Annotated in this window: 55 protein-coding genes, 1 tRNA gene and 1 riboswitch (2 of these 57 cut by a window edge); of the genes, 23 read left to right on the forward strand and 33 right to left on the reverse strand. The window is 65.2% G+C overall.

Features of this window, described 5'->3' with window-relative positions:
• From AB0P23_RS05815 to AB0P23_RS05840, 6 genes are all read right to left on the reverse strand, one after another.
• On the reverse strand, positions 1–196 hold the 5' portion of the coding sequence (locus tag AB0P23_RS05815) for a hypothetical protein (RefSeq protein ID WP_027495159.1). The gene continues 263 nt to the left of window position 1, outside the view; the window shows 196 of its 459 coding nt (coding positions 1–196); the start codon lies at positions 194–196; its stop codon lies off the left edge, out of view.
• Positions 197–215: 19 nt separating this feature from the next.
• Complete coding sequence (locus AB0P23_RS05820) at positions 216–539, reverse strand: hypothetical protein (RefSeq protein WP_027495160.1); 324 nt, start codon at positions 537–539, stop codon at positions 216–218.
• Between the two features lie 57 nt (positions 540–596).
• Complete coding sequence (locus AB0P23_RS05825; RefSeq protein WP_363797018.1) at positions 597–1,340, reverse strand: AIM24 family protein; 744 nt, start codon at positions 1,338–1,340, stop codon at positions 597–599.
• A 9-nt stretch (positions 1,341–1,349) separates the two neighbouring features.
• Positions 1,350–2,027 carry an AIM24 family protein gene (locus AB0P23_RS05830; RefSeq protein ID WP_027495162.1) on the reverse strand — a complete coding sequence of 226 codons (678 nt, stop codon included), beginning with the start codon at positions 2,025–2,027 and terminating at the stop codon, positions 1,350–1,352.
• 1 nt (position 2,028) lies between these two features.
• Positions 2,029–2,637, reverse strand: coding sequence for an AIM24 family protein (locus AB0P23_RS05835; RefSeq protein ID WP_027495163.1), 609 nt, complete (start codon positions 2,635–2,637; stop codon positions 2,029–2,031).
• A gap of 65 nt (positions 2,638–2,702) precedes the next feature.
• Complete coding sequence (locus tag AB0P23_RS05840) at positions 2,703–3,680, reverse strand: LLM class F420-dependent oxidoreductase (protein ID WP_032368006.1); 978 nt, start codon at positions 3,678–3,680, stop codon at positions 2,703–2,705.
• 59 nt (positions 3,681–3,739) lie between these two features.
• Here AB0P23_RS05840 and AB0P23_RS05845 point away from each other — a divergent pair, with 59 nt between their 5' ends.
• Positions 3,740–4,117, forward strand: a complete 378-nt coding sequence (locus tag AB0P23_RS05845) for a VOC family protein (RefSeq protein ID WP_027495165.1) — start codon at positions 3,740–3,742, stop codon at positions 4,115–4,117.
• Positions 4,118–4,127: 10 nt separating this feature from the next.
• Here the strand turns inward: AB0P23_RS05845 and AB0P23_RS05850 are convergent, their stop codons facing one another.
• Both AB0P23_RS05850 and AB0P23_RS05855 read right to left on the reverse strand, forming a co-directional pair.
• Positions 4,128–5,237 (reverse strand): trypsin-like peptidase domain-containing protein, encoded by a 1,110-nt coding sequence (locus AB0P23_RS05850; protein ID WP_363797021.1) that lies wholly within the window; start codon positions 5,235–5,237, stop codon positions 4,128–4,130.
• A gap of 38 nt (positions 5,238–5,275) precedes the next feature.
• Complete coding sequence (locus AB0P23_RS05855; RefSeq protein WP_363797023.1) at positions 5,276–6,820, reverse strand: metallophosphoesterase; 1,545 nt, start codon at positions 6,818–6,820, stop codon at positions 5,276–5,278.
• Positions 6,821–6,889: 69 nt separating this feature from the next.
• Between AB0P23_RS05855 and AB0P23_RS05860 the strand changes: the two genes are divergently transcribed.
• Entirely contained in the window at positions 6,890–7,723 is an 834-nt protein-coding gene (locus tag AB0P23_RS05860; protein ID WP_283550291.1) for a DUF72 domain-containing protein, read from the forward strand.
• 48 nt (positions 7,724–7,771) lie between these two features.
• On the opposite strand, the gene AB0P23_RS05865 is transcribed toward AB0P23_RS05860, so the two are convergent.
• Positions 7,772–8,572 carry an IclR family transcriptional regulator gene (locus tag AB0P23_RS05865; RefSeq protein WP_032382426.1) on the reverse strand — a complete coding sequence of 267 codons (801 nt, stop codon included), beginning with the start codon at positions 8,570–8,572 and terminating at the stop codon, positions 7,772–7,774.
• 149 nt (positions 8,573–8,721) lie between these two features.
• On the opposite strand from AB0P23_RS05865, the gene AB0P23_RS05870 reads away from it, so the two are divergent.
• From AB0P23_RS05870 to AB0P23_RS05885, 4 genes are read left to right on the forward strand one after another with little or no spacing between them, the layout of a single operon-like run.
• Positions 8,722–9,582, forward strand: coding sequence for an isocitrate lyase/PEP mutase family protein (locus AB0P23_RS05870; protein WP_283550318.1), 861 nt, complete (start codon positions 8,722–8,724; stop codon positions 9,580–9,582).
• Between the two features lie 17 nt (positions 9,583–9,599).
• Positions 9,600–10,844 (forward strand): aconitase family protein, encoded by a 1,245-nt coding sequence (locus AB0P23_RS05875; RefSeq protein ID WP_032385139.1) that lies wholly within the window; start codon positions 9,600–9,602, stop codon positions 10,842–10,844.
• Positions 10,841–11,392, forward strand: a complete 552-nt coding sequence (locus AB0P23_RS05880) for a 3-isopropylmalate dehydratase (protein WP_032373495.1) — start codon at positions 10,841–10,843, stop codon at positions 11,390–11,392. Before AB0P23_RS05875 ends, AB0P23_RS05880 begins: the two co-directional genes overlap by 4 nt.
• Complete coding sequence (locus AB0P23_RS05885; protein WP_032407875.1) at positions 11,389–12,708, forward strand: MFS transporter; 1,320 nt, start codon at positions 11,389–11,391, stop codon at positions 12,706–12,708. Before AB0P23_RS05880 ends, AB0P23_RS05885 begins: the two co-directional genes overlap by 4 nt.
• Before the next feature lie 262 nt (positions 12,709–12,970).
• Here AB0P23_RS05885 and AB0P23_RS05890 read toward each other — a convergent pair whose 3' ends face one another.
• Positions 12,971–13,537: a TetR family transcriptional regulator gene (locus AB0P23_RS05890; protein ID WP_027495174.1), complete on the reverse strand. Its 567-nt coding sequence runs from the start codon at positions 13,535–13,537 to the stop codon at positions 12,971–12,973.
• A 117-nt stretch (positions 13,538–13,654) separates the two neighbouring features.
• On the opposite strand from AB0P23_RS05890, the gene AB0P23_RS05895 reads away from it, so the two are divergent.
• Positions 13,655–15,238 (forward strand): MFS transporter, encoded by a 1,584-nt coding sequence (locus tag AB0P23_RS05895; protein WP_032382430.1) that lies wholly within the window; start codon positions 13,655–13,657, stop codon positions 15,236–15,238.
• Between the two features lie 70 nt (positions 15,239–15,308).
• On the opposite strand, the gene AB0P23_RS05900 is transcribed toward AB0P23_RS05895, so the two are convergent.
• The 3 genes from AB0P23_RS05900 to AB0P23_RS05910 all read right to left on the reverse strand — a co-directional run bounded on the left by AB0P23_RS05900 (position 15,309) and on the right by AB0P23_RS05910 (position 18,676).
• The gene (locus AB0P23_RS05900) at positions 15,309–16,055 is read right to left on the reverse strand and encodes a GTP pyrophosphokinase family protein (protein WP_363797026.1); all 747 of its coding nucleotides are present in this window, start codon (positions 16,053–16,055) and stop codon (positions 15,309–15,311) included.
• 422 nt (positions 16,056–16,477) lie between these two features.
• Positions 16,478–16,633: a DUF6131 family protein gene (locus AB0P23_RS05905; protein WP_094611554.1), complete on the reverse strand. Its 156-nt coding sequence runs from the start codon at positions 16,631–16,633 to the stop codon at positions 16,478–16,480.
• Between the two features lie 93 nt (positions 16,634–16,726).
• Positions 16,727–18,676, reverse strand: a complete 1,950-nt coding sequence (locus AB0P23_RS05910) for a DEAD/DEAH box helicase (RefSeq protein WP_287452190.1) — start codon at positions 18,674–18,676, stop codon at positions 16,727–16,729.
• A 48-nt stretch (positions 18,677–18,724) separates the two neighbouring features.
• Between AB0P23_RS05910 and AB0P23_RS05915 the strand changes: the two genes are divergently transcribed.
• The 5 genes from AB0P23_RS05915 to AB0P23_RS05935 all read left to right on the forward strand — a co-directional run bounded on the left by AB0P23_RS05915 (position 18,725) and on the right by AB0P23_RS05935 (position 24,168).
• A complete protein-coding gene (locus tag AB0P23_RS05915; protein ID WP_032382432.1) occupies positions 18,725–19,438 on the forward strand; it encodes a type 1 glutamine amidotransferase in 714 nt (237 codons plus the stop codon).
• A gap of 9 nt (positions 19,439–19,447) precedes the next feature.
• Positions 19,448–20,626, forward strand: coding sequence for an alpha-hydroxy-acid oxidizing protein (locus tag AB0P23_RS05920; RefSeq protein WP_027495180.1), 1,179 nt, complete (start codon positions 19,448–19,450; stop codon positions 20,624–20,626).
• Positions 20,626–21,921, forward strand: coding sequence for an alpha-amylase family glycosyl hydrolase (locus AB0P23_RS05925; RefSeq protein WP_287452194.1), 1,296 nt, complete (start codon positions 20,626–20,628; stop codon positions 21,919–21,921). Before AB0P23_RS05920 ends, AB0P23_RS05925 begins: the two co-directional genes overlap by 1 nt.
• Before the next feature lie 73 nt (positions 21,922–21,994).
• Positions 21,995–22,087: riboswitch (TPP riboswitch) on the forward strand.
• A 49-nt stretch (positions 22,088–22,136) separates the two neighbouring features.
• Positions 22,137–22,898 carry a 3-oxoacyl-ACP reductase gene (locus AB0P23_RS05930; RefSeq protein WP_287452196.1) on the forward strand — a complete coding sequence of 254 codons (762 nt, stop codon included), beginning with the start codon at positions 22,137–22,139 and terminating at the stop codon, positions 22,896–22,898.
• Between the two features lies 1 nt (position 22,899).
• Positions 22,900–24,168 carry an LLM class flavin-dependent oxidoreductase gene (locus AB0P23_RS05935; protein WP_363797030.1) on the forward strand — a complete coding sequence of 423 codons (1,269 nt, stop codon included), beginning with the start codon at positions 22,900–22,902 and terminating at the stop codon, positions 24,166–24,168.
• 9 nt (positions 24,169–24,177) lie between these two features.
• On the opposite strand, the gene AB0P23_RS05940 is transcribed toward AB0P23_RS05935, so the two are convergent.
• The 3 genes from AB0P23_RS05940 to AB0P23_RS05950 all read right to left on the reverse strand — a co-directional run bounded on the left by AB0P23_RS05940 (position 24,178) and on the right by AB0P23_RS05950 (position 27,083).
• Complete coding sequence (locus tag AB0P23_RS05940) at positions 24,178–25,068, reverse strand: alpha/beta fold hydrolase (protein ID WP_287453225.1); 891 nt, start codon at positions 25,066–25,068, stop codon at positions 24,178–24,180.
• Positions 25,069–25,080: 12 nt separating this feature from the next.
• Positions 25,081–26,100, reverse strand: coding sequence for a PDR/VanB family oxidoreductase (locus AB0P23_RS05945; RefSeq protein ID WP_230595202.1), 1,020 nt, complete (start codon positions 26,098–26,100; stop codon positions 25,081–25,083).
• Positions 26,101–26,183: 83 nt separating this feature from the next.
• Entirely contained in the window at positions 26,184–27,083 is a 900-nt protein-coding gene (locus AB0P23_RS05950) for a metal-dependent hydrolase (protein WP_206497431.1), read from the reverse strand.
• Positions 27,084–27,197: 114 nt separating this feature from the next.
• On the opposite strand from AB0P23_RS05950, the gene AB0P23_RS05955 reads away from it, so the two are divergent.
• Positions 27,198–27,713 carry a hypothetical protein gene (locus tag AB0P23_RS05955; protein WP_287453227.1) on the forward strand — a complete coding sequence of 172 codons (516 nt, stop codon included), beginning with the start codon at positions 27,198–27,200 and terminating at the stop codon, positions 27,711–27,713.
• 135 nt (positions 27,714–27,848) lie between these two features.
• On the opposite strand, the gene AB0P23_RS05960 is transcribed toward AB0P23_RS05955, so the two are convergent.
• The gene (locus AB0P23_RS05960; RefSeq protein WP_045841606.1) at positions 27,849–28,316 is read right to left on the reverse strand and encodes a 2-isopropylmalate synthase; all 468 of its coding nucleotides are present in this window, start codon (positions 28,314–28,316) and stop codon (positions 27,849–27,851) included.
• Between the two features lie 228 nt (positions 28,317–28,544).
• On the opposite strand from AB0P23_RS05960, the gene AB0P23_RS05965 reads away from it, so the two are divergent.
• Entirely contained in the window at positions 28,545–29,747 is a 1,203-nt protein-coding gene (locus AB0P23_RS05965) for an ATP-binding protein (protein WP_032367752.1), read from the forward strand.
• Between the two features lie 10 nt (positions 29,748–29,757).
• Here AB0P23_RS05965 and AB0P23_RS05970 read toward each other — a convergent pair whose 3' ends face one another.
• Positions 29,758–30,939: an alkane 1-monooxygenase gene (locus AB0P23_RS05970; protein WP_045841607.1), complete on the reverse strand. Its 1,182-nt coding sequence runs from the start codon at positions 30,937–30,939 to the stop codon at positions 29,758–29,760.
• 167 nt (positions 30,940–31,106) lie between these two features.
• Between AB0P23_RS05970 and AB0P23_RS05975 the strand changes: the two genes are divergently transcribed.
• Positions 31,107–31,973, forward strand: coding sequence for an alpha/beta hydrolase (locus AB0P23_RS05975; protein ID WP_045841608.1), 867 nt, complete (start codon positions 31,107–31,109; stop codon positions 31,971–31,973).
• Positions 31,974–32,003: 30 nt separating this feature from the next.
• On the forward strand, positions 32,004–32,852 hold the full coding sequence (locus AB0P23_RS05980; RefSeq protein WP_045841609.1) for a patatin-like phospholipase family protein: 849 nt from the start codon (positions 32,004–32,006) through the stop codon (positions 32,850–32,852).
• Between the two features lie 16 nt (positions 32,853–32,868).
• On the opposite strand, the gene AB0P23_RS05985 is transcribed toward AB0P23_RS05980, so the two are convergent.
• Both AB0P23_RS05985 and AB0P23_RS05990 read right to left on the reverse strand, forming a co-directional pair.
• Positions 32,869–33,777, reverse strand: coding sequence for an amidohydrolase family protein (locus AB0P23_RS05985; protein ID WP_283550286.1), 909 nt, complete (start codon positions 33,775–33,777; stop codon positions 32,869–32,871).
• On the reverse strand, positions 33,764–34,450 hold the full coding sequence (locus tag AB0P23_RS05990; protein WP_048318810.1) for a dienelactone hydrolase family protein: 687 nt from the start codon (positions 34,448–34,450) through the stop codon (positions 33,764–33,766). Before AB0P23_RS05990 ends, AB0P23_RS05985 begins: the two co-directional genes overlap by 14 nt.
• Positions 34,451–34,556: 106 nt before the next feature.
• On the opposite strand from AB0P23_RS05990, the gene AB0P23_RS05995 reads away from it, so the two are divergent.
• Positions 34,557–35,534, forward strand: a complete 978-nt coding sequence (locus AB0P23_RS05995; protein WP_363797034.1) for an NADPH:quinone oxidoreductase family protein — start codon at positions 34,557–34,559, stop codon at positions 35,532–35,534.
• 21 nt (positions 35,535–35,555) lie between these two features.
• On the opposite strand, the gene AB0P23_RS06000 is transcribed toward AB0P23_RS05995, so the two are convergent.
• Together AB0P23_RS06000 and AB0P23_RS06005 are read right to left on the reverse strand one after the other, a co-directional pair.
• Positions 35,556–36,911 carry an AarF/UbiB family protein gene (locus tag AB0P23_RS06000; RefSeq protein ID WP_027495195.1) on the reverse strand — a complete coding sequence of 452 codons (1,356 nt, stop codon included), beginning with the start codon at positions 36,909–36,911 and terminating at the stop codon, positions 35,556–35,558.
• The gene (locus AB0P23_RS06005) at positions 36,908–37,471 is read right to left on the reverse strand and encodes a TetR/AcrR family transcriptional regulator (RefSeq protein WP_045841613.1); all 564 of its coding nucleotides are present in this window, start codon (positions 37,469–37,471) and stop codon (positions 36,908–36,910) included. Before AB0P23_RS06005 ends, AB0P23_RS06000 begins: the two co-directional genes overlap by 4 nt.
• Positions 37,472–37,574: 103 nt before the next feature.
• Between AB0P23_RS06005 and AB0P23_RS06010 the strand changes: the two genes are divergently transcribed.
• Positions 37,575–38,192: a DUF998 domain-containing protein gene (locus AB0P23_RS06010; protein ID WP_283542007.1), complete on the forward strand. Its 618-nt coding sequence runs from the start codon at positions 37,575–37,577 to the stop codon at positions 38,190–38,192.
• Here AB0P23_RS06010 and AB0P23_RS06015 read toward each other — a convergent pair.
• Positions 38,175–38,954: an enoyl-CoA hydratase/isomerase family protein gene (locus AB0P23_RS06015; RefSeq protein ID WP_283542008.1), complete on the reverse strand. Its 780-nt coding sequence runs from the start codon at positions 38,952–38,954 to the stop codon at positions 38,175–38,177. The genes AB0P23_RS06010 and AB0P23_RS06015 overlap by 18 nt on opposite strands.
• Positions 38,955–39,026: 72 nt before the next feature.
• Between AB0P23_RS06015 and AB0P23_RS06020 the strand changes: the two genes are divergently transcribed.
• Positions 39,027–39,100: transfer RNA gene (locus AB0P23_RS06020), tRNA-Met, on the forward strand.
• Positions 39,101–39,172: 72 nt separating this feature from the next.
• Here the strand turns inward: AB0P23_RS06020 and AB0P23_RS06025 are convergent.
• From AB0P23_RS06025 to AB0P23_RS06045, 5 genes are all read right to left on the reverse strand, one after another.
• Positions 39,173–39,811 (reverse strand): LON peptidase substrate-binding domain-containing protein, encoded by a 639-nt coding sequence (locus AB0P23_RS06025; protein WP_027495199.1) that lies wholly within the window; start codon positions 39,809–39,811, stop codon positions 39,173–39,175.
• Complete coding sequence (locus AB0P23_RS06030) at positions 39,808–40,737, reverse strand: alpha/beta fold hydrolase (protein WP_032401005.1); 930 nt, start codon at positions 40,735–40,737, stop codon at positions 39,808–39,810. Before AB0P23_RS06030 ends, AB0P23_RS06025 begins: the two co-directional genes overlap by 4 nt.
• A 111-nt stretch (positions 40,738–40,848) precedes the next feature.
• Positions 40,849–43,434, reverse strand: coding sequence for an alpha/beta fold hydrolase (locus tag AB0P23_RS06035; protein ID WP_363797038.1), 2,586 nt, complete (start codon positions 43,432–43,434; stop codon positions 40,849–40,851).
• A gap of 182 nt (positions 43,435–43,616) precedes the next feature.
• Positions 43,617–46,139, reverse strand: a complete 2,523-nt coding sequence (locus AB0P23_RS06040) for an FtsX-like permease family protein (RefSeq protein WP_045841730.1) — start codon at positions 46,137–46,139, stop codon at positions 43,617–43,619.
• Between the two features lie 68 nt (positions 46,140–46,207).
• Entirely contained in the window at positions 46,208–46,942 is a 735-nt protein-coding gene (locus tag AB0P23_RS06045) for an ABC transporter ATP-binding protein (RefSeq protein WP_032367760.1), read from the reverse strand.
• 75 nt (positions 46,943–47,017) lie between these two features.
• Between AB0P23_RS06045 and AB0P23_RS06050 the strand changes: the two genes are divergently transcribed.
• Positions 47,018–47,782, forward strand: a complete 765-nt coding sequence (locus AB0P23_RS06050; protein ID WP_027495204.1) for a deoxyribonuclease IV — start codon at positions 47,018–47,020, stop codon at positions 47,780–47,782.
• Between the two features lie 12 nt (positions 47,783–47,794).
• On the opposite strand, the gene AB0P23_RS06055 is transcribed toward AB0P23_RS06050, so the two are convergent.
• The 5 genes from AB0P23_RS06055 to AB0P23_RS06075 form a co-directional block, all read right to left on the reverse strand.
• Positions 47,795–48,490, reverse strand: a complete 696-nt coding sequence (locus tag AB0P23_RS06055; RefSeq protein WP_155288737.1) for a hypothetical protein — start codon at positions 48,488–48,490, stop codon at positions 47,795–47,797.
• Between the two features lie 56 nt (positions 48,491–48,546).
• Positions 48,547–49,071, reverse strand: a complete 525-nt coding sequence (locus AB0P23_RS06060) for a DUF309 domain-containing protein (RefSeq protein ID WP_045841731.1) — start codon at positions 49,069–49,071, stop codon at positions 48,547–48,549.
• A 54-nt stretch (positions 49,072–49,125) separates the two neighbouring features.
• A complete protein-coding gene (locus AB0P23_RS06065; protein WP_363797066.1) occupies positions 49,126–50,289 on the reverse strand; it encodes a multidrug effflux MFS transporter in 1,164 nt (387 codons plus the stop codon).
• A 168-nt stretch (positions 50,290–50,457) separates the two neighbouring features.
• Positions 50,458–51,402: an aldo/keto reductase gene (locus AB0P23_RS06070; RefSeq protein ID WP_363797041.1), complete on the reverse strand. Its 945-nt coding sequence runs from the start codon at positions 51,400–51,402 to the stop codon at positions 50,458–50,460.
• Between the two features lie 50 nt (positions 51,403–51,452).
• Complete coding sequence (locus AB0P23_RS06075) at positions 51,453–52,397, reverse strand: DNA-3-methyladenine glycosylase (protein ID WP_045841617.1); 945 nt, start codon at positions 52,395–52,397, stop codon at positions 51,453–51,455.
• 106 nt (positions 52,398–52,503) lie between these two features.
• Between AB0P23_RS06075 and AB0P23_RS06080 the strand changes: the two genes are divergently transcribed.
• The 3 genes from AB0P23_RS06080 to AB0P23_RS06090 all read left to right on the forward strand — a co-directional run.
• Positions 52,504–54,975: a LuxR C-terminal-related transcriptional regulator gene (locus AB0P23_RS06080; protein ID WP_082079202.1), complete on the forward strand. Its 2,472-nt coding sequence runs from the start codon at positions 52,504–52,506 to the stop codon at positions 54,973–54,975.
• Positions 54,976–55,057: 82 nt separating this feature from the next.
• Complete coding sequence (locus AB0P23_RS06085; protein ID WP_322544671.1) at positions 55,058–56,281, forward strand: MFS transporter; 1,224 nt, start codon at positions 55,058–55,060, stop codon at positions 56,279–56,281.
• 81 nt (positions 56,282–56,362) lie between these two features.
• On the forward strand, positions 56,363–56,462 hold the 5' portion of the coding sequence (locus AB0P23_RS06090) for a helix-turn-helix transcriptional regulator (RefSeq protein WP_052053602.1). The gene runs 776 nt beyond the window's last position; only the first 100 of its 876 coding nucleotides appear in the window; its start codon is at positions 56,363–56,365; its stop codon lies beyond the right edge, outside the window.

A 56,462-nucleotide genomic window follows, 5' to 3' on the forward strand; every position in this document is an offset into this window, starting at 1 on the left:
CGGCGGGGTCGGTGTACGAGACATAGCTGCCGTAATGATCTTCTCCCGGAGACATGATCTTGTATGCGCCGTTGTCGGTGTAGATCAACAACGCCTCGGCGAACGGCTTCTGATCGAACAGTGCGGTGTACCTCAGCGCCTGAACGAACACGGGCCGGCCCAACGGAATCGAGATTGCATCCTGCTGTGTAGTCACGAGAATCAAAGGTACCGATTCAGTCCTCCAGAACGCTGACGCTCACGCCGTAGGGCAGGAAACGAACCCGTCGACGCGGGTCGGTGTTGTCCTTGTGTGCCCGCAGCGCATCGAGTTCGGTGGCGTAGAGCTGATCGACCTGCGCCGAGCCGGCATCGTCGACGCTGTAGATCGCCCAGACGCCATCACCCTTCTGGCCTGTGGTTTCCGGCTCCGGCGGGGCTTTGGGTGCTCCCGTGTTGGCGAACAGTGAGCCGACCACCTCGCGCAGGCCCTCGGTTGCTTCACGCGCGAACTTGTCGAAGTCGTCGGATCCGAATCCGAAGGGTCCCTGGTTGGCCATGGCGCTACCTCCTGAGTGAAACTCCAGTATGCGCGCTTTCTCCGAACGGACGAGAAGCTACTGCTGCAGTCGGGCCCCGATGGTGTTGTGCAGAGCCCGCAGTGAGTTCTGGCCGAGCGAGACCGTCTGCGATTCGATGTGCCGCAACAGATGGGTGTCGTTCAGAACCTTCTCGCTCGACTGGATCAGCACCGTGCCCGCGCCGGTGAAATCGAACTGCCGCTCTTCGCCGCTGTTGGCCCCGAGGAATCCGCGTGCTGCGCCGAGGAAGTTCTGCATCCAGGCGGCATCGAAGTGATGCGACGGCGACGGGCAATCCGCCCAACCGACAAGCGCTTCCGGGTCGATGCGTAGTGGCGGCTCGGCGAACATGACCGTGCCGTTGGACGAGGCGAGGAACTTGCCGGTACCGAGCAGGGTCAGGAAGCCGGGCACGATGGACTGCTTGAGGTCTAGAGTCGGCTCGAAGGCCAGCAGATTCGCGGCTCGGATCGTGAGGTTGCCGTCGTCGAGGTCGTAGCTGTTGATGTTGAACCCGCGATCGCCGAGGATCAGCTTGCCCTGCCCCTGCGCCAGCACCCAGTCGTTCGAGTACAGCGGCGACGAGAACCGCGCCGCCACGATGGCGGGCATGGACGTCTGCCCGAGCGGTTCGAAGCGAACATTGCCGTAGTACGCGGTCATCGCGCCCTTCGACGTGAACCACGGCTGGCCTGCGAGTTCGACGCAGAACGCGTAGTCGTTACCGGGCACGTTGTCGTTGACCGGCAGGGTGTACGGGGTGTGAATGTCCAAACTCATTGCCGCTCCCTAGAACTTCTGCTCGGACGCCTGGACCCACACGGTGCCCATGCCCGTCATCTTCAGCTGGATCGCCTCTCCGCTGCCCTTACCCACGGCGTCACGCCACCCCACGTTGGCGGAGATGTCGACGTTGATGTTGCCGATGTGGCACACGTACGCCTGCGGATCGACCACGACCATGGGGTTGTTGGGCCCGACCTGCAGCGGAGTCGCGCCGCCGTGCGACAGAACCGCGACGCTGCCCTGGCCGGTCAGTTGTGTCGTGAACAGACCCTGCCCGGTCATGGCACCGCGCACTGCTCCGCGAACCCCGCCCTGAGAGGTGAGCGCAACGATGGAACTCTGCAGGTAGCCGTCGTGCACCAGGAGTCGGTCGGCTTCCACGGTGAGCATGGACGAGCCGTCGAGATGGATCACTTCGACGTACAGCCCGGCGTGGCCGTAGAAGACCTCGCCCTGACCCTCGGCGGCCATCATCGCCACGTGCTCGCCTGCCATCATGCGGCCGGCCATCCCCGCGACGCCGCTCATGCCGGGCATGGCACCCGCGCCCCCGCCCATGGAATGCGGGACGAACCGGACGTCGCCGGTGTAATAGAGCATCGATCCGCGCCGAGCCAGCACACTCTGATTCGGTGCCAGAACGGATTTGACGACTTTGCTGTTGACGAGTTCGAGCGGCACGTCAGCGCTCCTCGGGTTGGATGTAGACGACGCCCTGGCCGTCGAAGCGGAGTGAGAACGCCTCGCCGCTGCCGCCGCCGATGGCGGAGCGCCACGTGACGTCGGTGACGAAGCTCTGGTTGAGCTGTCCGCGATGGGCGACGAAGGCGTCGGGGTCGACGACGAGCGGATACTGCGGATCGACGGCGAGCGCGATGATCGGCCCACCCTTCGACAGCAGCGCCACCGTCCCGGAGCCGCTGACGACTGTGGTGAACAGTCCCTGCCCCGACGTCGCACCACGAAGGCCGGAGAACTTCACGTCCGTCTTCAATTGACCTGTGAGAGCAAGCAATTGAGACGATTCGACGTGCAGGTTGTCGCCTTGCACCTCGACGAGAGTGATGTCCTGGGCGTCGACCGCGAAGTACACGGTGCCTTTGCCGGACACGTCCATCAGCGACAACGACTCGCCGGTCACCTTTTGTTTGAGCGCGGCGCGAAAACCGCCGCCACCGCCCATGCCTGCGCTCTTGAAGGCGACATCGCCTTCGTAGGCAACCATCGAACCCGACATCGCGCGCAGAGAGTCACCGGTCAGGTCTGCGACCAAGACACGGTGCCCGTTCATCCTCAGCTGAGCCACGGGGGAACTATGCCACCGCTCGCACCCCCGCGGCTACTGCTGGAGAAAATCTAGACGAGCGGCTTCAGAGCCTTGCCCGCCAATTCGACGGCACCGGGCTGGTGTCCGTTGGTGATCAGGTTGATGATGACGCCGTCGATGCCCTGATCGAGTACGCGCTTCTGCACCTGCTCGGCAACATCGTCGGGCGTTCCGCAGAAGTGGCGATCGGTGGCCTTCGCTGCGTCCTCCTCAGAGAGATTCGTTAGATCGAGGCCCTGCTTCAGCACGAACTCCCGCTGCAACTCCTTGGCCTTGTCGCCGTCCTCGTCGATGATGACGAAGGCGAGGAAGCTCGTCTCGAGATCCTTCGGATCGCGGTCGACTTCCTCGCACCGGGCCTGAACGGCGGCCATCTTGCGGGGCAGTTCGTTTGCGTCGCAGATGATGTTGAGGTGATCGGCGAACTGTGCGGCCAGGCCGAAGGTCTTCTTCTCGCCGCCACCACCCAACATGATCGGCAGATCATCGCGGATGCGGGGCTCGTTCATCGCGTTCTCGACCTGGTACCACAGGCCGTCGAACGTGGGACGCTGGCCGCGGAGCATGGGTTCGATGATCTGCAGGGCCTCGTCGAGGCGCTCGAATCGGTCGGTGAACGTACCGAATTCGAGTCCGAAGCTCTGATGCTCGAGTTCGTACCAGCCGGCACCGATACCGAGAATGGCCCGGCCGCCGCTGACGACGTCGAGCGTGGTGACGGTCTTGGCCAGGATCGCCGGGTTGCGATACGTGTTGCCGGTGACCAAGGCGGAGAGCTGGATGGTGTCGGTGGCCGTCGCGAGCGCCGACAGGGCGGAGTAGGCCTCGAGCATCGGCTCGTCGGGCTTTCCGATTCCGGGGAGTTGGTAGAAGTGATCCATCACGAATGCAGTGTCGAACCCGGCCGCTTCGGCCTCGCGCGCCTGCGCGATGACCTGGGGAAAGAGTTCCGCGACCGAACCGTCGTAGCTGAAGTTGGGCATCTGGTAACCGAGGCGAATAGTCACGGGAGCCACGCTACTCGGATATCGGCCCACAGCACGTGGGAGAGCGCGATAATTCGTCCATGACCACCATCGATCTGGCCCGAGCACCGTTCTCCGGATTCGCCGTCGACGACCTGCCGGCAGCTCGCACGTTCTACGCGGACACCCTCGGTCTCGAGGTGACCGAGAACGAGATGGGGATGCTCGAACTTCACCTGGGAGCTGCGGCGGTACTGATCTATCCCCGGCCCGGTCACGTGCCGGCGCAGTACACCATCCTCAATTTCCCGGTGACCGACATCGAGGCCGCAGTCGATGCATTGATCGCCAAAGGGGTGGTGTTCCAACAGTATCCGGACATGGGCACCGACGAGAAGGGGATCTTCCGGCACGGCGGACCGCTCATCGCCTGGTTCACCGATCCGGCGGGCAACGTGTTGTCGGTGCTGCAGGACTGAACTCGACCGCTCAGGCAGCCGGGGTTCCTTCCGTCAAAGCCGTTGTAGCGGAACGTCGTACGCCCTGGGGATCGACCCACTCGACGACGGCGACATCACCGGGGTGCCGTCCGATGAGGGCCTGGGCCAGATCCGAGGACGAACCGACACCGGCACCGTCGAAGGCGACGATCACATCGTCGCCGGACAGTCCGATTGCCGAGGCCGGAGAATCGGTAGCCACCGTCACCACCTCGGCACCCATCGCCGGCTTGTTGTCGAACACGGACACATCTCGCACCGACACCCCGAAGTACGGGGTCGGACCCACATGAACCGTCCCGCCGGACTGCCCCGTGACGACCTGATCGAGCACGGCAGCAGCCTCCGTGATGGGAACCGCATACGCCTCGGGGGCCTGCGGAGGCCTGCTCTCGGAGCCGGTGCGCGCCTCGTCCGAGAGGCCCGCTGTATTGACGCCCACCACACGACCCCAGGCATCGAACAGTGGGCCACCCGAATCACCCGCTCGCACATCGGCATCGACTCGAATCATCCGATCCAGAGTGTTCCGCGAACCGTCCACCGAACTACGGGTACGCACCTGCTGATCCAGAGCCGTCACCGCACCCGGGGCAGGCACCAGAACACCTGCGCCAGCAGCATTCCCGACGGCAGTGACCGCATCCCCCACCTCGGGAGGTGAGTCCGGAGCGAACTCGACCACCGGCAGGTCGGCCGCGGAAATCAACCGCATGACCGCCAGATCACGAGATTTGTCGTAACCGAGCACGGTGGCGTCGTAGATCAGTCCGTTGCCCATGTGCACGGCGCTGATCTCGGTCGCGTTTTCGACGACGTGGAAGTTGGTGAGCACCAGGCCGTCCGGGGCAACGACGAAGCCGGTACCTGCGACGCCGGAGTAGCCGGCGGTGGCGGAGATCGTGACGACGGTGGGGTTCACTCGCGCCGAGAGGTCCTCGAGAGTGAGCGGGGGCGGCTCGACGACGGGGATGGACGTGACCTCGGGGGCCTGCAGCTGGACGTCGGTGCCGACAATTCCGGGACTCAGCGGCGTGGCGAGGAACCAGACACCGGCGGCGACCAGCGTCAGTACCCACGCTCGCCCACCCGACTGCATGAAAATCGATTATGGTCCGATGCCGAGCGCCGTGCCAGTCAGTCTGCGATCACCGCTCGGGGAACGTCGGCGCGCAGTGTGAAGTCGGTGACGAATTCGCCGTCTTCGGGGCCGTATCGATTCTTGATGTCGTAGCTCTCGACGTCGAACGCGTCGAGGGACGGCGAATGGGTGGTGACGGCCATCGAGCCACCGTCGATATCGAACTGGAGCAGGCGTTGGAAGCCGGTGCTGCGTTCGCCGTCGACCTCGAAGTACTGGTAGTCGGCCAGCAGTTGCACGACGGTGCGGTCGGTCTCTCCCACGTGCTCGTCGACGACCGCGACCTGGCCGTCGACGTGCCCGGACAGGACGAGGAAGACGGTCTCGTGTGGAACGACCAGTCGATTCCAGATCTGTTGGCCGGAGCTCGACCCGATGTCGCCGAACCCCATCAGTTTCTTCTCGCCGAGTTCGTCGAGGTAGTAGTGCGTGCCGATGACGACATTGCGGTCGGGGTTCTCGTCGAGAACTCCCTCGGCCCACTGCATGACCTTTTCCGGCGGGTTGTAGCCGATGTACAGCATCAAGAACTTTGCTCCGGCAATATCGACCAGGTCGTAGTGCGCCGAATTGTCCTCGTCGGTGAACGAACCGCCCCAATAGGGTTGATCCCGATAACGCTGAGGGCCGAAGTACTCGTTGTAGAGCGCGTGGTTCTTCTCGTGCTCCCCCGGGACCAATTTGCCCGCAACGTTCCAGATGTTGTCGTGGTTACCGGGCAGAACCCCGTGGGCGATGCCGGCATCCTCGAGGATCTGCATCGATTCGCTGGCGGCCTCGAACTCCTTGCGCGCCTGAGTATCCGGACGCCCCGGGCTGATCCAGCTCTGAATCAGGTCGCCGGTGTGCATGCTGTAGTCGATCTTCAGCTCGTCGGCGTTGTCGGCGGTCCACTGCGTCATCTCCGAATACACACCGGGATCGTCGCGGGCTATGTACTGCGTGTCGGTGATGTGCTGAAGCGCGAAATCGTACGTGCTCGGATCGGCGAAGCTGCTGTCGGGGCGCGCGTTGGTCTCGGCGAACGAACGATCCGCTCGGGGACTGTCGATGACCAGTACTTCGACAGTGCCTCTCTCGGTGGAGATCTCGGCACTCAATTCCACCGAACCGCCGGGCGCAACCGGGTCGGCCGTCGCAATGGCCGGACCCCACGTGTTGCCCGACTCGTTCCACACATGCAACGCCAGATCGTTCGTGTTCACCGATCTGCCCGACCATGTCAGTGTCGCCGTGTCCGTACCGGGCGCGAACGTAGCGGTGTAGCGGAGGTAGGGGTATTCGTCCCACCCCGAGGTACGCATCTCCGTCGTCGACGACTCGACACCGACCTCGTGAGTCGGCGGATTCGGCGCGTCTGCGACACCCGCGACCATGGACGTGGTGATCGCCGCGGGCACCGTCGTCAACCCGATCCCCGGTACCGCAGCCGCTTGGCGAGGCGTCGGCTGGTCGCGGCGCTCGGCAGCCGCATCGGCACCGGTGAGGGCGAGCAGCACACAGGTCAGCGCCAAGGAGCCGAATGCCGATGGGCGCTTCATGCCATCGAGGTTACCGATACCAGCGCCGGAGCCGCGGAAACCGCAGGGCTGCCCGGCTACAGTCGGCTCATGTCCGCGCAGCATCGCCCTCGGGTTCTGATCGGTATCTCCGGCTGGACGTACGCGCCGTGGCGAGGGGATTTCTACCCGAGCGGTCTCGCGCATCGCAAGGAACTCGGGTACGCGTCCGAGCACCTGACGTCGATCGAGATCAACGGCACGTTCTATGCGATGCAGAAGCCGTCGAGCTTCACCAAGTGGCACGACGAGACTCCGGATGACTTCGTGTTCTCCATCAAGGGTGGGCGGTACGTCACGCACATCAAGCGGCTCGTCGGCGTCGAGTCGGCATTGGCGAACTTCTTCGCCACCGGGGTCCTCACCCTCGGTGACAAGCTGGGGCCATTCTTGTGGCAGCTCCCACCCAATCTCGAGTTCGACGCGCAGAAGATGACGGACTTCTGCGCCCTGTTGCCCAGAACTGTCTCTGTAGCAGTAACTCTGGCGGAGTCGCGGGACGACAAACTGGCCGAGGATCGAGTGCTGTTGCCGGCTGCGTCGTCTCGGCCACTGCGGCACTGTATCGAGGCCAGACATGCAAGCTTCGCCTCCGACGAGGCAGTGGAACTGTTGCGCGAGAACGATATTGCGATCGTGGTTGCCGACACCGCCGGAAAGTACCCGTACATCGACACCCCCACAGCGGATTTCATGTATGCCCGACTGCACGGAGACGAAGAGTTGTACGCCAGCGGCTACACCGACGACGCTCTCGATCGATGGGCCACCAAGATCTCCGAGTGGACGTCGGCGGGCCGGGACGTCTTCGTGTACTTCGACAACGACATCAAGGGCTACGCACCCTTCGACGCCATGAAACTCATCGAGCGCGTCGGTAGCTGAGTATTCGTCTCTCTAGGATCGAAGCTAGAGGAGCGAATACTCGTGTAGCTACTGACTCGATGCAGGTAGAGCCTCTGCGACACGTGAAAGGCTGCGCGCCGCCGCGAGAATCGTCTCCACCTTGTCCGTCAAGGCGTCGCCCTCGAATGTCTCCACGCGGCCGCCGACGCTGATCGACGCGACGACCACCCCGTCGCGTCCGAGAATCGGTGCGCCCACCGCCGCGACGCCGGCCAGGTAGTCGGAGTTGCTCAGCGCGTATCCCTGCGTTCGGATCCGGTCGAGATGATCCATCAACTGGTCTGGTGACGTCAGTGTTCGGCTCGTGTATGCAGCAAGCTCTCCGCCGAGCCAGCGGTCGCGAATGCGAGCGGAGAACGCGAGCATCGCCATCGGCCCGGCCGTGGCGTGATACGGAAGAACGGATCCAATCGAAATGCCAGCTACCACAAGGGGATTGCTGCCCTCGTGGCGGTCGATGCACACCGCGCCCTCGTCAGCGGGAACCATCAGATAGGCGGTGTCGCCGAACTTTTGGGCGATGTCCGACAGATACGGCTGGGCGGCACCGCGGATGTCGAGCTGTGTCAACGCGGACGATCCGATCTCGAACACCGGCATGGCGATCCGGTACGAACCCTCCGCTGTTCTGTCCACCCAGCCGGCATGGATCAACGTCGTCATCAGGCGATGCACGGTCGTCTTGTTCATTCGACTCGCCGTCGTCAGGTCGTTGAGCGTCCACACAGGATGCGTCGTGTCGAAATGGTCGAGCAGAGCGCATGCCTTCACGACGGCACCGACGATGTCGCGGCCGGCCTGGGCGTCGGACTCGGTGGGAACTGCCACGAGTTGTTCCTTCCGGTCGGGTGGAGCGTCGTCGCCATCCTACGAACCGACGCGCGATGCGCTATCGATCCACGGGTATTGACTTGTGATCCGAGCCACTCTAAATTCGGAAGGCGTTCCGCAATACGAAACGGAGAGTGCTCGTGACGATGACTTTGAGAGGCCTGACCGAACAAGGCCTGGTGTATGCGCCCGGCGTCTGGGACGGGTTGACGGCCAAGCTGGCCGAGCAGGCGGGCTTCTCGGCGCTGTGCGCGTCCGGCTTCGCCGTATCGGCTGCGCTCGGACTGCCCGACGCCGAGCTCTACACCATGACCGAGAACCTGCAGGCCGTCCGGACCATTCGCGAGGCATCGTCTCTGCCCCTCGTCGCGGACATCGACACGGGCTACGGAAACGCCGTCAGCGCCGCGCGCACCGCGACGCGGTTCGCCGAGGCCGGCGTCCAGGGTGTGTTCATGGAGGACCAGCTGTCGCCGAAGAAATGCCCGATCTGCGTCGGCGAGCCGGTGGACTTGATCTCCGTCGAGGAGGCGTCGGGCAAGGTTCGGGCGGTGCGTGATTCCATGCCGGACGACGTTCTGCTCATCGCACGCACCGACGCACGTGGCGACGAGGCGATCATGCGCGCACAGGCCTACGTCGACGCCGGAGCCGACATGATCATGCCGGTGACGAAGACGTTCGAGACCGTCGAGCAGTGGGAGAACTGTCACCGAGCGGTCGGGGTTCCGCTGATGGCCACGCTCACCGCGTCGACCTGGACCGAGCGGGAGTTCACTCCGGAGGTTCTGGCACAGATCGGAGTGCGGCTGGCCCTGCTGCCCACTCAGGTGCTGATGGCCGCAACCGGTGCCGCACGCGAGACTCTGCGTCGCCTGGCCGCAGGCGAAGCTCCCGCCGACGTCAGTGCCGACGCGCTGCAGCACCACGAGTTCGTGGACCTCATCGGTTTTCCCGAAGTCGAAGCGCAGCAGCGTAAATACCTTCCTGCGGAGGCGAACCGATGACATCGGCCGCGTTCACGATGGTCGAGAAGATCCTCGGTAGGACCTGTGGCGGTGACCCAGTGCGTGCCGGTGAGAACCATGCGGTACGACCGGCGCGGATGATCGCGTACGACTTTCCCGGGTACACCGATGTGATGTTCCGGCAGATGCGCGACGACTTCGGTATCACCTCACTCGAGGACCCGTCTCGGTACGTCGTCTTCATCGATCACATGTTGACCAAGCGCAACGACCGGGAACAAGAAGTACACCAGGTCACCCGAGACTGGTGCGAGTACTACGGAATCGAGCTGCACGAGGGCCGCGGCATCGGGCACCAACTCACCGCCGAACTCGGCCTGGCCATCCCCGGTGACTTCCTCGTCCACTTCGACGGTCACATCAGCGGAATCGGCGCGTTCGGTGCGTTGGGCTGGGGTATCCGCCGAGATCTGATCGAGGCATGGGTGACCGGCCAACTCTACGTGGACATTCCAGCGACCACGCGGTTCGACCTGTACGGAGAATTCGCGCCGGGAGTGGACAGCCGCGATCTGGTGCACACCATCATCGACCTCGTCGGGGCAGACGGGTGCGCACACCAGGTGATGGAATTCGGTGGCCCCGGTGCCCGGTCGATGAAAATCGATCACCGGCAAGGATTGTGCGGCATGGCGATGTTCACCGGAGCCGTGTCCGCGATATTCGAACCGGACCAGACCTCACTCGACTACGCCAACGATGTTGCGCGACAGTCGTTCACACCGGTCTACCCAGACTCCGATGCGACCTACGCAGCTCGGCACACCATCGACCTCGCCCAGATCGTGCCGCAGGTCGTGCAGCCCGGCTCGGCGCGTGCAGCCAACACCCACACTGCAGCCGAACTCGCCGGCACTCCGATCACCAAGGCGTTCATCGGATCCTGTGCCAGTGGACGAATCGAGGATCTGCGGGCCGCGGCACTCGTGCTCGACGGACGCACCGTGGCTCCCGGTGTGGAGCTCAATGTCGTGCCCACGTCGCAGAAGGTGCACGATCAGGCCGAGCAAGAGGGGCTGCTCGACGTACTGCGCGCGGCGGGTGCGCACATTGCAGTGTCGAGCTGCGACTTCTGTTTCGGCTATCAGAAGCCGTTGGCGGCGGGCGAGAATTGCATATCGACCGGCGTGCTCAACATCTCCGGCCGGATGGGTAGCTCGGACGCCAACATCTACATGGGTTCTCCGTACACCGTCGCCGCCAGCGCGCTGGCCGGCACGATCCAGCAGGTGGGCTCGTGAGCGCCTACCCACCCCCGCCCGACGTCATCTCCGGCCGAGTTGCCTGGGTCTTCGGCGACGACTTCGACATCGATCTCGTTGTCGGCGTTGCGAATATCAAGTCGTACGATCCCGAGCATCTGAGGTCGGTCTGCATGACCGCATACGATCCGGGTTTCGTCGATCGCGTTCGGCCGGGCGACATCATCGTCGGCGGCCGCAACTTCGGGTACGGTCACCCGCACTATCCGCCGATGGTGGCTCTGCGCAACGCCGGTATCCAGGCCATCGTGGCCGAGTCGTTCTCGCCGGGGTTCTGGCGCGGAGAGACATTCAACGGAGTACCCCTCATCACCATTCCGGAAGTCTCCGGCGCGGTCGTCACCGGTGATACCGTCGAACTCGATTGGCGACGAGCAGCATTGACCACTGCCGATGGTCGATCCCTGGTGGGTAGTGCGCCCAGCCCTCGTACTGTCGCAGTCATCGAGGCCGGCGGATCGTACGAACTACTGCTGGCCGAACACCGAAGCAAGCAACCACTCACAGGACAGGGAACAGCGCGATGACGAACGTCGACCAGCCTTCTGCGGTCACCAGCGCACCGAAAGCCGACACCACCACCGCGCGCCGTGCCGCGCTCGCCGGTGGCGTCGGCACGCTCATCGAGTACTACGACTTCGCCGTCTACGGTTTTCTCGCCGTAGTCATTGCGCCACTGTTCTTTCCGTCCACCAGCCCCGGCGTGTCCATCCTCGCGACCCTGGCGGTATTCGGAGTCGCATACGTCGCACGTCCGCTCGGAGGAATCTTCTTCGGACGCCTCGGCGACAGAAAGGGTCGTCGACAGGCTCTGGTCGTGACGGTGGTCTGCATGGGCATCGCGTGCGGAGTCCTGGGAATGCTGCCCACACACTCGAGTGTGGGCGTGCTGGCACCGATTCTGCTCGTCATCATCCGACTCGCCCAAGGGTTCTCTGCAGGAGGTGAAATCGGTGGTGCAGCAACCTATATCGCAGAGTCTGCACCGCCGAACCGTCGCGGCTTCTTCGGGTCGTTCACGCCGGTCGGTTCCACCCTCGGATTCGCGGTCGCCGCAGCCGTTGTCGGAGTGGTCGCCCTCATCACCACCGACGACCAGATGTCGTCGTGGGGATGGCGCATTCCGTTTCTGCTTGCACTTCCCCTCGCTCTGGTCTGTCTGCGAGTGCGGCTGAAGCTGGAGGACAGCCCGGAGTTCGAGGAAATGGCGGCGAAGAACGAGGTTGCGAAAAGCCCGTTGAGCGATGTCGTGAAGAAGCAGCCGTGGTCGGTGCTGCGCGTCGTGGGCATCGCCATCGCGATGAACGGATCCGGTTACATCGGTCTGACGTACTTCAGCGTGTACCTGATCAACGACCTCGGATTCTCCAAGGACTCGGTCTACTGGACATCGGCGATCGCAATTGCGTTGGCCTGTGCGACCTTCCCGCTCAGCGGCATGCTCACCGACAGATTCGGGCGCAAACCGGTACTGCTCAGCGGCTACGTTGCATATGTCGTCATTGCGTTGCCGGTGTTCATGATCCTCGGCGCGACGTCGTCAATCATCGTGGTGGGCTGTGTGTACTTCGTCTACATGGTTCTCAACGGAGTCGTGCAGGTACCCGCGTTCCCACTGTTCACCGAGCTGTTCCCTCGGGCAGTTCGATACACCGGAGTGTCGTTGGGCTTCAACATCGGCACCATCGCCGCAGGCGGAACAGCACCGTACGTCGCTGCTCAACTGGTCGAGTCGACCGGCAACGCCATGTCACCCGCCTACTGGGTCATGGGTGTCTGCGTGATCGGCGTACTCACGGTGCTGACCATCAAGGAAACCGGACGCGAGAAACTCCCGGTGTAGTGCGGCGTAGATGCCGGCCGTAGTTCGAGACTCGCCCCACCACGTGCACTCGGCGTGGTGGGGCGTCCCGCGTGTGTGCGGTCGAGGACGCAGCCGACCGGGGTGACAAACGCGAGCGCACTTGCCAGATGCGCGCAAAATAGCGACGTGATCGGTGTCTACTTTGTGCGCGTCTGGCAAACGCGCGCGCGTTTGCGGAAATGGGGGCCGCTACCCCAGTATTCCGCACTCTTGCGTCAAAGCTAGATATGGATAGACAGCGCTACGGAGCGCAGAGGCGACGCACGGCGGCTTCGATTTTCGACGCCCGACGCTGAATTTCGGCGTCATCGGCAGGCTCGCAGTGCAGGCTCGGCGCGGTCATCCACGCCGAGGTGATGCCGAACATCATGGTGATCAGATCCTCGACGGTGAAGGCGTCGGAGATCAGTCCGTCTCGCTGGGCGTCGGCCATGGCCCTGTGTCGCTCGGCGATGACCGAGTGGATGTCGTCGGTGCCCGAGGTCGCCATACCGCCCTGCAGCTGGGTCCACAGCAGGAGTCGGTGCTCCTCGGGATGCGCAGCGAGGTGCAGGTATTCGCGCGCTGCGTACCCGCCGAGGTCGTCGACGGCGAAGGGTACTTCGTCGATGAACCGCGCGAACCCGTCCTCGACGACGGCCCGGAACAGGGCTTCTTTGTCGCCGAAGTAGGCGTACAGACGTTCCTTGCTGGCCTTGGCCGCGGCCGCGATCCGATCGACGCGGGCCCCGGCCAGCCCGTGTACCGAGAACTCGTCCCGGGCGGCGACGACGATGCGGGCGCGGGTCGCACTGGCGTCAGGTTTCATGGCGGTCACCATACCCCCAACCAACTAGTTCGTTTGACTATTGGTTCTGGGTCGCCTACCTTTTTGCTCGGGACATTTTTCGTGCCCAGAATCAACGAGTACGAGTGGGGTAGAAACATGTCGCAGCTCTCCGAGCGCGAAGCGCCGGATCTGAATCCGAACTACGAGCGCCGATGGCTGGTGCTGTGCATCGTCGCCATCACGCAGCTCACGATCGTGCTCGACGGCACGATCGTCAACATTGCGCTGCCGCAGGCTCAGCTGGACCTGGGCATCAGCGACAGCAGCCGCGCCTGGGTCATCACCGCCTACGCGTTGTCGTTCGGCGCACTGCTGCTGCTCGGCGGACGCATTGCCGACTACTGGGGACGCAAGCGCTCGTTCATCGTCGGCATGGCAGGCTTCGCCGTTGCCTCCGCTATCGGCGGACTCGCTCAGGAAGGCTGGCAGCTGTTCATCGCGCGCGCCGGCCAGGGTGTGTTCGCTGCACTGCTCGCCCCGGCAGCACTGGCCATCCTGACGGTGACGTTCACCGACACCAAGGAACGCGCCAAAGCGTTCGGCGTCTTCGGCGCCATTGCCGGTGGCGGCGCAGCGGTCGGCCTACTCCTCGGCGGAGTGCTCACCGAATACGCGAACTGGCGCTGGTGCCTGCTGGTCAACATCCCGGTCGCAGTGTTCGCCATCGCCGCAGCGGTGCCGCTGGTGAAGGAGAGCAAGGCTCACGGAGACACCCGCTACGACCTGCCCGGCGCGATCCTCGTCGCTCTCGGTCTGGCCTCGCTGGTCTACGGCTTCACCGAGGCCGAAGACGGCTGGGCGACGGTACCCACCATCTCGTTCATCGCGCTCGGCCTCGCTCTGCTGGCCGCGTTCGTCGTCGTCGAGTCCAAGTCCGCCAACCCGCTGCTGCCCTTGAGTGTGTTGCTCGACCGTGACCGCGGTGCCGCGTACATCGGCTCGGCCGTCATCGGCGCTGCCCTGCTCGGTGGCACGTTGTACCTCACGTTCTACTTCCAGATCGTGCTGGAGATGAGCCCGGTCATCGCCGGCGTCGCGTCGCTGCCGATGACCGGCGGCATCCTGATCACGGCCGCGCTCGCTTCTGCGCTCGTGCCGAAGATCGGACCCAAGCCGCTGATGGCCGTCGGTCCGGTCGTGTCCGCAGTCGGCCTGCTGCTGCTGACCCAGATCGGCGTCGACACCTCGTACTTCACGCACGTCCTGCCGGGCGTCGTGCTGCTCGGCCTCGGCCTCGGTCTGCTGATGGTTCCGATGCAGAACGTCGCACTGATCGGCGTTCCCGATCACGACGCAGGTGCCGCATCGGCGCTGATCAACGCCACCCTGCAGGTCGGTGGTGCACTCGGTGCTGCGGTGTTCACCACCGTCTACACCTCGTCGAAGACCTCGTACCTGGCCGAGAATCCGGCACCGACTCCGCCCGCCGGAGTTCCCGCGGAAGCTCTCGCCGGCCAGGAAGTGCCCAGCGACGAGATGTTGGCCGCGCTGCCGGAGCCGATCCGCAACTTCGTGCTCGCGACCATCGACCACGCGTTCTCGGCCGAGGTCTCCGGCTACGCCTGGGCATTCGGTACCGCCGCGATCCTCGTCGCGCTGGTGAGCCCGGTCGTGTTGCTGCTCGTCCGCGCGAAGAAAGACGACCTGCCCGTCGGCGACACCCCGGTACATATCGGATAACGCAGGCACGAACCGACAACCCCGCTGCTCAGCCGTCGAGCAGCGGGGTTGACGTTCTTCGAAGGCATCGTCAGTCCGGGTCGATTGCTTCGGCCTGCGCGGTGAGCAACATGTGCAGCAGCTCGGGAGGCAATGCCATCGGAGGCATCGCGCCGAGAGTGATGGAGTTGTCGGAGTCGCCGTTCAGTTCCTCCACCTCGTCGTGCAGGCTTTCCATCTTCTCGTCCAGCGTGTTGGCCGTCTCGGCGGCCTCGGTCAGTTCCGCCAACAGGGTGGGCGGAATCTGGCCGCGGTACTTGTAGAAGATCTTGTGCTCGAGGCTCGCCCAGAAATCCATGGCAATCGTGCGGATCTGGAGTTCGACCAAGACCGGTTGGACGCGATCGGACATGAACACCGGAACTTCGACGATGAGGTGCAAACTCTTGTAGCCGTTGGCTTTCGGGTTCGCGATGTAATCCTTGACCTCGACGACTCGAACGTCGGTCTGACTACTGAGCATGTCCGCGATGCGGTAGGTGTCGGAGATGAAGCTGCACGTGATGCGGACACCTGCGACGTCGAAGATGTTCTCGCGAATGGCGTCGAGCGTCAGTGCGCACTTCTTGCGCTGAGCCTTGTCGACGATGCTCTCGGGCGTCTTGAGTCGCGACGAGACATGCTCGATGGGGCTGTAGCGGTGGATGTGAGTGAATTCCTGCTTCAGGATGTTGATCTTGGTGATCAGTTCGTCGATTCCGAACTTGTAACTCATCATGAAGCGGGTGAAATCGTGCCTCAGCTGCACCAGGTCGACGACGGCTTCACTGTTGCTCATGCCCCCGATTGTCCACGATCGCCGGACGTGACCGCGCCGCGCGAGAATCGAAGCTGGCGTCGCTGCACGTGGCACCGAGTTCTGGGGTGAACCGCACGAGATTGCACCTCTGGCACTGATGGGTACGGTGATGCCCCCGCTCACACGAGCAAGCACGCGAACCCACCAGTACCGAACCGGCGACAAGCGGATGGCCGTTGGTGCAGTGAGTAGGTGCTCGTTCTGCCCACCGATCGCCGACGCGGTAGAGCGAGCCGGCAACCGGGTCGGTGTCGCGCTCGTCGGATGCCATCGCGCGCAACCGCCTTCGACACTGTCTACCGCCCGATTTGGACCGCCCGAAGTGGCTCCGCTGGCCGCATCGCCAACTCCGGGGGCCCGCTCAGACTAACAGAAATCGAACGTATGTTCTAACGTGGATGTCAAAACCACGTCTTGCGGCCACCGACTGCGCGCCCCATCGAACCGAGCAACGTCAGAACCGCGCCGACGACCACCAGAATGATGCCGATAGTCGTCAAAATTGAAATGCCGGCGAAATAGCCGATGAGGGCGAGGATGATTCCGAGAACGATCATGACTACTCCTGGTGCCAAAGTGAGCCCACTATCGACGAATTGTCGATGGGACCGAACCTACTCGGGCGCGTGGACGATTGCTCACAATTGTCGCTATTTTCCGGCATCCACTTTCGCCGCGAGGAAAGCCTCCGGATCGATCAGATCCGCCTGCCCCACGATCGATCCCAGATCCGCGATGCGCTCGATCCCGGTGAGCACCATCTCCTCCTCGACGGTGCCCTCGGCGTAGCCGTAGTAGCAGGTCGACGTGGTGTGGTTGTGGTCCTTGTCGATGCGGTTGGCGCGGCCCTCGATCTGCCTGATGTCGATGGGTGTCCACCGAGGATCGTGAATCAGCGTCACGCGCGGTGCGAGTGTGGAGACCGTCCCCTCCGGGAGCAGTAACTCGTTGGTGTGCAGGTTGATCGCGCTCGTGGTGGTCGAGACGATGACCGACGCGTCGCCGGTCTGAAATCGGCGAATCGACGCCTCCTGCTCGGGACTGCTCATGCTCCCGTCGACCACGGCGACCTCGAGCCCCTCGTCTCGAAGTGTCTGGGCCAGAGCAGCGACCGACTCGCGGTAGAACATCGAGACGAACACCTGATTGCCTGCCTTGACCCACGTCCGGACTTGATCCGCAGACGCGGGAATGCGCAGGTACGAGCACTTCTGGCGAAATCGCAGCGTCGCCGCACGGGTACTCGGATTCTTCTGCAGCACTCGCTTTCCGCCGACGGCCTTCCAGATCGGCAGGCCGACTTCCTTGCGGTAGTCCACCCACGCCGAGTTGTACAGCCGCTTCTGCGCGGCCGTGAGTTCCTGACCGAGGGGCTCCCGCGGCGTCGGTGGGGACGGCCGCGAAATAGACCACGGCACAGCGCCTCCCGACAACCAGCCGTGCACAGACGCGATGTCGCGGGCTCGCTTCGTCGCGTCCTCGGGCTCCCACCGCCACGTGGTCAACCCCGTCGTCGCCTTGCCTGCCTTGACGGCGAAGCCGGACTCGATGAGGAACTCCGCCCACTTCATCGTCACGGCATAGCCGAGATACTCGTCGTCACCGAGGATCTCGACGCCGCGGCTGCGTTCCACGGCACGGGCCATGTACGCGAAATGCAGCGGCTGATAGCCGGGAGTGGCAGACATCCACACGACGGATCGAGCCGCCTCCTGATACCGCCAGAGGATCTGCGACTGCTGCGACTCGATGTTCATCAACGCATGCGACTCGTCGGCGATCACCACGTCGATGTCGAACCGCAGCTCTCCCAGCGAGATGGTCCGCTTGTTCTGCGTCCGTTTACGTTTGCCCAGATCGGTCTCGGGGGGAACCGACAGCAGCTTCTTGGTGGACTGATAGGTGATCAGCAACCAACGCTTGCGGTCGGACGGCTCGATGTCGGCCTCGCTGTCTGCAATGGTGCGACGCCACCCCGGCAGCGCACCCTTGGGTGCCACCACCAGAACCGTGCCGATCTCGGCGGCCGACATCTGCCGCACGGCCTCGCACACGGCCAACGTCTTACCCAGACCCGTCGAATCCATCTGCGCGAAGTACGGGAAGCCGGCGTCGAGCGCGGCCAGATGGCGTCGGACCGATTCGAGTTGGGTGTCGCGAGGCTGCATCGCCCGTTCGCGCACCTCTTCGTCGCGCCAACTGTCGTTCGCGTCGTCCTCGAGCCACCGCTGCAGGCTGTGCGGCATCGATTCGTACGGCTGCAGGTACTCGGGCAGTTCGGTTCCGTAATACGCGAACACGCGCGGTCCGGGGTACCAGCGCGCCCCCGCTGCGCCCGCCGCGGACCGATCCTCGAACGGCACGTCCAACACCCAGACGCGCTCGCCGGGATCGGGCACCCGAAGATCGGGGGCGGCGGACTTACGGGGCGAGGTCTTGCGCGGGGCTGCTCTCTTGCGAGGTGCGGCCTTCTTCGGGGCAGCTTTCTTCGCCGCAGGCTCACCGTTCTTCGCAGCCGCGAACTTTCGCGCAGCGCTGCTCTGCCCGGCCTTGACGGTGCGGGCAGTGGTGGATCGGGCAGTGCGTTTACGAGGTGGCATCGGATCCAGTCTGTCGTACGGTGTGCACGAACACCGTAAAGGAGCCCTGTGACATACCCGAACGACCCGCGCGCCGTAGTTCTCGTCCACGACCGGGACCCGTCCCTGGCGCGTCGCGATATCGGCACCCTCGCCGCCGAATTGCGCACCAGGGGTTTCCTGTTGGACGTGCATTCCTTCGACCACAGTCCCGATGTCGCACCACCGACGCTGTCCGACGCGCAGGTGGTCGTGGTCATGGGCTCACCCGACGCTGCGTACGACGACACCCTGACGTGGCTCGCGCCGGAGATCGCGTACGTGCAGCAGGCGATCGATGCGCAGGTCCCGGTTCTGGGTGTGTGCTTCGGCGGCCAGTTGCTTGCTCGCGTGCTCGGCGGATCCGTCCGCAAGTCCGAGTACCCCGAGTACGGATTCGTCGACGTCGAGACCTCCGATCCCGAGCTCGTCGCCTCGGGCCCGTGGATGGAATTCCACGGCGACACGTTCGTCGCGCCGCCGGAGGCCACGGTCATCGCCCGCAACGCGGCTGCGCAGCAGGCCTTCGTCTGCGGCCCGCACCTCGGGTTGCAGTTCCACCCCGAGATCGACCTCGACACCTACGATGCATGGGCGGCCGCGTGGGACCGCGACGGCGTCGAACACGCGGTGGACGTGCACCAGATCAGGCAGGACATTGCCGACTCCGAAGCTGCAGCTCGTGAGCGGTGCTCGGCGCTGCTGGACGCATTTCTCGCCCGATCCTCGGCGGTGCCCCGGTAGGGTCGAACGATGACCGAGGCCAGGCCCAGCAACTTCAGCGATCACCAGCTCGGCATCTACGCCGCCGGAATGTTCGCCCAGCAGACACCGTCGATCACCACCAACCTGGCGAGGCTGGAGGACCAGGCTGCCGAGAAGCTCTCGCCTGAGGCGCTCGGCTACATCGTCGCCAGCGCGGGCAGTGGCTCGACGGCGCGGGCGAACCGGGCCGCCTTCGACAGGTGGGCCATCACGCCGCGGATGCTGCGCAGCTCGGCCTCGCGTGATCATGCGTGCACCGTGCTCGGCACCGACATGCCTGCACCGCTGCTGATCGCGCCGGTGGGCATTCAGACTCTCGCCCATCCCGACGGTGAACTCGCGACGGTTCGCGCGGCTGCGGAACTCGGTGTGCCGTACATACATTCGACGCAGGCCTCGCATTCGTTCGAGCAGATCGCCGAGGCGGGCGGAGATGCGCCGCGCTGGTATCAGTTGTACTGGCCGACGGACGAATCGGTACTGCTGAGCTTCCTGCAGCGTGCGAAGGACACCGGATTCACCACGTTGGTGCTGACGCTCGACACGACGTTGCTGGGCTGGCGGCCCGCCGATCTCGACCGCGGGTACCTCCCGTTCTTGGCGAACCTCGGCATCGAGAACTATCTGAGCGATCCGGCGTTCCAAGCCGGACTCGCTCAGCCCGTCGAGGAGAATCCCGTTGCAGCCGCGATGCATTGGGCGCAGATGTTCCCCAACCCGGGGCTGTCGTGGAAGAACCTGGCGTTCCTGCGCGAGCATTGGGACGGCCCGATCGTGCTCAAGGGCATCTGCACCGTCGGCGACGCCCGAGAAGCGGCCGCCCACGGAGTCGACGGCATCGTCGTCTCCAACCACGGCGGTCGTCAGATCGACGGTGCCAGGCCGTCTCTCGACGCATTGCCGTCCATCGTGGATGCGGTCGGTGACGAACTGACGGTCCTGTTCGATTCGGGTGTACGGACCGGCGCGGACATGGCCAAGGCGCTTGCGCTCGGTGCCGATGCGGTTCTTCTCGGCCGCCCGTTCCTGTACGGTCTCGCCCTCGGCGGGCAGGAGGGTGTTGCACACGTACTACGTTGCCTACTGGCCGAATTCGACTTGGTGACCAGCCTGTCCGGTCATACCGGCGCGGGCGAGCTCGGTCGCGACTCGATCGAGGCGTCCTGATGGAGTGGACGAAGCACGCCATCTGGTGGCACCTGTACCCGCTCGGCTTCACCGGTGCGCCGGTGCACGGATGGGACGGTGAATCCCAATCGGATCTGCACCGGCTGAACAGAATCGAGAAGTGGCTCGACTACGCCCTCGAACTCGGCGCGTCGGGCATCGCCCTCGGTCCGATCTTCGAGTCGGAGAAGCACGGCTACGACACTGTCGACTACTACCACGTCGACGGTCGGCTCGGCACCGACGAGGATATCGATTCGCTGATCGCTGCGGCGCATTCCCGCGGTCTGAAGGTGATGTTCGACGGCGTCTTCAACCATGTGGCGCAGAGCTTTCCGAAGTTCCGTGAGGCTCTGGCCGAGGGCCCGGACTCCGAGGCCGCGGGGTGGTTTCACCTCGACTGGTCCGGGGACGAGCCGACGCACCGCAACTTCGAGGGCCACGACGAATTGGTCGCACTCAACCACGAGAGCCCGCACGTGCAGCAGTACGTCGTGGACGTGCTCTCGCACTGGCTCGAACGCGGCGTCGACGCCTGGCGGCTCGACGCGGCCTACGCGGTACCGCCGCGCTTCTGGGCCGCGGTACTGCCGAAGGTTCGCGAGAAGCATTCGGACGCATACTTTCTCGGCGAGGTCATCCACGGTGACTACGACCGGATCGTCTCGGCCTCCACGTTGGACTCGGTCACCCAGTACGAGCTGTGGAAGGCGATCTGGAGTGGGCTGAGCGAGAAGAATTTCTTCGAGCTCTCGCATGCCCTCGAGCGTCACAACGGTTGGCTCGACGCCTTCGTGCCCGCCACGTTCGTCGGAAATCATGACGTCAATCGCATCGCCAGCGTCATCGAGGACGAGCGACATCTGCTGCACGCGTTGGTGGTTCTGTTCACCGTGGGCGGGATGCCGATGATCTACTACGGCGACGAGCAGGCATTCCGCGGTATCAAGGAAGATCGCGTCGGCGGTGATGACGAGGTGCGTCCCGAATACCCGGACACTTCCGAGGATCTCGCCCCGTACGGCTGGCCCGTCTACCGAGTGCATCAGGAGCTGATCGCAGTTCGGCGTCGCAATCCGTGGTTGTACTCCGCGCGCACCGAGACGCTCGAGCTCACCAACACCGCGCTGCTCTACCGCGTGTACGCGGACGACAATTCCATGACGGTGGCGCTCAACCTCGGCGACGAGGCCATCGACTACCCGGCCCAGGGCAGCGAAGTACTGGCCGGTGAGGCGCACCTGAACGACGGACGGGTAAGCGTTCCTCCCCACGGCTGGGCTGTCATCGGCTGATCGCTGCATACGGTTGTGTTCGGCTGTCTACGTCGAGCGCAAGAAAGCAGTAGAGAGACCTACAGGTACAGTCGACTGCGACACGGGGTGCCCGTCAGGGCTGAGATCACACCCGTCGAACCTGATCTGGTTAGGACCAGCGAAGGGAATGTCGTGATGTCTCGGTATTTCCTGTCCCTCGTGACGGTCCCGACCTCGAACGAGAGGCGTAGCGCATGAGACTCGACGAGCAGACAGTGTTGGTCACCGGCGGTGGACGCGGGCTGGGAGCATCGATCGCCGCGGCGTTCGCCGGTGAGGGCGCGCGTGTGGTCATCGACTACCGCACCAGCAAAGAGGCAGCGGAGGCGTTGGCGGACAGGCTCGGCGACCGTGCATTCGCGGTTCAGGGCGACGTGACCGACGAGAGCGCGGTGGCCTCGGTGTTCGACTCGGCCCGTGCGCATTTCGGCACCCCGATCACCACCGTCGTCAACAACGCACTGGCCGATTTCTCGTTCGACGGGGATGCTCGACCGAAGGCCGACACCATCACCTGGGAGCGGTTCGACGCTCAGCTGCGAGGCAGCGTTCGCGCGGCACTGCTCACCACGCAGGCGGCCCTGCCGGGAATGCGTGAGGCGGGCTTCGGTCGAATCATCAACGTGGGCACCAACTTGTTCCAGAATCCGGTGGTGCCGTACCACGACTACACCGCCTCCAAGGCCGCCCTGCTCTCGCTGACGCGCACGTTGTCGGTGGACCTGGGCGCGGACAACATCACCGTCAACATGGTCTCGGGCGGACTGCTGCGTACCACCGACGCCAGTGCCGCGACCCCGGCCGAGGTGTTCGACTTCATCGCGGCCTCGACCCCGCTGCAACGCGTCACCACGCCCGAGGAGTTCGCCGACGCTCTGCTGTTCTTCGCCTCCCGGTGGGCGCGGTCGGTAACCGGTCAGAACCTCGTTGTCGACGGCGGTTTGGTCAAGAACTGACATGCACCTCAACGCTTTTCTGTACGGCTGCGGGCATCACAGCGCAGCGTGGCGGCATCCCGATTCGCGGGTGGAGGACCTGGGCAACATCGCGTACTACGAGGAACTTGCGCAGCTGGCCGAACGGGGAAAGTTCGACGCGGTGTTCTTTGCCGACGGGCATTCCGTGCGCGATCCGGCCGGCGCAGGAACCTGGTTTCTCGAACCGATCACGGCGCTGTCGGCCATGGCCAGAGCGACCACCCACATCGGTCTGGTCACGACTGTGTCGTCGACGTTCTACACCCCGTTCCATGCCGCGCGCATGCTGGCGTCGTTGGACCACATCAGCGGCGGCCGAGCCGGCTGGAACGTCGTCACCTCCATGTTCGACGCCGAAGCACGCAATCACGGAATGGACACCATCCCGGCTCGCGAGGAGCGCTACGCGCGCGCCGAAGAATTCGTCGATACGGCTCTGGCACTCTGGGATTCGTGGGATGCCGATGCGTTGACGCTCGATCGGACGGGGATGTACGCCGATCCGGCCAAGGTGCACTCCATCGATCACGACGGCAAACATTTTCGCGTTGACGGCCCGCTGACAGTACCGCGTTCGCCGCAGGGCAGGCCGGTTCTGTTCCAGGCCGGTGCGTCGGGACCGGGGCGTGATCTCGCGGCGAAGTACGCCGAGGCGATCTACGCCGTCGCCTACGATCTCGTTGCCGCGCAGAACTATTACGAGGACGTGAAGGCGAGAATCGATGGAGCCGGTCGTGACAGTGCGGCAGTGGGCATCATGCCGGGTTTGGTGACGTACATCGGATCGACGATGGAGGAGGCTCACCGGAAGAAGGCCGAACTGGACGTCTTGCTGCCGACGGAACAATCCCTGGCGATGCTCTCGACGTTCACCGGACAGGATTGTGCTGCCTGGGAACTCGATGAACCCGTACCGCCGCTGCCACCTGCGGCCGAGTTCACCGGACCGCAGGGTCGGTACGAGACCATCCTGCGCATCGTCGAGAAGGACCGGCCCACCGTGCGTCAGTTGCTGGGCACCCTCGCGGCCGGTGGCGGGCACGCCACGATGATCGGCACACCGGATTCCATCGTCGACGAGATGGAATCGTGGATCGGCCGCGGTGCCGATGGATTCAACCTGATGTGCCCGCGCTACCCCGACTCACTCGCCGACTTCGTCGAACACGTGGTCCCGATCCTGCAGCAGCGCGGCCTCTTTCGATCCGAATACACGTCGTCAACGCTGCGCGGGCATCTGACCGTATGACCTGAAGGTTCAGTCCAGCGAGTCGATGAATTCCCTCGTCAATCGGGCAATGTCGTCTGCATGGGAGATCGGCGACCAGTGTCCGGCCGGAATGTCGTTGCGCGTGAGGTTCTTCACCCACTTGCCGGTGTCGTCGTAGTGGTACGGCCGCACCGCGACGTCCTCGGTGTTGACGATGAGGTGCACCGGGATGTCGATGTATCGATCCCGCGGATTGGTCAGCAGCGGAATGATGTTGGCGCGGTACAGGTTGGTGCCGTTGGTTGCGTCCGACCACAGCGTGGGGTTCTGGGTGACGAGCTTCGGATCGACGCCCGAGAACTCCTGGAGGAATGCCGGCCAGCCCTTGGCGAACTGTCGCTTGATGCGCAGCGTCGAGAGTCCGGGGATGTGGAAGGTGACGGTGTACCAGGACGCTCGGGTCTGCGCGAGAACCTGCTTGATGCCGGTGAGGGTGGGACGACGCAGGCGCGACTGCGACCACTTTCCGAGGTGATCGAGGTTAGGTCCCGAAATCGATGTGTACGAACGGATTCGATCCTTCGCCTGGGGCTGGGCTGCAGCCTCCCATACCTCGACGGCGCCCCAGTCGTGCGCGAGCACGTGAACGGGAGCGTCGGGGCTGACCGCATCTGCGACGGCATAGAAGTCCGCCGCCAACCGGGCCAACTTGTACGCCGACTGCTCGGCGGGCACCGTGCTCTCGCCGGCTCCACGCGAGTCGTAGCTGATCACCCGAAAACGGTCTTCGAGTTGCGGCACGATGTGGCTCCACAGTTCGTGAGTATCGGGCCACCCGTGAACGAGGACGATGGGTTCGCCCTCGGGGTTTCCGCTCTCGAACACCGCCAGCCGAATGCCTTCGTTGACGACCGTCGTGCGAACTGCGTTGCTGCTCACTGTCTTTCCGTTCTATAGATCGAGTACGAGACGGGCGCTTCGAGCACGCGAGACGCAGATGAGCATGTGGTCGCGCTGCTCTTCCGGCGTCAGCCGTGTTTCGAGGTGCTCGGGTTCGCCGGACAGCACCCGCACCTTGCAGGTACCGCAGAAGCCCTGTTGGCACGAGTACGCGATATTGGGCTTCTGTTCCTTGACTGCGGTCAACACGGAGGCATCGGCAGCCACGTCGAGCACAGCGCCCGTGCTGATCAGCTGCACCTCGAACGGTGTGCCATCGAGGATCGGCGGCGGACCGAAGCGCTCGAAATGCAATGCGGTGGCAGGGCACTGGCGGAAGTCGCGGCGGACGGCGTCGAGCATGGGGGTAGGACCGCAGCAGTAGACGGCACCGCCTGCGGGTGCGCGCTCGAGCAATTCACCCTCGGTGGGGTACCCGTGCACGTCGTCGGTCCGGACGAACACGCGATCCGATTCCCAGCTCTCGATCTCGTCGAGAAAAGGCATCGTGTCCCGGGAGCGACCGCAGTACACGAATTGCCAATCCATCCCGAGGATCCGTGCGGCACGGACCATCGCGATGATGGGGGTGATGCCGATGCCGCCGGCGACGAACAGCGCGCTGCCCTCGGCGACGAAGGGAAAGCCGTTCCGTGGGCCGCGTACGGTGACCTCGGTTCCGGGCTCGAGTGCATGCATCTCGATGGATCCACCTGCGCCGGTGGGGATTCGACGCACGGCGATCCGGTAGCAACTGCGGTCGGACGGATCGCCGCACAGCGAGTACTGCCGACGGCGACCCGACGGCAGATGTAGATCGAGGTGGCAGCCGGGATGCCAGGTCGGCAGCTGCTCCCCCGTCGGCGAGGCGAGGGTCAGAGCGGCGACGTTCTCGTCCTCGGCGATGATCTCGCGGTCGACGACCACCAACCGCAGCGCGGAATCGGGATTGTGGCCGGCTACCGCGTCGTCGTACTCCTTGCCGGCAGTCGCATGCATGTAGCCGTTGAGGAACGTTCCGAGCATCTGCATCGAGCGATCGGCGCGAGGGCGTCCGCGCAGATCCGGTGGCGCGTCCTTGGGCAACAGCCGCGGAACGCGACCCGTCGAGAGCCTCACCGCGCCGCAGCCTGCGCGGCCGGGGACGACGCCAGGTAGCGCACGGCCTGAGCCGTCGAGCCTTCCTGGCTCGGGTGATACGACTTCTTCAGGTAGCGAGACATACTGCGGCCGACGTGCGTCAGCGCCGGCAGCGTGCCGCGGCGAACAGACTTGCGCCACAGGGCCGATCGGGGCTTGCGGACCGACTTCGGCGCGCTCTGCAGCTCGGGGTCGTTCTTCATCAGGAAGATGATGCCGCGCATCCAGATGTACCCCATCAACGGAACGACCACGACGAACGTGCGCAGGCGACGTACCTCGCGCTTGTCGAAGTAACGAAGGGTGTCGTACGCAACCGAGCGGTGTTCCACTTCCTCGGCACCGTGCCACCGCAGCAGATCGAGCATCGTCGGATGGATGCCGGCTCGGTCCAGACCGTCGGCATTGAGTACCCAATCACCGAGGAACGCCGTCACGTGCTCGATGGCCGCGATGAGGGCCAGCCGCTCGACGAGGTTGTTCTTCGATCGCAGACTCGTCACCGAATCCGATCCGAGGACCTTGCCGAAGGCCCATTCCATCTGATCGGTGAACGGAGTGGGGTCGAGTCCGTTGTTCTGCAGATGCACGAGGACGCCGGTATGAGCCTCGGCGTGTACGGCTTCCTGCCCGATGAAGCCGATGACGTCGTCACGCAGCTTCTCGTCGTCGATGTAGGGCAGAGCTTCTTTGAATGTGTCGACGAACCAGTGTTCACCGGCGGGGAGTATCAGGTGCAGCACGTTGAGAACGTGGGTGGTGTACGGATCGCCGGGCACCCAGTGCATCGGCAGATCGCTCCAGTCGAACTTGACGTTCCTGGCCTGAAGCATCACTTCGCCCGGATCCGATGCGACGGCGTTGCGCTCGTTCATCGAGTCGACCTCCTCCACGTCCGCGATGTGGCCGCTGCCACAGTGCGCGACTTAGTATAAACACCGGTTACAGGTAAAAGGAACCGTGTCGGTGGACAGTGAGAGACTTCTGTGATGACTGACCCCTCCCCAGCGGCTGTTCCCCCGAGCAGCGTGTCCGTGGCCTGGCCCACCGAGTGGCCCGTCGATGTGCGTCGAATCGCGGACGCCACAGTCGATGCCCTTGCTGCTGTCGTGGCGCAGGATCCGATCGCGTTCGACGAGGCCGTCGAACTGTTGGACCGCTCGGACGCGGCCAAGGCCGGGAACGTGCATGCGGAGATGGTACGGAGTTTGCTCGAAGAGGTATACAACGATGGCTTGACCGGGGATAACGTCCAGGAAGTACTCGGCCGAACCGTCCGCGGAGCCGAGTGGCTTCCGAGCGTGGACATCGCCGGATTCGTCGAAGTGCTCACCGGCGCGCTGGGTGTGACGGACGTCGACGAACAGTCACGTTCGCGGCCGCGGCCTGCGCACGCCCTGCTGGTGGTGGCGGATCTGCTCGCGATTCGTCGAAGCCGCGCCGAAACGTATGTGCGCCGCGCACTGGCCGAAATTCACCGCGCGCAGACAGTGGAGATGCCCTAGCAAGATATTCCCCTCTCTTGCGCCGATGCTAGAGAGTCGTAGAAGGCACTACCGACGCCGACGGCGAACTCGAAGTTATGGACACTTTTCGACGGATTTTCGGCCTCAACTTCGAGTTCGCGGGGTCGGCTGCAGCTACCGGTGCAGCAGATTGGCCCCGGCGACGATGGCCCGGATCGACGACAGGGTTGCGTCGGGCTCGATGGACATCGACCATTCGCGGCGACCGTCGTGCTCGGCCAGGACGAAGGTGGCGGTCTCGTCGCCGATGCGCTGTTGGTGGAACGAGAGGATCTCGATGCGGAATCCGGCGTCGTGGAGCATCGACGTCAACGCCTCGATCGGTCCGTATGTTGTTGTGGCACAAGCGAAGATGGTGTCACCGATACCGAAGGTGGCGTCGAACGACATCTTGCCCCCGGTGGCCCCAGTGCCGGACCAGGAGCCCAGTCGGAGAGGCCCGGTGGTGGGCGAGAAGCGGTCGAGGAAGGCCGTCCACGACATGTGTTGCCCGGTGATCTCGTCGCGCATCGTGCGCGGCAGGGCGCAGCCGAAACGGGCATGGAACGGATCGGTGGCGTAGGTGGAAGCAAGTGAGTTCATGAGGGTGGTCTTCCGAATGTGAAGGGAGGACCGAGAGAGCACGACGACCCGCAGCGAGGGGTCGGTCCGAATCAGACCCCGCTACGGCGGCGTACTACGAGAATGCGCTTCACGGAGCCGACAGTAGCCCCGGCCTCGGGCGTCCCGCAAGTATCGAACGAATACGGATCTCTAGGACACGAGCTAGATGTCCGCATATATCGCACGATTCGTTGTAACTTTGGCCTCATGGACCCCGTGCGTAACCCTTACGCTCCCGGCGCAGGCCAGCGCCCACCCGAGCTCGCCGGTCGAAAGAAGCAGCTCGACGCCTTCGACGTCGTCCTCGAACGCATCACCCGCGGCCGACCGGAACGCAGCGTCGTGCTCACTGGGCTGCGCGGCGTCGGCAAGACGGTGCTGCTCAACCACCTCCGATCCGCGGCCATCGCGCGCGGTTGGGGCACCGGCAAGATCGAGGCTCGCCCCGACCAGGAACTGCGCCGGCCCCTGTCGTCGGCGCTGCACATGGCGGTACGCGGCATTGCGGCCTCGCATCGAGACCCCGAACGCGTCGACGAGTTTCTCGGCGTCCTCAAGGCCTTCGCGCTGCGCGCCACCGCGGACAAGGGGATGCGCGAGCGGTGGCAACCGGGCATCGACGTCCCGGCGAAGACCGGCCGCGCCGACTCCGGTGACATCGAGATCGACCTCGTCGAACTGCTGCTCGATGCCTCCGCGCTGGCCGGGGACGTGGGTGTGGGTATCGCCATCTTCATCGACGAGATGCAGGACCTCGGGCCCGCAGACATCTCCGCACTGTGCGCGGCCTGCCACGAACTCAGTCAGGACACCGCGCCGCTGATCATCGTCGGGGCCGGACTACCGCACCTACCGGCTGTGTTGTCGGCATCGAAAAGTTACTCCGAGCGCCTGTTCAGCTACCACCGAATCGGCAGGCTCGAGCGAGCCGCAGCAGACCTCGCGTTGATCGCGCCGGCCGACCGCGAGGATGTCGAATTCACCCCCGAGGCACTCGACGCGCTGTACGCAGCCGCCGATGGCTACCCCTACTTCGTGCAGGCCTACGGCAAAGCGACCTGGGATCTCGCCGCCGACAGCCCGATTTCCGCCGAGGACGTGCGTGTTGCCGCTCCGACAGCGGAGGAGGAACTGGCCGTCGGATTCTTCGGTTCGCGCTACGAACGCGCGACACCCGCCGAACGTGAATACATGCGCGCGATGGCCGAACTGTCGGTGGACGACGGCTCGGTGCCGACCTCGGCCGTGGCGACCGAACTCAAGCGCAAGCCGGCATCACTGTCTCCGGCCCGTGACGGCTTGATCAAGAAGGGCCTGATCTACTCGGCCGAGCGCGGCACGATCGCGTTCACCGTGCCGCATTTCGGGCGCTACCTGAGAGCGCAAACCGACGAGCCCGCCGCGGTCTGAGGCGTCGACCTTACGACTGCGCTCGCGCCCCGGTCAGCTTCTCGAGGCGGCGGACCGCTGTGCGATCGGCGCGGTCGACGTTGACGAGGCTCGGGTCGCCGTCGTAGAAGTCCATCAGGCGCTGATCCATCACCTTGCGCCACAAGGGCGGAACCATCGAGCAGAAGATCATCACCGCGTATCCGGCCGGGAGTTGCGGAGACTCGTCGACGGTTCGTAGTGCTTGGTAGCGGCGTACCGGATTCGCGTGATGGTCGCTGTGGCGTTGCAGGTGGTACAGAAACAGGTTGCTCCACAGGTGATCGCTGTTCCAGCTGTCGCGGTGCGAGGGCTTGGCGTAGCGCCCGTCCGGACGCCTGGTGCGCATCAGACCGTAGTGCTCGAGGTAGTTGGCCGCCTCGTACAGGACGATGGCGATGGCGGCCTGAATCAGTAGGTACGGCAACACGATCCAACCGAACACTGCGATCAGTGCCCCGAACAGAACGATGCTCATCGCGGCCGCATTGAAAAGGTTGTTGCGCAGCGTCCACGGTGACGAGCCCGACCGCGCGAGTCGACGGGATTCGAGATCCCAGGCCGAATGCAGACCGTGGATCATCGTGCGTGGCAGAAACTTCCAGAACGATTCACCGAATTTCGCCGACGCCGGATCCTCGGGGGTGGCGACGCGCAGATGGTGGCCGTGGTTGTGCTCGACGTAGAAGTGGCCGTACAGCGTCTGCGCCAGAGTGACTTTGGAGAGCCACCGCTCGACGTTCTCGCGCTTGTGCCCCAGTTCGTGCGCGGCATTGATGCCGACGCCGCCGACGACGCCCACAGTGACGGCCAGACCGATCCTCTCCGGTGTGCCGAGTGGGCCGTGGGCCCACAGGTAACACGCGGCCACCAGGCCGGCGTACTGCAGCGGGAGGAAGAGGTAGACGCACCACCGGTAGTACTTGTCCTTGTCGAGTGCTGCGAGAGCCTCGTCGGGTGGATTGCTGCGATCGACGCCCGCGAACTTGTCGACCAACGGCAGCGCGATGCCCATGATCATCAGCCCGAGTGCCCAGAATGCGCCGGGTCCGAGGAGTGACACCAAGCCCCACGCCAGGAACGGGCTCAGCGGAATCGTCAGGCCGAGCGGCCAGAGATAACGCTTGGGATCGCGCCACGTCGGCGAGGCCCCTGCGGCGTCCTTGTCGGGCATGCGTGAACTCACTCCTGATCTTCGAGGCTGCCCACGCGGTACGAGGGGGTGCGGTAGTGGTCTGTCACAAGTACATCGCCACGCATCTGAGGATAGTTACCTAGACGAATCTGTGGGGTTCGAGCGATGGGCCGTCGAAGGCGTCGCGGTCCTTGTACGGTGACCGAATGCAGCATGTCGAGTCGTCGTTCGCCGGGGTACACGGAACTCGCATCGTCTACGACGTCTGGACCCCGGACGCCGCCGCCGATAACTCCCCTACCGGCGTTCTGGTGCTGGCCCACGGCCTGGCCGAGCACGCAGGTCGGTACCGACACGTGATCGAGCGGCTCGGCTCGCTCGGCCTCGTCGTCTACGCACCCGACCACCGCGGGCACGGGCGATCCGGCGGCAAACGAGTCTCTTTGGCGAAGTGGTCGGACTTCACCGACGACCTGCACACACTGTTCTCGATCGCGGCTGACGAGCACCCCGGCAGCCGCACCTTCCTCCTCGGACACAGCATGGGCGGTGCCATCGCGCTGTCCTACGCCCTCGACCATCAAGGTGATCTGGACGCACTGATGCTGTCCGGGCCTGCGGTCAACCCGTCCGTAGGTCAGCCGAAAGCGTTGGTCGCGGTGGGTGCAGTACTCGGCAGGTTCCTGCCCTCGCTGCCGGTTCTGAAACTCGACCCCAACGACGTCTCCCGCGACAAGGCCGTCGTCGACGCCTATGTCGCCGATCCGCTGGGCTATCACGGCAGCGTCACGGCCGGGCTCGCTGCAGCGTTGTTGCAGGAGAGTCGTACGTATCCCGCCAGATTGCCGTCGCTGACCATTCCGGTGTTGCTGCAGCACGGAACCGCAGACCGGTTGGCCGACGTCTCGGGCAGCGAGCTGATCGCCGAGCTGGCGGGATCCGAGGACCTGACCTTGAAAACCTACGACGGGCTGTTCCACGAAGTCTTCAACGAGCCGGAGCAGGAACGCGTGCTCGACGACCTGATCACGTGGTTACGGCCGCGGGTCGGCGGCGGGGCTGTAAGTTCCTGACGGGTCCAGCGGAAGAACGGGGTTACGACCATGGCCAGACGAGCGCTCGTATTGGGCGGCGGCGGTGTAGCGGGCATTGCGTGGCAAACAGGCGTCCTTCTAGGACTGGCCGAGGCCGGGGCCGATGTCAGCGACGCCGAGATGTTGCTCGGAACGTCGGCCGGTTCTTCGGTGGCTGCTCAGATCTCGAGCGGCACCCCGGTGTCGGAGTTCTTCGAGCGTCAGGCGGACGAGTCGAAGCAGGACAACGAGCCACACGCCGAGGCCACCATCGACGAGCTCGTCACCATGTTGGCCCGAGCAGCCCAGAACTCGGACGGCAGTGCGCTGGACACCCGCAGGCGCATCGGTGCCGAAGCTCTGGCGACAGCGACGATCAGCGAACGGGAACGACGAGCCATCATCGCCCGTCGACTGACGAAGCACTCGTGGCCCGACCGCGATCTGCGGATCGTCACCGTGGACGCCCTGACGGGGCGCCATCGAGTTCTGGACCGGGGATCGGGCGTCGAGCTCATCGACGCCGTGGCCGCGAGTTGCGCGATCCCGGGCATGTGGCCGCCGGTGACGATCGGCGATCACCGCTACGTCGACGGCGGTATCCGTGCGAGCGAGAACGCCGATCTGGCGGTGGGTTTCGAGAAGGTGCTGGTGCTCAAGGTCGGTGCACTCGACCTGGAAGGCGACCCCTTCGAGGTCGAACGGGGAAAATTGGTCAAGGGCGGCTCGAAGGTGGAAGTGATCGTTCCCGACGCGGCTTCGGCGGCTGCGATCGGACCCGACCCCACCGACATCGCCGTGCGCGCAGCGGCGGCAATAGCCGGCCGGGCGCAGGGCACCGCCATCGCCGAGCGTATCGCCGAATTCTGGGTGGGCTGAGACCCGCGAACGGGACTCAGCCGAACAGGGCCGCGCCGTTGCTCCAGCACACGGCGCGGACCCACTCGTCACCGAGTCCGAGACGGCTCACCGCCTGCAGCGCGTCCAGGTAGGGGTACGGGATGTTCGGGAAGTCGCTCCCGAACAGGATGCGATCCTGCAGGTCCAGCAGCCGCGGCATCTCGTGCCGGGGAAACGGCGCAGCGGCTTCGGAGAAATCCGTGAAGGCCATGGTGGTGTCCAGGCGTACGTTCTCGTATCGATCGGCCAGATCGAGAAAGTCGACGTACTCGGGCATGCCCATGTGCGCGACGATCAGCGGTAGCGTCGGAAACCGCTGCAGCAGAGCGGCGATCGGCTCGGGGCCGGTATACGAGCCGGGTGCCGGTCCGGAGCCGCAGTGGATGACCACCGGAATCTGCGCATCCGAAATGGTGCCCCAGACGCCGTCGAGCAGCGGGTCGTTGGGCGAGTAGTTCCCGACCTGGATGTGCGACTTGAAGATTCGGGTTCCGTTCGTCACCGCCTGCTCGACGTACTGCGTTGCTCCGTCCTCGGGATAGAACGTCGCAGTCTGCAGGCAATCGGGGGTGCGGGCCGCGAAGTCGGCACCCCAGGAGTTCAGCCAGGCTGCCATCGCAGGTTTGTGCGGGTAGATCATCGACGTGAATCGCTGCACGCCGAACCCTCGAATCACCTGCAGCCGCCGGTCTTCGGCGAAGCGGTACGAGATGGGCCAGACGCTGCCCGTCAGCGGGCCTGCGCTGTCGAAGTAGCTCCATACCTTGTCCATCACGTTCTTCGGCATGAAGTGCGTGTGGACGTCGAACAGACCGGGCAACGCCAGCTCGGTCCAGAACGCGACGATGCGTTCGGTCTCCGCCGCGAGTTCGGCGTCGGAGCGAGGGTGCTCAGCGTGCGACATGCGCGTCGAACCACTCGAGGGTCTTGGTCCACGCGTCGCCTGCGGCTGCGGCATCGAACACGGCAGGGCGGTCGTCGCAGTGAAAGCCGTGCTTGCCGTGGGGGTATCGGGTGATCTCGGTGCCGACCGGTGCCGTGGCGGTGATCTCCCGCAGTGTCTCGACGTCCTGGAACGGAATGCCCTCGTCCAGATCTCCGAAGAAGCCGTGCCACGGTGTCTGGAGGGCGTCGCCCACCGAGGCCATCGCGGGATAACCGAAGCGGCCCTTCGTGATTCCGCCACCGTAGAACGTGGCGGCCGCACCGAGTTGCCGTCGAACCGCGGTATGGAAGGCCACGGTCCCGCCCATACAGAAACCGACGATCGCGATGGACGAGGGCTCGAACCCCAGTTCGGCCAGCGCACTCGCCGCCGCGTCCACGTCGGAGTCCACCTCGTCCGCCTCGAGTTTCCCGATGGCCGCCATGGCGGAATCCATGTCCGAGTAGTCGAGCACGCTCACACCCTCCTGCCGGTGGAACAGATGCGGAGCCACGGCTACCCAGCCTGCGGCCGCGACCCGATTGCAGACGTCGACGATGTGGTCGGTGACCCCGAAGGCTTCTTGGATGACGATGACGCCGCCGCGGGCGGTGCCGTCGGGCGAGACGACGGTGAGGGGAGTGGTGTTCACCCCTCGATTGGAGCACATCACCAGGAGTGGATGCCGGTAGCGGCGGTGAGTACAGCAGTTTTGTACCGTGGCAGGCAGGGAACGATCCCGACCGAGAGGACACTTCATGCGCGCGGTACAGATCTCCAGTCTCGACGGACCCGATTCGGTGACCGTTGCCGATATCGACGAACCCACCGCGCGTGATGGGTCGGTGGTCATCGAGGTCAGGGCCGCGGGCGTCGCGTTCCCCGACGCGTTGCTCACCCGTGGGCTGTACCAGTACAAGCCCGAGTTGCCGTTCGTTCCGGGCAGCGAGATCGCCGGCATCGTGCGGTCGGCTCCGGCGGAGTCCGGCTTCTCGGCCGGAGACCGCGTGGCAGCGTTGACGGGGCTCAGCGACGGTATGGCAGAAGTCGCCGTCGTCTCGCCCGACACGGTGTTCGCGTTGCCCGAGTCCGTGTCGCTCACTGCGGGCGCGGGCTTGCTGTTCAACGATCTGACGGTGCACTTCGCGTTGCGCGAGCGCGGCCGCTTGGCGCAGGGCGAGACGGTATTGGTGCACGGCGCGGCGGGCGGGATCGGAACCTCCGCTCTGCGAATGGCTCCGGTGCTCGGGGCGGCACGGGTGATCGCAGTGGTGAGCTCGGAAGCAAAGGCAGACATCGCGCGAGCCGCCGGAGCCACCGACGTCGTACTGGTCGACGGCTGGAAGGACGCGGTCAAGGAGCTGACCGGTGGCCGTGGCGTCGACGTGGTCGTCGATCCGGTGGGCGGTGACCGATTCACCGACAGCATCCGTTCGCTCGCGCCGTCGGGCCGAATCCTGGTGCTGGGCTTCACCGGTGGCGAGATCCCGACCGTCAAGGTCAACCGTTTGCTGCTGAACAACGTCGATGTCGTCGGCGTCGGCTGGGGTGCATGGTGGATGACGCGCCCGGGCTACCTGGCTACTCAGTGGGCCGAGATCGAGCCGCTGCTCGCGGACGGTTCGCTCGTCGCTCCCGAGCCGTCCGTCTTCCCGGTCTCCGACGCGGCAGCAGCGATCGCCTCGCTCGAAAACCGTACGGCAGCAGGGAAAGTGGTTCTCGACTTCAGTCTGTGATCGGGTGCGCGGGCTGCCGGATCACTCCGGCAGCTCGATGCCCCGTGCCTCGGACAGCGCCGCGATCTCGGCGGGAAAGACGTTCTTGAACACGAACGGGTCGGTGCCCAACGCCCAGTTCGGTGCGAGTTCGATGGCATACCTCTCGAAGTAGCCGAGCTGCTTGGCCACCAGGATCAGCTCCTCGGGGCTCGACGTCTTGTACTGCTTGCCCATGCCGACCAACGCTCGGATGAAGTCCGCCAGGCTGAAGTGGGCAAGGGTGGCCGAGAGCATCGGCGCGAACACCGACTGCAGAATCGCGCCGACTTCGGCGTCCGAACCCATCTGCGGGGCAACGATTCCCAGACGTTTGACGGTACCGGCGAGGCGGGTGAAGTCGCCGTCGATCACCGTGGCGTGGAAGAGGTCGAGCAACAACGCGCGCCACTGCTCGTCCACCTCGCCCATGACGCCGAAGTCCAGAAAGGCCACTCTGCCGTCGTCGAGCACCCAGACGTTTCCCGCGTGCACGTCGCCGTGGAACAGGCCGTGCAGTACCAGGGCCTCCATCCAGACCTTGGCGGCACGGCGGACGATCAGCTCCGATTGCTCACCCGGCCGGTATCGGTCCAGCGGCGAGCCGTGCATGCGCTCCATGCAGATCACGCGTCCACCGCAGTAGTCGAGAAACACCTCGGGCGCGGTGACGTGCTTGTTGTCGCCGAATGCCCCGATTGCACTGCGAAAGCTGTGCTGGCGCTTGGCTTCCACTGCGCTGTCGAGTTCTGCGAACGTCGCGGCGTGCAGGTCGACGATGATGGCCGACGCGTTGGCCGTGGCGAAGAACGGAATGAACTTCTCGAGACCGCGCGCGATGAGATACGCGATTCGCAGGTCGATCTTCATGCGGTGGTAGATGCCTCGCCGCTGCACCTTCATGACCACTTCGCGGCCGTCGTCGCGGCGCACGCACAGGTGTACCTGGGCGACCGACGCCGACGAGAGAGGTACGTCGTCGAACGAGGAGAACAACTCGTCGACGCTCCGGCCCAGGTCTGCCTCGATCACCGCGCGGGCCTGCGACCCGGGAAACGGCGGCACCTCGTCCAGGCATCGCAGACAGGTGTCGGCGAGGACCTTGGGAAACAGTCCGGGCGACGAACCCATCAGTTGCCCCACCTTGACGAAGGTGGGGCCGAGCACGAAGAACGCGTCGACGACGGCCTTGGAGGCGTGAACCGGCCAGCCGCGCCGCGGCGCACGAACCCAGCGGCCGATGGCGATGAACTGAAAGTACGTCAGCACCGACCCGATCACGATCAGTCGCAACAACTCTCGTATCCCGAAGGTCTTCAGCTCGGGTGCCGGCTTGGGCGTCGTGTCGTCAGGTGTCATGCGTGCACTCCCGCCGACACGCGTGCGGCCGAGGCTTCGAGTCGGGCCAGCACCCGGTCGAATCGTGTGGCATCGTCGAAAGCCCTCGCCAGCACCAACGCCCCCTGGATTCCGGCGACGATCTCTTCGGCCAGCTCGGCCGCCGAGTCTCCGTGACCGAGCCGCTGCAGCACCGGAGTGAGTGCCTCGATCCACTGGGTGAAATGCGCGGCGACACGGCTGGAGAAGGTGGCACGCTCGAGCCCGAGCGTGAACGCGCCGAACAGGCACACCAGGCGATTGGACCGAAAATAGCGGGCGGTCTGCTCGAACATGTCGTGGGTCGTCGACGCCGCGTCGTCTCCGTGCCGCAGCGGCTCGAAGACGTTGTGGTGGAACCACAGCTCGACGTCGTCGAGGACTGCCTCGGCCATTTCCTGCTTTCCCCGCGGAAAGTAGTGGTAGAGACTGCCTTTGCCGAGTCCGGTGCATCTGCTGATGACCGCGAGGGACGACCCGTCGAACCCGTGGTCGCGGAACACTCCTGCGAGTATCGGCACCACGTCGTGGCGATCGCTCATGAGCCGGTACTGTACCAATCGGTACAAGCCCGGTGCATCGGGGTGGCCGGGAGTGGAGCCTGCGGAATGACCCATCGGGTATCGGGCAGTGAATACTGCAGTGGTGAAGCGATCGACAGTTCTGGCCGCCGCGGCGTTCGTCGTCGGTGGGTGTACCTACCTCGCTGCCGAAGCGATTTCGGCGCGCGGCTGGACCGACCGACCGTACAGCTACGCGCGCAACAACATCAGTGACCTCGGGATTCCGGATATCTCACCGTGGCACCCGGTGATGAACACCGGCTTTGTGGTCGACGGCACGCTGTTCGTTCTTGCCGGCCTCGGATTGTCGGTGTTGTTCGAGGGTCGAGCGCGCTGGATCGTGCTGGGCACGTCGGTCGTGCACGGCGTCGGCAGCATCGTCGTCGGGCTCGCGCATGCGTCGGTCGACGGAGCATCGACTCCCCATGCAGCGGGCGCGGGTATGGCGATCATCGGTGGAAACCTGGTGCTCCTGGCTGCAGGCCGGTACGGCGGACGCGTCGGCGCACCTCGGTGGTACACGGCGGCCAGCGCCGTCGCCGGTGTCGCGGGGCTGGCCGGTTTCGCATTGTTTCTCGCCGATACCGGCATCCTCGGCGGTGGAGCGTTCGAGCGGATTTCCGTCTACACCATCATCGGATGGGAGATCGTCACCGGTGCAGCACTTCTCGCGCGGGCCCGGCTATCGAAAGTTCGGTGATTCCTTGGCGAGGAAGGCCCGTACGCCCTCTCGGCCGTCGGCCGACTCGAAGGCTTCCTCGAACACCGGCAGTGCGCGTCGTGCCGGTTCGTGCGGTGACTGGCCGAATGTGAGCGCGAGAGCTCGCTTGTTCGCGTGCACGGCCGAGCGGGACTTCGCGGCCAGCAGGTGTGCCAGGTCCAGTGCCATCGACAACGACCCACCGCGTGGAGCCACCCTGTTGATCAGACCCCATTCCAGAGCTGTCTCGGCAGAGATGGGCTCGCCGAGCAACACCAGTTCGGCTGCGCGCGACTGACCCACCCGCCGCAACGCACGCATGGTCCCGCCACTGCTGGGGACGAGCCCCAGATCGATCTCGGGCAAGCCGAGGCGGGCACCCGCGTCGGCGACCACGAGATCGCAGCACAGCGCCATCTCGAGCCCACCGCCCAGGGCGAACCCGTCGATCGCTGCGACCGTCGGGAGCGGTAGGTCGGCAAGTAATTCGAGGGTCCCGTTCTCGGCACTGCTCTTGCGTTCGAGGACGTCGCCTGCCGCCTGCATCGCGGGCATTTCGGAGATGTCCGAACCGGCACTGAACACCCGGTCGCCGGTGAGCACGACGGCCCGGACGGAGGAGTTCTCGGCCAGCTCGCGAAGCATCGCCCGCAGCCGTCGCGTCGCAGGCTGGGTCAAGGCGTTCACCGGAGGGTTGCTCAGCGTGATCTGTGCGACCGCCTGGTGTGGAAAAGACAGGACGGGTGACGACTCGGTGGGCATGAAAGAACCGTAGAGCGTTGACCTGGCGATTGGGAGTCTGCCACGACGGCATGTACCGTGGGTATCACCCGACGCGGGGTGGAGCAGCTCGGTAGCTCGCTGGGCTCATAACCCAGAGGTCGCAGGTTCAAATCCTGTCCCCGCTACTACGAAGATCAGGTCCGGCACCGATGGTGCCGGACCTGATTTCTTTTCTGGGTTCGCCGGACTGGCTCCGGTCAGGGCTGAAGTCTGAATTGCACGACGGCCGTGACGTTTTCGATCGCGTCGTCGAGTGCCTTCAAGCGCGACGGGGCGTCCGGTGCCGACAGGATGTCGAGTCGGTCGGACTGGCCCATCGGGATCAACGAGGCCAGTGACCAGATCTTCTCGGCGGCCGAAATCGGGAGGCTCAGAAAATCCGGAACGCCCGGCGTCACGATGTCCCCGGAGGATTCGAGCCGACCGATCAGCTCGTACAGGTCCTCGACCTTGGCCCAGGTGGCGGCGAATTGCGTGTCGGCGATGACGGCATCGACGTCTGCGTCGGGCCATGCGCGAACGTCGGCCAGTGGGTAGGGGTCGTCCGGGAGCCACGCGTCGATGCGGATCCGTTCGCCTCCGACGCATTCGAGCAGATACCTGCCGTCTCCGATGGCCTCGTGACCGATGATGTGGGCGATCGTCGCCACATCGTGTCGGACGTCGCCGCCGCCTGCTTCGTGTCCCCGGGCAATGAGAACGACGCCGAAACGGGGATCGTCCATCTTCAGACAGTCCTGTACCAGTGCCTGGTATCGCGGCTCGAAGATGTGCAACGGGAGACGTTCGCCCGGCAGCAACACGCTGCCGAGCGGAAACATCGGGATGACGCTCACGGGCGCTGCAGCGGCATGGCTGCCGGGGTGATCTCCGTCGGCGCGCCGGTGTCCGCGTCGCTCGAGTCGGTGTGGTTGGCGGCCAAGAACTCGTCCAGTAGCCGGAAGAAGAAGTCCGGCTCGTCGAGCTGCGGGAAGTGGCCGGCGTCGGGAAAGATCTCGACGCGACTGTTGGGTACCTCGCGTCGGATGTTGTCCGCATGCTTGGCGGGGATCATGCGGTCCTTGCCGCCCCAGATCAGCAGCGAGGGAATGGACTCGAACTTCTCGAAATGCTGCTTGGCGCTGACGGTTTGGCCGCGAGGACCCACGACGGCCCGCGTCGACGCCAGAAATGCCTCCCGCGTCGACCGGTCTGCGACCGATCGGAACGAGCGCCAGGTCTCGGCCATGCTGGGGCCGGGCTCTACCGGAACCCCCCACTTGCCCAGTCGAGCCAGCACTCCTTCGGTGTTCCTGCGGAACCAATCCGAGGCCAACATCGGAAGCACCAGTTCGCTGCCGGGTAGCGTCGCGGCCTTGAGTAGCAGGCTCACCTCCGGGCCGAGTCCACCGCTGCTGACCAGCACGAGGCGATCGACCCGTTCGGGAAAGAGGTACGTCATCTGCATGACGATGCCGCCGCCGAGCGAGTGGCCGACCAGTGGTGCCGAGTCGATGTTCAGGTACTCCATCAGGTCGCGGATGGTGGCCGCGTGCGAACTGAGCGAATAGTCGCCGGACGGTTTGTCGGAGTCACCGTGCCCGAACAGGTCGGGTGCGATGACCCGATACCGGTCCGACAGTCGCTCGATCTGCGGGCCCCAGGACTTGTGCGATCCGAGCAGCCCGTGGACGAGAATCACGGGCGGCCCGTCGCCGATATCGACGTACCGCAAGACGTCCTTGTGTAGTTCCACCGACTGCAGTTCGTACGATGCGCTCATGGTCGACCTCCCTGTCTCGGTTCGGGCCGGTGGCTCGGCTGATTAGCCGTCCGGCACAAACGTACAAGCTGTGCCGCCACCGCGACAGGCCGTCGCGGGTGATATTCCCAGTCAGCGCGCGTTGTCGACGGTGTCGTCGATGATGTCGGCCAGTTCCTTCGCCATCGGTCCGCGCAACATGTTCGCGTGGTGGCCGGTGATATCGACGAACGTCAGCTCGCCGTGAGCGACTGCTCGCCACGACCGGAGGTCCTTGACGTTCTCGGTGGTGCGAACCACAGTCATCGACCCCGACCACGGAGTCGGCACATGCTTGTTCAACGCCACGTACCCGATGCTGGCGAACACCAACCATTCCATGGTCGTCGGATACCGCAGCAGCCCAGCGAATTGCATACGCAGCCACAGCGCGGCCGTACCGACACGGCCCAGATGGAAGCCGGCGTCTTCTCTGGTCGGTGCGGGCGGCGCTGCCGGGACAGACGTACCCCCGGGAAGCCGGTCCAGGAGATGACGGAACAGCCGGGTGTCGAGAAGTAGCAGATGCGGGGTACCGATGCCGGAATCTCTGATCTTCTCTGCCATCGCGATGGCGATCCAGCCGCCGAGCGAGTGGCCGACAAGATGGAACGGGCCGTCGGGGGCCACCGTGCGGATCGCGTCGACATACCGCGCCGCGGTGGCTCTGATGGTCCGGTCCGGTCGCCCGCGTGTGCCTCGGCCGTGTGCCTGCAGGGCATAGACGGGACGGTCTGCGTCGAGGTGCTTGACCAGATCGAGAAACGCCATCGCGCCCACGCCGGCACCACCGATCAGGAAGATCGGAGCTCCGGTACCCCCGGTGCGCAGCGGGACCAGAACGTCGTGGACACCGGACGAGCGCCGACGTGCGGCGGCGGTGTCGCGAAGCCGAGCGTCGACGGTGGTCGCCAGCGTTCGCACGGTGGTCGACGCGAACACGTCCTGCGGATCGAGTTCGATCTTCAGGTTCTCGCGCAAGTGGGCGAGCATCGCCGTCATGGTCAGCGAGTTGCCACCGAGTTCGAGGAAATCCTCGTCCCGCCCGATGGCGTCCAGTCCGAGTGCAGTGCGAGCGGCCTCCGCGACGATGTATTCGGTGGGGCCGACCGCGGTGCGTTCGACGCGTCGGTCGGACGGCTCGGGCAGTGCTCTGCGGTCGATCTTGCCGCGTTCGTTGCGGGGCATGGCGTCGAGCGCAACGATGTGGGTGGGCACCATCCATTCCGGCAGGGTTCGGCGCAGGGCGGCCCTGATGTCGGCCTGGCTCGCCCGGACGGCCCGGTCGGAGCAGATGTACGCGACGAGGTCGGTATCGGCGCCGGATCTCCTACCGATCACCACGGCATCGTCGATGTTCGGCAGCGCGCGCAGTGCTGCCTCCACCTCGGCCGGTTCGACGAGGTAGCCGCGTACCTTGACTGCGTCGTCGATGCGCCCGGCGAGCTGCAATGTTCCGTCCTGATCGAACCGGCCCAGGTCGCCGGTGCGGTAGCGGAAAAGGCCGTCGCCGAGGGCGGCGAATTTCTCCGAGTCCACGCCGACATCCTCGAGATAGCCGTCGGCCAGGCACGCCGACGTGACGCGCACCTCGCCGATGACGTCGGGTTCGCACGGGGAGCCATCGGCAGCAACGACCTCGACGAGCTTTCCCGCGACGGGAGTGCCCGCGGGCAGAAAGCCGGACGGTAGCGCACGGTCGAGGGGGTACTCGCTGAACGCGACGGCCCCGGCCTCGGTGGTCGCGTACCAATTGACGAGTGTGGCGCGGTTGTCGGAAGCCAGGCGGAAGCGGCGCGCGTCGTCGGCGTGCAGTGATTCTCCGTAGGTGGTGACGACGCGCAGCGTGGGTACGGTGACCTGGCCCGCAACGGCGCGCAGTAGCGACGACGAGCAGTGCAACGTAGTCAGCGAGTGGTCCGCTACCCACTCTGCGATGCTGCCGACCGTGCCGGATCGGGGGTCACGGCAGTGAACGGTGGCACCGCTGAGCAGCCCGGCGAACAGAGTGTTCAGGCCCGCGCCGAAACTGACGGGAAGGGCATCGCCGACGCGATCGTGGGTGCCCAACCCCAGCGCGGTCGACACCTCGTACGCCTTGGTCAGGCACATGCGATGACTGAGTACGACGCCTTTGGGCGTACCCGTGGATCCGGACGTGTAGTTGATCACCGCGGTGTGGCCGCCCGAGACCGTCGGCAGCGGTACGCAGGAATCGACCGCTGCGTCGACGGTCGTCGAATCGAGGATCGAGGCCTTGGCCTGCTCGACGATGCGGTCGCGGCGCTCGAGGGGAAGTTGCGGATCCAGCGGAACCAATGGATGGCCTGCAGCGATGACGGCCAGCATCAGCACGATCGAGTCGACCGACGCGTCCGCCTCGACGGCGAGGGGTCGGTGATCGGACGGGCGCAGGGCAGCGATCTTGCGTGCCTGCGAATACACGCGATGCAGCAGTTCGTCGAAGGTCAGTGACGTCCCCGCCGCGTGCAACGCTGCCGCGTCCGGCATGGCGTGCGCTACCTCGCGGTAGCGCGCCATCAGCGTGTCGCGGCCGTCGGGACGACACAGCGGGGCGAGCGCGGATCGTGCCGGTACAGGTCCCGTCGACACAGCTCGGCTCGACACGGATACCGTCGGCACAGCTCGGGTCGGCGCGTAGGCGTCCTGAATCGTCATGATTCTCCTTGCACGAGCCCGACCCGCGAGGTAAAGGTTCGTTTGCGGTACACAAACCTACTTGAAGACTGTTTTACCACCCCTAAAGTAGACGCGGGCCGTCTTTCCGCGCAAGCCGAAAACCGGACATTTCGTAACGAACGGGTGTCGTTACGAAATGCCCGGTGTCGGGGCGACCCTGATCAGAGGTCGGCTATCGCCTCCAGCGGTTTGGTGCGCGCGGCCCGAACGGCAGGCCACAGAGCAGCCAGCACTCCGACGACCGCGGACCCGAGAAGCATCGCGACGACCTGCCCCCAGGGCACCGTCATGGCACCCAGGCCCTCGTCGCGCAGGGTCTGGACGAAGCCCCACCCGAAGGCGATGCCGAGGGCGACGCCGACGATGGCACCGAACAGGGCGATGAGCAGCGACTCGAGGTAGATGATGCGCCGCACCTGCGGTCGCTGCATTCCTATCGCCCTGAGCATGCCGATCTCGCGTCGACGTTCGACGACCGACAGCGCGAGGGTGTTGACGATGCCCAGCACCGCGATGACCACGGCCAGGGCGAGAAGTCCGTACAGCACCGCGAGCAGTGTGTCGATCTGCTGGCCTTGGCTGCCCTTGAACTCTTCGACGTCCTGTACCTGCACCACCACGGACGGTTTGGTCGCGGCTTCGAGGTCGGTGCGCAGCGTACCGAGATCGGTTCCGGGCGCGGCCTTGACCAGGACCAGCAGATCCGACCGCGTGATGGACGGCGTCACCTTCTCGTAGATGTCGCCCGAGACGATCCAACTGCCGATCAGTGGGTTGTCGGTGAACACACCGGTGACGGTGACGGGAACCGAAGCTCCGTCGACGGAGTCGAACACGACCTGGGTGCCGATGTCCCAGCCCTTGGTGGACGCTTCGGTCTCGGACACCGAGAAGCCGTTGCTCTCGAGGTCTGCGGTGCCCCGAACCATGGACAGGTCGAGCAGTCCTTCCGGTGAGCCGTCGATGGCAGCGCCGAATTCTTCTTCTCCGGCGATCGTGACGAACACCGGATGCAGCACAGCGGTTCGTTCCACCCCGTCGACCTGTTGTGCGGCCGCCGTGGCTCCGGCCGGGACACCGATCGACTGTGGACCGGACAGGATGTAGTCGGCTTCGACGCCGGTGTCGACGAGCGAATCGACACTCGCCTTCGCCGTCGACCCGAGTACCCCGATGACGGTGACGAGCATGAGGCCGAGCATCAACGCGAATGCGGTGGCTGCCGTGCGGCGCGGATTGCGCACCGAGTTGGTTCTGGCCAAGCGACCGATCGCACCGAACGGCCGGGTGAGGACGGCCCCGAGCGCTCCCACGACGGGCCGTGACAACGACGGTGCGGCCAGGGCCGTGGCCACGATCGCCGCCACCGCGCCGACGCCGACGGTTGCTGCGGCAGCGCCGCCGGTCGACTGAGCGCCGATGACTATCGCTGCCGCTCCGGCAATACCCAGTCCGACGCCGACGAACGTCCGGGTTCGCAGGGTGTCGCCGGCGGACGCGAATTCCTCGCGCATTGCGGCCACCGGTGGAATCTTGGCTGCTCGCCGCGCCGGTGCGTAGGCGCTGAGGACGGTGACGATGATGCCCACCGCGAAGGCGACGACGACGGTGCGTGGTTCGAGGGCGAGTGGGCCCGACGGCAACCCGAGGTCGAAGGCATTGAGCAGAGCGCGCAATCCGTACGCCAGTCCGACGCCGCCGGCGAAGCCCAGCACACTTCCGATGACGCCGACGACGACCGCTTCGAGTACGACCGAGCGACTGACCTGCCCGCGGCTGGCTCCGATGGCGCGAAGCAGCGCCAGTTCGCGTACCCGCTGAGCGACGATCATCGAGAACGTGTTGTAGATGATGAACGTGCCGACGAGCAGTGCAATAGCGCCGAACGCGAGGAGGAAGTACGTGATGAACGACAGTGCCGACTCGACCTCGGCCTTGGTTTCGGCCTGGACGTCGGCAGCGGTCTGCACTTTCAGATCCGGGAACGCGGCGGCGATCTCGTCCCTGAGGTCGCTCTGCGTCTTATCCTGTGCCGCGAGATCGTTGCCCGCGACGTCGATGTACTGCACGTGCGCACCGTCGGTGAACAACTCGTTCGCCTGGCTCTGCACAAACTGAATCCCGATGAAACCACCGGATTCTGTTGCAGTGGAATAGATTCCGGAGACCGTGATGTCGGTGATTCCCTTGGATGGCACGAGTACCTGGGTCGCGTCGCCCACCTTCAGGCCCGCTCGATCGGCGCCACCTGCGTTGATCGCGACCTGGCCGGGCGCGGTAGGGGCCGAGCCGGAGACGAATGTCGCCGGATCGCCGAGCCGCTGCTCGTCCGGCAGGTAGGACTCACCGATCGTCGGTGCTCCGCCGGATTGCACTGCGGCACCGTCTTTACCCAGCAGAACGAGTTGTCCTCCTACATACGGAGAGACAGCACGCACGCCGGGAAGCGCCGAGATGGCGGCGATGTCCTCGTTGGGTACTCCGCTCGATCGCGCATCCTCGGGGGCGACTCGAACGTCGGCTCCCTGTGCGGTGTCGGCGAACAGTGACGAGAACGTGCGCTGCAGCGTGTCGGTGAAGACGAACGAGCCTGCGACGAAAGCGGTTCCGAGTACGACGGACAGAACCGTCAGTGCCAGCCGAACCTTGTGGGCGGCAAGGTTTCGCAGCGACACCTTGCGCATGGGGTTGCCCGACGCGGCCCGCGTCGGGGCCTTGTCGGGATTCGATTTCTTGGCGACCGAGTGCGACATCAGTGGACCGTTTCCAGCTTCTTCATGCGCTCGAGGACGGCGTCGGCGGTGGGCGACGCCAGTTGATCGATGACAGCTCCGTCGGCCAGGAACACGACGCGGTCGGCGTAACTGGCCGCTCGTGGGTCGTGGGTGACGATGACGACGGTCTGATCGAATTCGTCTGCGGCCGTGCGCAGAATCGACAGCACCTCACCGGACGAACGAGAGTCCAGGTTGCCCGTCGGCTCGTCGCCGAACACGATGTCGGGTCGACCGGCCAGTGCACGAGCGCACGCCACGCGCTGTTGCTGCCCACCCGAGAGTTCGCTCGGGCGATGGCCCAGGCGGTCGCGCAGTCCCAGTCGGTCGACGACGGTATCGAGCCAGCCCTGATCCGGGGTGCGTCCGGCGATGTCGAGCGGCAGAGTGATGTTCTCGAGCGCGGTCAGGGTGGGCACCAAATTGAAGGCCTGGAACACGAAACCGATTCGGTCCCTTCGTAACCCGGTCATCTCCTTGTCGGACAGCGCCGTCAGCTCGGTGTCACCGATCGTGACCGTGCCCGAGGACGCGGTGTCCAACCCGGCCAGGCAATGCATCAGTGTGGATTTGCCCGAGCCGGACGGGCCCATGATGGCGGTGAATTCTCCGCGGGCGAACTCGACGTTCACCCCGGACAGTGCGTGCACCTGGGTGTCGCCAGAACCGTAGACCTTCGATACGTCGACCGCACGTGCGGCAATGTCGCTCATGGGTGCCAGTGTTTCAGTGTTCGGGCCCGGTCGCTATCAGGGGAGACCCTGAACTCGACCCCTATGATGGGCGTCATGCGCATCGGAGCACATGTCCGCGACAGCAGCGACCCTCTGGGCACGGCCGAGACGCTCGGCGTCGACCTGGTCCAGATGTTTCTGACGGATCCGCAGAAGTGGAACAAGCTCACCCCGCACCCCCAAGGTGAGGCTCTGTTGACCGGAGACGTCGATGTGGTGGTGCACTCGTCCTATGTTCTGAACGTGGCGAGCCTGAACAATCGCATCCGAATCCCGTCCCGCAAAGCGGTCGTCGAACAGGCCGCAGCAGCTGCCGAGATCGGTGCGATCGGTTTGGTGGTGCACGGCGGTCACGTCCGAGAGGGCGAGGACACCGCCAAGGGAATCGACAACTGGCGCAAGCTGTTCGAGCGTCAGGCCGAGCAGGGTGGTTTCGGCGTACCGATCTTCGTCGAGAACACTGCCGGCGGTGACTCGGCGATGGCGAGGCGCTTCGACGACATCGCGCGGTTGTGGGACGCCATCGGGGAGTTCGGTGCCGGTTTCTGTCTCGACACCTGTCATGCGTGGGCCGGCGGCGAAGACCTGATCGACGTGGTCGATCGCATCAAGGCGATCACCGGACGAATCGACCTGGTGCATCTGAACAATTCGCGCGACGAGTTCGACTCTGCCCGCGACCGGCACGCGAACCTGGGCACCGGAACGATCGACGCGGACATTCTGACGGCCGTCGCGCTCGCCGCCGATGCACCGGTGATCCTCGAAACCCCGGCCGAGGGAATCGACGACGACGTGAGGCTGCTGAAAAGCCTGTAGCGAATCCGGCGGTTACGAGGGCGCTGCCGTCAGCTCGGTGGTCGCTGCGGCCCACAGCCGGACCAGTTCGTCCATTCCCTCGATGCCGGTGGACCAGGTGATTCGGGCCGACACGAGCCCTGATTCCGTCTCGCCGATCGCGATGTCGATGGCGTAGCCGCTGGGCTCGCCATGGCCGGCGTCGGCTTCGGATACATCGTGGCGGAACAGAATCTGCGCTCCCGGGCGGCAGGCCAGCGCCGGGTAGTTCCGGGTCAGCGGGTAGTCGCGGCCACCGTGAGGTGCCGAGTCCAGCCGTCTGCAGACGTCGTCGACGAGGTACGAGGCGCGGGCGGATTCGGTGAGGGCGTCGACCGGAACGGCGGGGAGCCGGACGGGATGGACGAATCCGGTGTCGTCGACGTCGATATCGACCAGGACGCCCGACGACGAGCCGCGGCGGTTGTCTCGCTGCCACGTGGACACCGCAGATCCGAGCGCGGCGAGCAGCCGAGCGTCGAGCCGGTGCGTGTTCGTGGGAACGGGCAGCGTGACCGTGGTGCGCTCACGGAGCGGAGACGGCGTGACCTGCAGCGGACGTTCGGCCGGGGTCAGGACAGCGACCCAATAGGGAACCTGTTCGGCGACCTCGGTGCAGAAGGTACGTCCGAGCTGAGCTGGGCTGATCGTCTCGCGATGGGCGAGTTTCAGCGGTGCGAACACGGTCACGCCGAGGAACCCCACTTCCGGTGAAGATTGTCCTAGCCTTACCTAATTCCCTCAGGCTAGCTCGAGTCCGGCCGGTGTGCCAGGACGCCCCCGTCCGATCCCGATTCCACCGCCCGGCGCAGTGCGGGAACGCCTGGTGAGGTCGGTAGCGTTCCCGTCTCCAGGTCCTCGAGCAGGTCCTCGGACCAGCCGAGCAGACCCGTCACGTCGATCCGGTGCGGGGGCTCGACCTCGTAACCGATCAGGCGGTCGTGTCCTTGGCGGAGCAACGAAGCGGCACCTACGCGGTTTCCTCGCATCAGGTGCGTCAATCCGACGGCCAGTTGCGCGAGGCCCTGCCAAAGCTCGCGTTCGTCCGGGACGCAGCTCTTCCACGTGCCCTCGAGTACCTCGTGGGCGTGAAACGGCATACGTGCGTCCAGGAATCGCTGCGCTTCGGTGAGGGCGGCGTCCGGTGGAAGACGGAGATCGTCGGGAACCCGGGGTGTTCCGGTACCGCCGCGGGCCAGCGGGCGGCCGAGGCCGTCGCGCGGCCGGGCGTTGAGGGGCTTGCCCTGCGGGTCGCGCTCGCGTTCGGCCATGGCGGTCACCCTAGTGGGGTGACCGCCATGGCCCACACGATGACGCGAGTGAGGTCACCGACGTGCGGACAGGACGGTCACCGACCCGAGTGCGATCAGCGCTGCCGCCGAGGTGGCGACCATCGTCGTCGAGACGGCGATCGCGTCGTTGCCCAGTGCACCGACGATCGGTGCGACGATCGCCCCGAGTCCGAACTGTGCGGCACCGAGTAGTGCAGCTGCGCCGCCTGCCGCTTCACCGTGGCGGGACAGCGCCAGCGCGGGCGCGTTGGGCATGACGAACCCGACGGCCCCGAGTACGAACCACAGCGGGACGACGAACCCAGCCATGCCGCCGACCTCGGTGACCGCCAGGACGACCATGATCGCGCCGGCGACGACGCCGAAGGACAGCGCCGACAGGACGATCTGCACCGGTGCGAAGCGTCCCAACAGCAGGACGTTGAGCTGGGATGCGCCGATCAGAGAGATCGCACCGGCCGCGAAGACGATGGCGAATTGTTGCTCGTCGAGGCCGAACTCCTCCTGCAGGACGAACGACGAACCGGCGACGTACGCGAAGAGCGCCGACATGGCCAGGGCAGCGACCATGATGAGGACGACGAACTGTGTGTCACGCAGCAGCGATCGGTAGGTCCACAGAACGGGCATGATGCCACTGGCTCGACGACGCTCGGGCGGCAGGGACTCGCGCAGCGACACGATTGCCAGCGTCATCAACGCCACGCCCATGATCGCCAACGCGGCGAACACGAGCCGCCAGGAACCGACGAGAAGTACCGCACCGCCGAGCGACGGTGCCAGCACCGGAGCGACGCCCATGACGAGCATCAGGCGAGACAGGACGGTCGCGGCGGCTCGCCCGCTGAACAGATCTCGGACGATGGCCATGGCGACCACGGCAGCAGCTGCGGCACCGAGGCCCTGAATCACACGCAGGCCGCCGAGTACGGCGATGTTGGGAGCAACGATGCAGGCGAGCGACGCCAGGATGTGCACTCCGGTGCCCACGATGAGGGGCAGTCGTCGGCCGACGATGTCCGACAGCGGCCCGATGACCAGTTGGCCGAGCGCGAGGCCGACCAACGTACCCGCGAGCGTGAGCTGCACTGCAGACGACGGGGTGTTCAGATCCTCGGCGATGGCAGGAAGTGCCGGCAGGTACATGTCGATGGTCAGTGGACCGAGGGCGATGAGCGCGCCGAGTACGAGGATCACCCGGAGGCGCTCGCGTGACGTCGGCTCGGTTGTGGGAGCCGACGTGCTGCTCTCGCGCGTGTCGGTCACCTGCGCGCTGGTTACGGATGTGTTCGATGCTGGGGCCACCCGAAGGTCAGCAGCGTAGGAGTTGATTCTGTTCCCGTTGCTGACTACAACTTTCGTGTCCTATGCCACCGCGTCGGACAGTCCGGTGAGTGTGTCCACCTCGTGGCTGGTCAGACGCAGTGTCGGCGCGTCGAGCAGAGCCGGTACCTGAGCGAGCGAGCTCGCGCTCGCGATCGGTGCGGTGATGCCCGGTCGAGCGAGCAACCAGGCGAGAGCCACACTCGACAACTCGGCCGAGCGGGAGTCGGCGATCTCCTGCAGGCCCTGCACCACAGCCAGGCCTGCGTCGGAGAAATAGCCCGTCGTCAGTCGCTCGCGCTGAGTACCGGCCAGATCCTCCCGGGTGCGGTACTTACCCGTCAGGAAGCCGGCGGCGAGGGAGAAATACGGAAACACCCCGAGGCCGTTGTCGACGGCGAGGGCTTGCAGTTCACCCTCGTAGTCGCGACGGGCAACGAGGTTGTAGTGCGGTTGCAGTGCGATCGGTGCCGCGAAACCGTTGTCTTTCGCCAGGCCCAGCCACTCGCGAACCCGCGCGGGGGAGTAGTTCGAGATGGCGACGTGGCGAACTTTGCCTGCCCGGACCAGGTCGTCGAACGCGGCCAGGGACTCGGCCAACGGCGTCTTGTCGTCGTCGTAGTGCGCGTAGTAGACGTCGATGTGATCGGTCTGCAGCCTGGCCAGGGAGGCGTCGGCCGCGGCCCGAATGTTGCCCGGTGCCAGACCGCGGAACTCGGGATGCTGGCTCACCTTGGTCGCGAGAACGACGTCGTCGCGGTTGCCACGGGCCGTCATCCACTTGCCGATGATCGTCTCGGATTCGCCGCCGGAGTTGCCGTCGGCGAAGGCAGAGTACGAATCGGCCGTGTCGACGAAATTGCCACCTCCCGCGGTGAACGCGTCCAGGATGTCGAAGGACGTGTCCTCGTCGCTGGTCCAGCCGAAGGTGTTCCCGCCGAGGGCAAGCGGAAAGATGTCCAGATCGGACGTACCGATAGCAACCACGAACTACTCCTTAGGTCGGCGAACAACTAGACTGTACGAGTAGGCCGGGATCAGTGCCAGGTGTGGTCCACCAGCGCGGTCCGTGGCCCGAATTTCGGCTTGGTCGCCTTGCCGCTGAGATACAGGAGCCGAATCGCGCGATGACGATGCGGTGCCAAGGGCTGCAGATACTCGACCATCTCCGCGTCGTCGATCGGTCTACCCAACAGCGACCACCCCACCACCGCGGCCAGGTGGTAGTCGCCCACCGACAACGCGTCGGGATCCCCCAGGGCGCGCTGCGCGGTCTCGGCCGCGGTCCAGATGCCGACACCCGGGATCGCGCGCAGCCTGCGTTGCGCATCCTCGGGCGTCATGTTCGACGCCTCCTCCAGCCGTCCGGCTGCGCGCGCGGCACGGACGATGGTCTTCGACCGAGCCGGGTCGACGTTGGCGCGGTGGTAGTCCCACGACGGGATGCGTCGCCACACGTCGGCGGTGGGAAACACGAACATCGTCTTCGGGGTCGGGCCCGGTGCGGGGTCGCCGAACTTGCTCACCAGGTACCGCCACGAGCCGAACGCCGAAATGCCGTGTACGCGTTGCTCGATGATCGCCGGTATCAGGGCCTCGAGCACCAGCCCGGTCCGGCCGAGGCGTAGGTGCGGAAGTTGTCTGTGTGCCTCGCGCAGAATCGGATGCTCGGGCGCGAAACTCGAGGCGTCGTCGTCCCGGCCGAGCAGAGCCGGGGCAACGTCGAGCAGTTCGTCGGCACCGGGCCCCCAGGCGCGCACCATGACGCTGCTCGGTGAGGCCTGCACCAATCGGTACGTGACCGGGCCGGAAATCATGCGCGACGTCCGCCACACGGCACCGTCCGGCGTGGACTCGTAGGTGGGATCGCCGCGGCCCCGACGCAGCGGTGACATGGACATTCGGATGTCGACGCGCTGCTCGAAGTCGACAAGGCGGGTGACGCCGTGATCGGTAGGGCCGGAGGAGGCGTTCTCGGTCATCGCTCGGGTCACCTCCGTCGCAGTCGTGGTCGGCCGGTTCAGTGTGTCCCTGCCAGGGCCATATTCAACACCCTTGCGCAGACACGGGTGAAAATATATTGGACGAATGCCCACATCACCGGATCGCGACGCAGTGCTGCGTGAGGGCCGCTCGTGTTTGTCCGCTTCGCCGGAGAACCGGCGGATCCTGGTGATCTCGGGTGCGCGAGGCATCGGCAAGTCCACGGTTGCCAACACCATCGCGGACGAGGCGACAGCGCTGGGTTTCCGGGTGGTGGATCTGCCGTGCCTCGCGTACTCCCCTGCGGCCGCGCTCGATCAGGGGCTGCTCGATGAGGGGCTGCTGGGTGATCTGGTGGCGGCCGACGTAGATGTGAAGCCGACGCTGCTGGTAATCGACGACCTGCATCTGTTGCCCGCGGGCTCGCGTGACCGACTCGCTCGTGCGGTGAAGGCGGCGGTACGTACCCCGCATGTCCGGTGTATCGCCACGACCGTCGACACCGTCCCGCCGCCGTTGTGGCGGGAGTTCGCCTTCCACCGTGTGCGACCGCTGCCCGACGACGCGGTGCGCGATCTGTTGAATGCTACGGAAACGGCAGCGGCGCAACGACAATCGATTATCGAGTTGTCGCAGGGAAACCCTCTCGTCGCGACCGAACTCGCTCGCGCTGCGCCGATCTGGCGCCGGGATCCATCCGTCGGCGGTGCGATGCTCGACCGCGCCCACCTCACCGATACGCTCGCCGACATCGGCGCGTTCGAGGTCGCCGGGCTCGACGAGGAGTCCAGGCGTCAAATTCTCGGCGATGCGGTGCGACACATCGTCTCTAGCGAGCACGGCAGCGACTCCGCGGCCGTCCACCCACATGGCGACACTGTCGCACAACTGTGGATTCTTGCCTCCTCGACCGCCGAGGAGCGCATCGCCGTTCACCTCGAATCCGCTGCCGACGGTCGGCTGACGCCCGACGAGCGTCTGGTGCATCGGGCACTCGCAGCCCGAGCGCCCGATGCGCACCTCGTCACTGCACTCGACGAGCGGGCGCACGACCTGGCGTCGCTGCAGCGCTACCGCCGGGCAGTGGCGTTGCTCTGCCGTGCAGCAGCGCTCGAATCCGATCGTGGACGCGCCCAGGCCCTCGAGGTGCGGGCGGCGTCCATAGCGGCATTCGCCGGCTTCGTCGATCTCGCGGTAGCGGTCTTGGACCGTATGCGGTCTGGACATCCCGATGCGGCCCTGTCCGAGACCGTTCCGGCCCGAGCCTTTGCCGTCGTGGCCCGGGGAGGCGACCCCCGTGCTGCGTTCGGCGTCGTCGTGCAGGCTCTCGATCGATTGCCGGATGCGGTCGCCCCTGACGTCGTCGATCAGTTGATCGGTTCGGTTCTGGCGTACAGCGCACTGAGCGGTGACAGCGAACTGGTTGCGCAGGCCCTGCAATGGGCGGTCAAATACGAACAGCATCTCGATCCGGTCAACGTGCTCGTCGCGCGGTCTCTCGGCGTCTCGGGTTCGAGAGTGCACGTGAGGGCACTCGAGAGCCCGGCGCTGATGGACGCGGTACGAGCCTCGCTGCGCACCGGAGACCCGTGGAAACCGGTCCTGCTGCAGCTGGCGATGCCCACCTTGCTGTGGGATCCTAACGACAGTTGTCGGCTGTCGGACGTGGTGGACTCTGTCGCAGCTGGGTTTCCGGCCGCCGAGTCTCTGACCCGGCTGCGGCACCTCGCCGCACTCGCCGCTCGAGGACAGTTCTCTGCGTTCGTCGAGGCCGTCTCCTCGGGACTGCCGGATGGCCTCTTCGACGAGCAGGAGGGCCTGCTGAAATCCTCGGTGGCAGCTGTCGCTGGTGGCGAGAAGAGCTGTACTGCAGCCGAATCGGTGGCACTGGGCCGCTTCGACGTCGCCTACGAGCGGATGCGCCGCCGCGATCTCTCGGCGGAGCACTGTTCGATCACTCCGTACGGACCACTCGAAATACTGGACTACGTCGAATCCTGTGTACGGCTGCGGCGGTCGGACGAGGCGCGCACGTATCTCGACCGACTGCGCCGAACCCGGCCCGATTTCTGGGGAGCCCGCCACAGTGCACTGCTGACTGCAGCCGAAGCGATGCTGGCGGAGGCCGGAGCCGAGGCGCTCTTCGAGGCGAGTCTGCATGAACTACGCACCGCAGGATGGTATTTCGATGCGCCGCGGGTTGCGCTGGTCTACGGCGAGTGGCTGCGCCGCCACCACCGGGTGATCGAAAGCCGCGGTCGGTTGAGGTACGCCGCAGATTTGTTCGCAGAACTGGGTGCACGCACGTGGCTGCGCCGAGCCGAGGACGAATTACGGGCGGCAGGAGCCGGCCCGCGCCCGCGTGAGGGTGATGCGGGCTCGGGGTTGACCGGGCAGGAATTGCGCATCGCGTCTCTTGCTGCCGCCGGTCTGACCAACAAGGAGATCGGCGAACAGCTGTATCTCTCGGCTCGTACTGTCGGCGGTCATCTGTACCGAGTGTTTCCCAAATTGCAGATCACCACGCGGTCCGCGCTGCGGGACGCACTCCTTCGTTACGAGGGCGGTGGACGGTGAGTGAGCACGTACTCGCCGGCTCTGGTTCGATCTCCTTGTCGACGGCACAGGACGGACGGCCCTTGCAGAACAGGAGATCAGCGTGACCCGATCGGACGAAAAGTCGTCGCCCCGCATGTCGGTGTCGAGTGCGACGGCATTCGTCGGAGTTGCGTTCGCGTTCGTGGTGGCGATGATGGGCACCACCATGCCGACGCCGCTCTATGCGCTCTACGAGGTCGAGTTCCACTTCTCCGTCTTCGTCGTCACCCTCGTGTTCGCGGCGTATGCCGTCGGTGTACTCGCAGCTCTGTTGGCGTTCGGCCGCTGGTCCGACTCGTTGGGACGACGCCCGATGCTGTTGGCGGCCATAGCATTCGGATTGATCAGCGCCGTGGTGTTCGTCACCGCCGGCTCGCTGACGGCCCTGGTGATCGGCCGCGTGTTGTCGGGAATCTCGGCCGGCATCTTCGTCGGTACCGCGACGGTGACGTTGATCGAGTTGGTACCCGACCGATGGCGTGACCGTGCATCCGCGATCGCTACCGCAGCGAACATCGGGGGCCTCGGCCTCGGACCGTTGGTGGCCGGAGTGCTCGCGGAGTACCTACCGCAACCGTTGCGTCTGACGTTCGTCGTCGACATGGTTCTGCTGGCTGCGGCAGCAGTGGCGGTGTTCCTCGCACCCGAGACGGTGCGGGTGGACGGCGGAGCACGCCCGCACATGCAGCGGCTGTCCGTTCCACCGGAGGTGCGCGGCACCTTCGTGCGCGCCTCGATCGGAGGATTCGCGGGGTTCGCCGTACTTGGCCTGTTCACTGCCGTCTCGCCGGGGTTCATCGGCAGTGTGTTGGGAGTCGACAATCACGCCGTCACCGGGGTAGTGGTGTTCACGGTCTTCGCTGCGTCGGCGACAGCCCAGATTGCTTTGCGCGCAGCCGATCCCGCGTCGGCGCAGCGGTGGGGATGCGCGCTGCTGCTGCTCGGTCTGGTGTTCCTGGCCGCGTCGCTGCTGCTGACCTCGTTGGCCGTTCTGGTGGTAGCGGCGCTGCTCTGCGGCGTCGGTCAGGGCATGACATTCGCCAACGGCATGTCCACGATCGGTGCCGAGCTTCCTCCGCACCGTCGGGCAGAGGTCACCTCGACTTTCTTCGTCGTGTTGTACATCGCGATCTCGGTACCGGTGATCGGGGCCGGAGCCGTGGCGACCGGATGGGGCCTGGTGACGGCGGGAGTGGTGTTCGCCGTCGTGATTGCGGTGCTCGCGGCGGTGGCGTTCGTGCTGTTGACCATCGATCTGCGCAAGTCTCGGGCTGTCGTGTCCTGAAACGGTCGACAGAGGGCCGGATTCGTACTCGATTCGGGACGGCGGGTAGGAGATGATGGTTGTCGACAGGAGGTCCTGACGATGGCCGAACGCTCGTTGCTTGCGGACTTCCTTCGGGTGCGCCGGGAATCGCTGCAACCCGAGCAGGTGGGTCTGGTGCGCGACGGCAACCGCCGAGTGC

Origin of the sequence: Rhodococcus sp. NPDC077669, from assembly GCF_040686915.1 — a bacterium.
Taxonomy (GTDB): domain Bacteria; phylum Actinomycetota; class Actinomycetes; order Mycobacteriales; family Mycobacteriaceae; genus Rhodococcoides; species Rhodococcoides fascians.

Bases quoted from the DNA above. Each gene is read 5' to 3' on its own strand.
- AB0P23_RS05820 (WP_027495160.1), bottom strand. From the start codon at position 539: ATGGCCAACCAGGGACCCTTCGGATTCGGATCCGACGACTTCGACAAG.
- AB0P23_RS05825 (WP_363797018.1), bottom strand. From the start codon at position 1,340: ATGAGTTTGGACATTCACACCCCGTACACCCTGCCGGTCAACGACAAC.
- AB0P23_RS05835 (WP_027495163.1), bottom strand. From the start codon at position 2,637: ATGAACGGGCACCGTGTCTTGGTCGCAGACCTGACCGGTGACTCTCTG.
- AB0P23_RS05845 (WP_027495165.1), top strand. From the start codon at position 3,740: ATGACCACCATCGATCTGGCCCGAGCACCGTTCTCCGGATTCGCCGTC.
- AB0P23_RS05850 (WP_363797021.1), bottom strand. From the start codon at position 5,237: ATGCAGTCGGGTGGGCGAGCGTGGGTACTGACGCTGGTCGCCGCCGGT.
- AB0P23_RS05855 (WP_363797023.1), bottom strand. From the start codon at position 6,820: ATGAAGCGCCCATCGGCATTCGGCTCCTTGGCGCTGACCTGTGTGCTG.
- AB0P23_RS05860 (WP_283550291.1), top strand. From the start codon at position 6,890: ATGTCCGCGCAGCATCGCCCTCGGGTTCTGATCGGTATCTCCGGCTGG.
- AB0P23_RS05870 (WP_283550318.1), top strand. From the start codon at position 8,722: ATGACTTTGAGAGGCCTGACCGAACAAGGCCTGGTGTATGCGCCCGGC.
- AB0P23_RS05875 (WP_032385139.1), top strand. From the start codon at position 9,600: ATGGTCGAGAAGATCCTCGGTAGGACCTGTGGCGGTGACCCAGTGCGT.
- AB0P23_RS05885 (WP_032407875.1), top strand. From the start codon at position 11,389: ATGACGAACGTCGACCAGCCTTCTGCGGTCACCAGCGCACCGAAAGCC.
- AB0P23_RS05890 (WP_027495174.1), bottom strand. From the start codon at position 13,537: ATGAAACCTGACGCCAGTGCGACCCGCGCCCGCATCGTCGTCGCCGCC.
- AB0P23_RS05895 (WP_032382430.1), top strand. From the start codon at position 13,655: ATGTCGCAGCTCTCCGAGCGCGAAGCGCCGGATCTGAATCCGAACTAC.
- AB0P23_RS05900 (WP_363797026.1), bottom strand. From the start codon at position 16,055: ATGAGCAACAGTGAAGCCGTCGTCGACCTGGTGCAGCTGAGGCACGAT.
- AB0P23_RS05905 (WP_094611554.1), bottom strand. From the start codon at position 16,633: ATGATCGTTCTCGGAATCATCCTCGCCCTCATCGGCTATTTCGCCGGC.
- AB0P23_RS05910 (WP_287452190.1), bottom strand. From the start codon at position 18,676: ATGCCACCTCGTAAACGCACTGCCCGATCCACCACTGCCCGCACCGTC.
- AB0P23_RS05920 (WP_027495180.1), top strand. From the start codon at position 19,448: ATGACCGAGGCCAGGCCCAGCAACTTCAGCGATCACCAGCTCGGCATC.
- AB0P23_RS05925 (WP_287452194.1), top strand. From the start codon at position 20,626: ATGGAGTGGACGAAGCACGCCATCTGGTGGCACCTGTACCCGCTCGGC.
- AB0P23_RS05930 (WP_287452196.1), top strand. From the start codon at position 22,137: ATGAGACTCGACGAGCAGACAGTGTTGGTCACCGGCGGTGGACGCGGG.
- AB0P23_RS05935 (WP_363797030.1), top strand. From the start codon at position 22,900: ATGCACCTCAACGCTTTTCTGTACGGCTGCGGGCATCACAGCGCAGCG.
- AB0P23_RS05945 (WP_230595202.1), bottom strand. From the start codon at position 26,100: ATGCAGATGCTCGGAACGTTCCTCAACGGCTACATGCATGCGACTGCC.
- AB0P23_RS05950 (WP_206497431.1), bottom strand. From the start codon at position 27,083: ATGAACGAGCGCAACGCCGTCGCATCGGATCCGGGCGAAGTGATGCTT.
- AB0P23_RS05955 (WP_287453227.1), top strand. From the start codon at position 27,198: ATGACTGACCCCTCCCCAGCGGCTGTTCCCCCGAGCAGCGTGTCCGTG.
- AB0P23_RS05960 (WP_045841606.1), bottom strand. From the start codon at position 28,316: ATGAACTCACTTGCTTCCACCTACGCCACCGATCCGTTCCATGCCCGT.
- AB0P23_RS05965 (WP_032367752.1), top strand. From the start codon at position 28,545: ATGGACCCCGTGCGTAACCCTTACGCTCCCGGCGCAGGCCAGCGCCCA.
- AB0P23_RS05970 (WP_045841607.1), bottom strand. From the start codon at position 30,939: ATGCCCGACAAGGACGCCGCAGGGGCCTCGCCGACGTGGCGCGATCCC.
- AB0P23_RS05975 (WP_045841608.1), top strand. From the start codon at position 31,107: ATGCAGCATGTCGAGTCGTCGTTCGCCGGGGTACACGGAACTCGCATC.
- AB0P23_RS05980 (WP_045841609.1), top strand. From the start codon at position 32,004: ATGGCCAGACGAGCGCTCGTATTGGGCGGCGGCGGTGTAGCGGGCATT.
- AB0P23_RS05985 (WP_283550286.1), bottom strand. From the start codon at position 33,777: ATGTCGCACGCTGAGCACCCTCGCTCCGACGCCGAACTCGCGGCGGAG.
- AB0P23_RS05995 (WP_363797034.1), top strand. From the start codon at position 34,557: ATGCGCGCGGTACAGATCTCCAGTCTCGACGGACCCGATTCGGTGACC.
- AB0P23_RS06000 (WP_027495195.1), bottom strand. From the start codon at position 36,911: ATGACACCTGACGACACGACGCCCAAGCCGGCACCCGAGCTGAAGACC.
- AB0P23_RS06005 (WP_045841613.1), bottom strand. From the start codon at position 37,471: ATGAGCGATCGCCACGACGTGGTGCCGATACTCGCAGGAGTGTTCCGC.
- AB0P23_RS06015 (WP_283542008.1), bottom strand. From the start codon at position 38,954: ATGCCCACCGAGTCGTCACCCGTCCTGTCTTTTCCACACCAGGCGGTC.
- AB0P23_RS06030 (WP_032401005.1), bottom strand. From the start codon at position 40,737: ATGAGCGCATCGTACGAACTGCAGTCGGTGGAACTACACAAGGACGTC.
- AB0P23_RS06035 (WP_363797038.1), bottom strand. From the start codon at position 43,434: ATGACGATTCAGGACGCCTACGCGCCGACCCGAGCTGTGCCGACGGTA.
- AB0P23_RS06040 (WP_045841730.1), bottom strand. From the start codon at position 46,139: ATGCGCAAGGTGTCGCTGCGAAACCTTGCCGCCCACAAGGTTCGGCTG.
- AB0P23_RS06045 (WP_032367760.1), bottom strand. From the start codon at position 46,942: ATGAGCGACATTGCCGCACGTGCGGTCGACGTATCGAAGGTCTACGGT.
- AB0P23_RS06050 (WP_027495204.1), top strand. From the start codon at position 47,018: ATGCGCATCGGAGCACATGTCCGCGACAGCAGCGACCCTCTGGGCACG.
- AB0P23_RS06060 (WP_045841731.1), bottom strand. From the start codon at position 49,071: ATGGCCGAACGCGAGCGCGACCCGCAGGGCAAGCCCCTCAACGCCCGG.
- AB0P23_RS06075 (WP_045841617.1), bottom strand. From the start codon at position 52,397: ATGACCGAGAACGCCTCCTCCGGCCCTACCGATCACGGCGTCACCCGC.
- AB0P23_RS06080 (WP_082079202.1), top strand. From the start codon at position 52,504: ATGCCCACATCACCGGATCGCGACGCAGTGCTGCGTGAGGGCCGCTCG.